The sequence below is a fragment of the Paraplanobispora takensis genome, from assembly GCF_016863195.1.
GTDB classification, from domain to species: Bacteria; Actinomycetota; Actinomycetes; order Streptosporangiales; family Streptosporangiaceae; genus Planobispora; species Planobispora takensis.
Window position 1 is genome coordinate 1 of sequence record NZ_BOOK01000023.1, and the last position, 55,564, is coordinate 55,564.

Consider the following 55,564-nt stretch of genomic DNA (forward strand, 5'->3'; position numbering starts at 1 on the left):
GGGCCTCCTCCTCGTGCCAGCGCCGTACCGCCTCCCGGTAGGCCGCCTCGTCACCGGACAGGAACCGCTCCGCGAACGCCGCCCACGCCTGCGGGTCGGCCGCCGCGCTCGCGTAGTGCCGCTGGAAGGCCTCGTCGCGGCCGAGTTCCGGGCCGCAGTCGGTGAAGTGGCCGCCGCCGGGGGTCTCCACCACCCCGGCGACGTGCATCCGGCTGACCAGCAGCGTCTGCGGCGGGCCGGTCAGGGCGCCGGGCTCCACCAGACGCTCGCAGCTCATGTAGCAGCGGGCGGCGGCCTTGGCGAACAGGTCGTCCGTGTAGGGGTCGGGGCCGAGGTACTGACCGTTGCCCCGGGTGTCGGCGCGGTCCATGTGGATCAGCGCCGCGTCCAGCCTCAGCGCGGGCACCGCGACCAGTTCCTCGCCCTCCTCCCCCGCGGCGCCGTACGGCGAGCGGACCGTGCGCAGGCCGGGGTTGACCCGCATGACGTCCGAGCCGAGCCCGGCCCGGGTCGGCAGGAACGGCAGCCGGTGCGCCGCGGCCAGCAGGCCGAACATGAACATGCCCTCGTCGTACTCGGTGAACTCGATCGTCCCGGCCTGCCGGGCGGCCCTGAAGTGCGGTTCGAGGGGCACCGAGTCGAGCGTCACGAACGGGGCGACCACCCGGCGGACCCTGCCCGCGGCGCACAGCAGGCCGACGTCGGCTCCGCCGTACGACACGATCGTCAGGTCCGTCAGGGAGGAGCGGTAGATCGCCCGGACCAGGGCCATCGGCTTGCGCCGCGAGCCCCAGCCGCCGATCCCGAGCGTCATGCCGCTCTCCAGCGACGCGACGATCTCCTCGACGGACATGACCTTGCCCCCGGTCGCCGTGCCCGCGGCGCTCACGACTGGGTCCCTTCGGAGACGAACGTCTCGCGGTGCCGGTCTCCGGCGCCCGTCAGGTTGAGCTCGAAGGTGAAGCCCTGCTCGAAGCGGTAGCTGCGGTTGACGTCGACCGGGTCGATGCCGTTCAGCGACTCCTTGGCCCGGCGGACGACGTAGGGGTCCTTGGCGGCGATCTGGCCCGCGACCGCGAGGGCGGCCTCGCGCAGCCCGGCGGCGGGCACGACCTCCAGCACCGAGCCGAAGGCGTGCAGCTCGGCCGCCGTGACGGTGCGGCACGTGTAGACCATGGCGCGCATCAGGTGCTGGGGCACCAGACGGGCCAGGTGGGTGGCCGCGCCGAGGGCGCCGCGGTCCACCTCGGGCAGCCCGAAGTAGGCGTCGTCCGAGGCGACCACGATGTCGGCGTTGCCCGCCAGGCCGACGCCGCCGCCCAGGCAGAAGCCGTGCACCGCGGCGATCACCGGCACCTCGCACCCGTAGACCGCCGCGAACGCCTCGTAGCATCCCCGGTTGGCCCCGACCAGGGCGGTGTGCCCGGGGGTCGCCTGCATCTCCTTGATGTCCACCCCGGCGTTGAAGCCGCGTCCTTGCGCGCGCAGCACCACGGCGCGCGTGCGGGGGTCGTGCCCGGCCTCCCGTACGGCGCGCGCCAGGTCGAACCAGCCCCGCACGGGCAGCGCGTTGACCGGTGGCACGTCCATCACGACCTCGGTCACGCCGTCGTCGTGGTTCCTGGTGGAGATTCCCATGGGCCACCTTTCCACCAAACATTTGTTAGAAAGTACGGTAACAGAAAGGCCGCCCGCCGGTCTCCCCCGCGTGATCCGCCGGAGCTCAGCCGCCCGCGGCCAGCCGGGCGGCCCGGGTGGTGAGATAGTCGCGCTCGGGGATGCTCGTCGTACGGCCCGCCGCCACGCGATAGTCCTCCAGGGCCGCCTCCCGGTCGCCCGCCATCTCCAGTAGGTGCGCCCGGGCGAGGTGGAAGCGGTGGTTTCCCGCCAGCCGCCCGCCCGCCTCGATCACCTTGAGCATGTCGAGGCCGATCGCCGGGCCGTGCACCATCGCCGCGGCCACGGCGCGGTTGAGCGCGACCACGGGGTTGTCGGACATGCGTTCCAGCAGGCCGTACAGCGCCAGGATCTGCGGCCAGTCGGTCTCCCCGGCCGTGGCCGCCTCGTCGTGGAGGGCGGCCACGGCCGCCTGGAGCTGGTAGGGGCCGACCGCGCCCCGGGACAGGGCGTCGGTCAGGAGCGCGACCCCCTCGGCGACGGCCGCGCCGTCCCACAGGCTCCGGTCCTGCTCGGCCAGCGGGATCGGGATCCCTCCGGGGCCGGTCCGCGCGGGCCGTCTGGCGTCGGTGAGCAGCATGAGGGCCAGCAGTCCGGCCACCTCGCCCTCGCCGGGCAGCAGGCGGCAGGCCGTCCTGGCCAGCCGGATCGCCTCGCGCGACAGCTCCACGCGCTGCAGGTCGGGACCGGCGCTGCTGGTGTAGCCCTCGTTGAAGATCAGGTACAGCACGTGCAGCACCGAGGCCAGCCGCCGGGCCCGCTCATCGGGCTCGGGCATGCGGAACGGCACGCCGGAGGCCTTGATGCGCTGCTTGGCGCGGCTGATCCGCTGCGCCATGGTCGCCTCGGGCACCATGAAGGCCCTGGCGATCTCGGCGGTGGTCAGGCCGCCCACCGAGCGCAGGGTGAGCGCGATCGCCGAGGCCGGGGTCAGCGCGGGATGGCAGCACAGGAAGAGCATGACCAGTGTGTCGTCCTGGTCGGCATCGTGCGCGTCGTCCGCCGCCGGTGCGGCCCGCCGGTCCGGGGGCGCCTGCGCGGCCACCAGTTCCTCCCGGCGGCGCCGCGCCTGTTCGTTGCGGACCTGCTCGGTCATCCGGCGGTGGGCGACCTGGATGAGCCAGCCCCGGGGGTTGCCCGGCAGGCCCTCGCGCGGCCACTGGTCCGCGGCGTCCAGCAGCGCCTCCTGGACGGCGTCCTCGGCGGCGTCGAAGTCCCCGAAGCGCCGGGTGAGCACGCCGACGACCTGCGGCGCCAGCTCGCGCAGCAGATCGTCGGCGGCGGGGCGGGCCCGCGTCACAGCTCCGGCCTCACAGCTCCGGCCTCACAGTTCCTCGGCCGGGGCCGACATCACCTGGCGCACCTCGATCGGCATGTTCAGCGGCCGGCCGCCGGGCCCGGGGGCCGCCGAGAAGGAGGCGGCCAGCTCGATCGCCCGCTCCTGGCTCTCGCAGTCGACGATCCAGTAGCCGACCAGGAACTCCTTCGTCTCCGGGAAGGGCCCGTCGGTGACGACGGGGGTCCCGCCGTCTCCGGCCCTGACGATCCTGGCCTGGTCCGGCATCGCCAGTCCCTGCGCCTCCACGAACTCCCCCGCCGCGACGAGCTTGGCGTTCGTCTCCTGCATGAACGCGATGTGGGCCGTGACGTCCTCCGGGGGCCAGGTGGTGAGGGGCGGCAGGTTGCTCCGCTCGTTGAACTGCATCAGCAGCATGTACTTCATGTCTCGCTCCTCGTTCTCACGTGCCGTGCGGACGGTCTCTCACGTGTAGGTAGAAGCAGGCACCCGCGTCCTCGACATTCTCGCCGGCATCCGGGGAGAGGAATTTCCCCGGTCTCCCCGCCGGTCGCGCGCCTCCCGGCCGGTCACCTGTGGCGGGTCCTGGGCGGGCTCGGCCGCTCCGGGGGCAGGACCTCCACCGAGGTCTTGCGGATGTGGTCGTAGACCAGCGAGGTGCGCACGTCGGCGATGGTGCGGTGACGGGCGACGTGGTCCAGGACGAAGTCGCGCAGGTGGCCGGTGTCGCGGACGGCCACCTGGATGATGAAGTCGTCGCCGCCGGAGACCACGAAGACGGCGAGGGTCTCCGGCAGGGCGGCGACGTGGTCGCGGAAGCCCTCCACCGACTCGCGGATCTTCGGGTGCAGCCGGACGTGGATGAGCGCCTGGACCGGGCGGCCGAGGGAGCCGAGGTTGACCTCGGCGTGGAAGCCCTCGATCACTCCCCTGCTCCGCAGGGAGCGCACCCGCTCCAGGCAGGTGGAGGCGGCCAGGCCGATGCGCTCGGCGAGCTCCCGGTTGGTCTGGCGGCCGTCGCGCTGCAGTTCGGCCAGGATGGCCGCATCAACTTCGTCCACGCGGACATGGTCGCACGATTTTCCGAACTTCCTTCGGAAAACAGCCTTCAGCGTTGAGGTATGAGCGGTCTGGCTGTGATTCTCCTTGCAGAAATTCGGAGGAAGGACCGCTGATGACCATGCTCGACGACTGGACCGCCGACCTCGGATACCGGCCCGAGGTGCCCACCGGGGAGTTGCCGGTGAAGTGGGTGATCGTGATCGACCGCGACCTGCCGCGCGGGGTGCAGGCCAACGCCGCGGTGTGCCTGGCCGCGTCCGTCGGCAACGCCGTACCGGCGATCCTGGGGTCGGGCGGCGCCGACGCCTCCGGGCGCGGGCACGCCGGGCTGCCGTGGACCGGCTGCGCGGTGTTGGCGGCTCCGGCCGCCGTCGTGCGCCGGATCGGTGCGGAGGCGGCCGGCGAATCCGGCCTGGTCGTCACCGACATGACCTCGATCGCCCGGCGGACCAACGTCTACGCCGACTATCTGGACGAGCTCGCCCGCACCGCCGGCGAGGACCTGTCCTACCTGGGCGTGAGCCTGCTGGGCCCGCGCGCGGCCGTCGAGCGGCTCACCGGCAGGCTGCCGCTCCTGCGGTAGGGGCGCGAGGATGCCGAGGGTACGGGCGGCGTGACACGACGTGCTGGCTCCGGGGACAGCAATGCCTCGCCTTGCCGGAACCGCGCGACGGGATGAGGGTGATTGCGGAGGACTTCCTCTGAGGGTCAGGGCCCCGATCCACAGCGGCACAGCCGGGCACGACAGCACGCCCGGCCGCCGCGGGCACGGCCGGCGTCTCCCGGCGCCGCGAGCCGACCACCGATCATGGCCGCCTCGATGAGGAGGGGTTTCCATGGCCATCGATTTCACCCTCACCGACGCCCAGCGCCGCCTGCGGGACGACGCCCGCGAGTTCGCCACCCAGGTGCTCGCCCCGGTCGTCCGCCAGGCGGACGAGGAGCCCGACCCGCTGCGCGCCTTCCAGCTCACCCGCCCCGCCTACGTCGAGGCCTACAAGCAGGGCATCGCCTTCTGCATGCTGCCGGGTGAGTACGGCGGCGGCGGGCTGTCCAACGTCGACGTGCTGATCGCCGGCGAGGAACTGTGCGCGGTCGACCCCGGCTTCGCCTGCACCGTCCTGGTCAACGGGCTCGGGCTCATGCCGGTGTGGTACTGGGGCAGCGACGAGCAGAAGGACCGCTTCCTGCGCGCCGCCACCTCCGACCCGGCCTGCGAGTATCTCGTCGGCTACGCCGTCAGCGAGCCCGCCGGTTCCCCCGGGGGCACCGCCAACTTCGACGCCCCGCTCGCCCACCCCGTCGGCATCGGCGTCACCGCCCGCCGCGACGGCGACGAGTACGTCCTCAACGGCCGCAAGTTCTGGCCGTGCAATGTGGCCGGCTGGGACGGGCGGGGTGCCGACGTCAGCATCGTGATCGCCCGTACCGACACCGGCAAGGGCGGCACCGAGGGCCTGTCGGCGTTCATGCTGGAGCGCGGCACCCCGGGCGTGGAGTACCGGCTGATCAGCAAGATCGGTCACCGGCTGGCCCCCAACGCCGAGATCGTCTTCACCGACGCCCGCGTGCCCGCGGCCAACCTCGTCGAGGGCACCCGCGGCAACGGCGACCTGCTCATCAACCGCAACTTCGCCTGGTCGGGACCTGTCGCCGGGATCGCCGCGGTGGGCGTGGCCAGATCCGCCTACGAGGCGGCCCTGGACTTCGCCCGCACCTACACCGCGGGCGGGCCCAGGCCGATCATCCACTACCAGAACGTCGGCTACGTGCTGGGCGACGTCGCCGCGCGCATCGAGATGTGCCGCTACTTCTGCTGGAAGGCCGCGCACTACCTCGACCGGCACGACTACCACGGCGAGCTCATCGGCGCCATGTGCAAGATCCAGTGCACCGAGCTGCTGTTCGACGCGGTCTACAAGTGCATGCAGGTCGTCGGGGTCAACAGCGTCGACCGGACGCGGCCGTTCGAGAAGCTGCTGCGCGAGGCCGCCGTGCTGCCGCTGTACGACGCGGGCAACTTCGGCATGCAGCGCCGCCGCGTCCACGGCATCCTGGCCCACCCCGGCTTCGACCCGCGCGCCCTGGCCGACGACGAGTTCGTCGCCTTCGACAAGACGATGGAGACCATCGACACCGTCCCGGCCTGACCCGAAGAGGCCGGGCCGCGAAAGCTCGGGCCCGGGCGACCGTACGGCCACGCTCCCAGGCCGGGAGCGTGGCCGTACGAGATCAGCCCGGCCGGCCGATGACCGCCGCGACGTAGCCGTGCCTCTCCGACAGGGGCAGCAGGTGCCCGGCCGAGGGGAAGGTGCGGTGCGCCCAGTCGGGACGGCGGGCGATCAGGTCCTCGACGGCGGCGGTGCTGACCAGCTCGTCCCGCGCGCCGGCCAGCAGCAGCGTGGGCATGCCGAGCCGGCCGATCATCCGGTGGACCGCGTCCCGCTCGACGTAGAGGCCGGACAGTACCGAGGCGACGGCCGGGACGGCGTCACCGAGGCGGCGCGGGTCGGCGGCCCGCAGCTCGTCCATCAGCAGGGCCAGCATCTCGGGCGAGAGCCGTTCGAGCTCCTCGGCGAACACGCCGCCCGAGCGGGCGCCGGGATCGGCGTAGGCGCGCAGCTTGAAATCGATCGTGCGCCGGCCCGCCCCCCGCAGCACACCCCGCAGCAGTGCGGGCCCGGCCAGGAGCAGCGGGCGGCCCAGGACGCGCCAGAAGGCGGCCTCCTGCGGCGGGATCGGGCCGGGCAGCGCCGGGCAGGCCAGGACGAGACGGCCGACCCGGTCCGGCGAGGAGGCCGCGAAGTGCACCGCGACCAGGCCGCCCATGGACCAGCCGTGGGTGACGGTGGCCCCGAGCCCCAGGCGGCCGGTGAACACCCGCAGGAAACGCGCGTTCAGCTCGGCCTTGGAGGCGCGCGGGTGCGGTGAGCCGGTGTGGCCGAACACCGAGCCCGGCAGGTCGGGCGCGATCACCGGAACGCGGGCGCCCAGCTCGGCGATGGTGTCCATCCACATCGAGGCGCTGCCCGCCATGGGGTGGATCAGCAGGTGGACGGGCCCGCCCCGGTCCTCGCCGGCGCTCAGGTAGTGGACTCCGGTGCCGCAGACGTCGACCGCCCGGCTGCGGATCCCGGCCCACCGGGGGGAGCGTTCGCCCCAGTCCGCGTACCGCATCCCTCCAGCCTGCCACGCCGGGATCGGGTCCGCCGCGGTGTCGTGTCAGCGGCCGCGTCAGCACCGCGACGGTCCGGTGTCAGGGCGGCCCGCGATGGTGGGTGCCATGAACGGTTCAGCGATCGCGGCCTCGGGGCTGCGGAAGTCCTACAAAGACAAGACCGTGCTCGACGGCGTCGACCTGGACGTCCGGGCCGGCACGATCTTCGCCCTGCTCGGGCCCAACGGCGCCGGCAAGACCACGACGGTGAACGTGCTGACCACGCTGCTGACCCCCGACGCCGGCAAAGCGGTCGTCGCCGGGCACGACGTGAGCACGGAGGCCAGGGCGGTGCGCGCGGCGATCGGGGTCACCGGGCAGTTCGCCTCGGTGGACAACCTGCTCACCGGCGAGGAGAACCTGCTGATGATGGCCGATCTCCTGCACCTGCCCAAGGCGGAGGGCAGGCGGATCACCGCCCGGTTGCTCGGCCGGTTCGAGCTGACCGAGGCGGCGGGCAAACTGGCGGCGTCCTACTCCGGCGGCATGCGCCGCAAGCTGGACCTCGCCATGACGCTGGTCGGCAACCCGCAGATCATCTTCCTGGACGAGCCCACGACCGGACTCGACCCGCGCAGCCGCCGCACCATGTGGCAGATCATCCGGGAACTGGTCGCCGACGGCACGACCATCTTCCTCACCACCCAGTACCTCGAGGAGGCCGACGAGCTCGCCGACCGCATCGCCGTACTCGACCGGGGCCGCCTGGTCGCCGAGGGCACCGCCGGCGAGCTCAAGCGCCGGGTTCCCGGCAGCCACATCCGGCTGCGGTTCACCGATCGGCACGGACTCGACGTCGCGGCACGGGTTCTGCCCGGATCCACGAGGGACGACGAGGAGCTGACCCTGCGCGTTCCCGGCGACGGCGGGGTGCGGTCGTTGCGCGCGCTGCTCGATCGGCTCGACGCGCAGTCCGTGGAGGTCGAGGAACTGTCGGTGCACACACCGGACCTGGACGACGTCTTCCTCGCCCTCACCGGCCACGGAAACCTCACCGGTCACGAGAACTCCGGCGGCCACGAGAACCCTGACGGCCACGACAACGAGGAGGTCGGCGCGCGATGAGTGCCCTCACAGCTTCCCTGGCGGATTCCACGACCATGATGCGGCGCAACTTCCGGCACACGATGCGCAATCCGCTGACATTGTTCAACGCCGTCCTCATGCCGATGTTCATGATGTTCCTCATGGTCTACGTGCTCGGCGGCGCGTTCAGCGTCGGCGTCGACTACGTCGACTACGCGACGCCGGGGGTGATCATCATGACCGTCTGCTACGGGATCGGCCCCACCGCGACCGCCGTGAACTCCGATATGACGACCGGATTCATCAACCGGCTCCGCGTCATGGACGTCTCACGGGCCGCGGTGCTGAACGCGCACGTGATCGCGACCGTACTGCGGACCCTGGTGGCCATCGCGTTCATCATCGGGGTCGCGTTCCTGATGGGATTCCGCCCGTCGGCGGGTCTCCCGCAGTGGCTCGGCGCGATCGGCATCATCGTGCTGACGGCGCTGGCGATCAGCTGGCTGACCGTCGCGGCCGGTCTTGCGGCGAAGTCACCGGAAGGCGCGGGCATCCTCGGCGTCCCGCTGATGCTTCTCCCCTTCCTGAGCAGCGCGTTCACACCGGCCGACAAGATGGGGCCGGGTGCGCGGCAGTTCGCCGAGTACCAGCCGTTCACCCCGATCATCGAGACCCTGCGCGGGTTCCTGACCGGCACGCCCTCGGCGGGCACGACCCTCACGGCGGCCGCCTGGTGTGCGGGGCTCGCGCTGGTCGGCTATCTGTGGGCGCGCGTGTCGTTCACGAAGCGAGCGTGATCTCGGCCAGCTCATGCCAATCCCTCCGCTGTCCGTCACGCGTCGCCTCGGTGAACACCGTTTCACCGAGGCGACTGCGCGTCTCCGCGGCGATCCGGGAGAAGTCCGGCTGCGAACGGTCCGGCGTGCCGCGCACGCCGTCGCTCGCCGCGAGCAGCCGCGCGGCCTGCTCGTGCTGTCCCCGGCGCAGCGCGAGGTCCGCGATCCCGATCAGGATGTCGGCGATCGTCGGCGGGTGCGTGTGCTCCAAGGTCGTGGCCGCGCGCAACGCCTCTTTCCGATACGCGCGGGCCTCGTCGAGATCCTCGGTGAGATAGCCGTACAGGTTCATGGTCGCGGCGCGGATGGAGTCGGCCATCTCCGCCTCGCCCAGCACCTCCCGCACCGTGGCCAGGTGCCGGTGGGCCTGCTCCGGCTCGCCGCGCCAGCGCGCCAGCTGCGCCTGCGAGAGCGCCAGTTCGGCCGGCGCGTCCGGCCAGGTGATCCCGCCCACGCGCCGCTGCGCCTCCGCCATGGCGGAGGCGCTGGACCGCTCGTCGCCGAGCAGCCAGTACAGCTGGGCCTGCCGCGCCCGCATGCCGACCACGTCCTCGGTCGCGCCCACCTCGGTCAGCGCCACGATCGCCTCTTCGTAGTACTCGCACGCGCCCGCGAACTCGCCGCGCGAGGCGAGCCGGTCGGCCAGGAAGGTCAGCGCCAGCGCGATCCCCATCCGGTCGCCCAGCGTGCGGAACTCGGCGAGGGCGATCTCGGCGTCGATGTCCACGCCGGTCTCGTCGCCGCCGAGTATGAGCCGGAACCGGCCGCGGGTGAGCCTGGCCTGCGCGCGCACCCACGGATCGTCGGCGGCGATGAGCGGCTCGACCGTGGGCAGGAAATCCGTCGGACCCCGCAGTGTCGCCTCCAGCAGAGCGGCGAACCCGAGCAGCGGGTGACGGGACCCGCTGCGCCGGGCGAGCCGGTGCGCCTCCTGGATCCACTCGCGCGCCTGGTACTGATCCCCGCTGACCCCGGCGGTCAGGAACATGGTCACCATGAGGTAGGCCACCGCCCGCACCTCGTCGGACGCCTCACCCGGCAGCGAGGCCGCCGCGATGCCCAGCTCTGTCCCCTCGGCTCTGTGCCCGCCGAGGTACCAGTACCAGCCCGCGGCCCCGGCCAGCCGCATCGCCTCATGGGCCCGCCCCTCGGCGATCGCCCAGCGCAGGGCCGTACTGATGTTGTCGTGCTCGGCCTCGAGCCGGGACAGCCACTCCAGCTGCTCGGCCCGGCGCAGGTACGGCTCGGCCGTCTCGGCCAGCTCGGTGAAGCAGGCCAGGTGCGCCCGGCGCGCCGATTCGGTCTCCCCGGCTTCGGCGAGCCGGTGCGCCGCGTACTCCCTGATCGTGCCGAGCATCCGGTAGCGCGGCGTGTCCTCGCCGTCGGCCAGCAGCAGCGACTTCTCGATCAGCGCGGTGAGCACGTCGAACACCTGCTCCCCGGCGAACCCGGCGGACACAGCGGACCCGGCGGACACAGCGGACACAGCGGACCCGGCGGACACAGCGGACCCGGCGAACTCCTCGTCCCCGCACACCCGTTCGGCCGCCTCCAGGCTCGCCCCGCCGGAGAACACCGAGAACCGCCGCAGCACCCCGCGTTCGGCCTCGCTCAGCAGGTCCCAGCTCCAGTCCACGACCGCGCGCAGCGTCTTGTGATGGGCGAGCGCCGTACGGCTGCCGCCGGTCAGCAGCCGGAACCGGTCGTCGAGCCGGTTCGCCAGCTGGTCGACGGACATGGTGCGCAGCCGGGCCGCGGCCAGTTCGATCGCCAGCGGGATCCCGTCGAGCGCCCGGCAGATCCGCGCCATGGCCGACAAGGTGTGCGCGTCGGAGCCGATGTCCTTGCGCACCAGCTCCGCGCGGTCCCGCAGCAGCCGCAGCGCGGGCGAGGACCCGGCCTCGGCGGGGCCGGCTCCCTGTGCGGGCAGCGCGAGCGGCTCGACCTGCCACAGCACCTCCCCGGTGATGCCGAGCGGTTCCCTGCTCGTGGCCAGGATCCGCAGACTCCGGCACTCCCCCAGAAGCCGGTCCGCGAAGGCCGCGGCCTCCTCGATCACGTGCTCGCAGTTGTCCAGGACCAGCAGGATCGCGCGCTCCCGGACCGCGGCGACGAGCAGGTCCACCGGCTCCCCGCCCCGCGCACCGCCGAGCAGCCCCTGGTCGCGCAGGCCCATCGCGGTGAGGGCGGCCTGCGCCAGATCGCCGCCCGCCCGCACCGAGGCCAGCTCGACCAGCCACGCCCCGTCCGGCAGCCCGGCGAGCATCGTCCGCGCGGTCTCCGTGGCCAGCCTGGTCTTGCCGGAGCCGCCCGGTCCCGTCAGGGTGACCAGCCGGTGCCTGAGGGCCAGAGCGGCGACCGCGGAGACGTCGTCGTCCCTGCCGACGAAACTCGTCAGCCCGGCGCGCAGGTTCGTCCTGCGGTTCTCCCCCCGCTCGCCCAGCTCGCCCCGGAGCAACGCGGTGTGCAGCGCGGAGAGCTCGGCCGACGGATCGGTGCCCAGCTCCTCGGCGAGCCGCTCGCGCGTCCGCTGGTACACGGTCAGCGCCTCGGCGCCGCGCCCAGCCTCGGCGAGCGCCCGCATCAGGGCCGCCACGAACCCCTCCCGCAGCGGGTACGCGGCGACCAGCTCGGTCAGCTCGGAGACCAGCTCCGAGCCGCGGCCCAGGCGGATGTCCGCGTCCACCCGGTCGCCGAGCGCGGCGACGTGGAGTTCGTCCAGACGCGCGACCGCGGCGTCGAACACCTCGCTGTCCCGCAGCGCGATGTCCGCCATGGCCGTACCGCGCCACAGCTCCAGGGCCGAGTGCAGCAGCTCCGCCCGCGCCGCGGGCTCGGCGGCCCGGGCCCGGCCGACCAGCTGCTCGAACCGGCACACGTCCACGGCGTCGGGAGCCACGGCCAGCCGGTATCCGCCGGAGTCCGCCTCGATCACACCCTCCGGCAGCACCCTGCGCAGCCTGGACACCAGCGCCTGCAGGGCGTTCACCTCGTCCGCGGGCGGGCGTCGCCCCCAGATCCAGTCCACCAGCCTCGCACGCGTGACGATCCGGCCGGGTTCGAGGGCGAGGGCCGCCAGCAGCGCGCGCAGCCGAACCCCGGGAACCTCGACCGCGGTTCCATCACCGTCGCGGACCTCGAAGGGTCCGAGCAATCCGACTCGCACGTCAGCAATTGTGCCGAACCGCGGCGACCACCGATCACCGGCCACCGCGCGCGGCCCGCGGGCGCCGCCGACCTTCATCGGATCGTTACCGTCGCGACCCGGGCGGCCCGTCACTCCCGCACCGTCCGCCCCCTTATCACGGTGGTGTCACAGCTCTTGACACTTTTCCTGCACCGGGCCTTTGATAACTCCTCACAACCTCAGTACCTGAAGGAAGTTCCGTTACTGAAATTGTGAGCGTTAACAACAGTGAGGCGGACTCACCCCGGCGCGCGCACCAGGGCGAACGTCACTTGCGGCACCCCCGACGATCCACATCGCGGTACCCGAAGGAGAGACATGAGGCTTGCGAAGCTGGCCGCCCTGCCGGTGGGCCTGGCGCTCGCCATGGCGATGACCGCCTGCGGCTCGGCCACCAAGACGGTCGACAAGGCCGCCCCGAGCGCGGCGGGTTCCTCCGGCCCGGCCCTGGTCGGCGTCACCATGCCGACCAGGTCGTCCGAGCGCTGGATCCACGACGGTGACAACGTCAAGAGCGCCCTGGAGAAGCTCGGCTACCAGGTCGACCTGCAGTACGCGGAGAACGACATCCCCACGCAGGTCAACCAGATCGAGAACCAGATCACCAAGGGCGCCAAGCTGCTGATCGTCGCCTCGATCGACGGCACCGCGATCACCACGCAGCTTCAGCAGGCCGCCGACAAGAAGATCCCGGTGATCGCCTACGACCGGCTGATCCGCAACACCCCCAACGTCGACTACTACGCCACCTTCGACAACTACAAGGTCGGCGTGCAGCAGGCGACCTCGCTCCTGGTGGGACTGGGGATGAAGAAGCAGGACGGCTCCGACGGCGACGCCAAGGGCCCGTTCAACGTCGAGATCTTCGCCGGCTCCCCGGACGACAACAACGCCACGTTCTTCTACAACGGCGCGATGGACACCCTCAAGCCCTACATCGACAAGGGCACCCTGGTCGTCAAGAGCGGTGAGACCGACTTCAAGACCGTCGCCATCCTGCGCTGGGACCCGGCCACCGCGCAGAAGCGCATGGAGGACCTGATCACCAAGAGCTACTCCGACGCCAAGGTCCAGGGCGTGCTCTCGCCGTACGACGGCCTGTCCATCGGCATCCTGTCGGCCCTCAAGAGCAGCGGGTACGGCACCGCCGACCAGCCCTACCCGGTCGTGACCGGCCAGGACGCCGAGGTCGCCTCGGTCAAGTCGATCATCGCCGGCGAGCAGTACGCCACGATCTACAAGGACACCCGCGAGCTGGCCGCGGTGACCGTCAAGATGGCCGACGCCGTGCTCAAGGGCGGCAAGCCCGAGGTCAACAACACCACGGACTACGACAACGGCAACAAGGTCGTCCCGTCCTACCTGCTGGAGCCGGTCGTGGTCTACAAGGACAACTACGCCAAGGTCCTGGTGGAGGGCGGGTACTACACCGACGACCAGCTCAAGTAGGGGCACCCTCGGGGCGGCGTGAGACCCCGTGCCGGCGGCGCACCCGCCGCCGGCACGGGGGCCTCGCGGGGGGAACGGCGATGCGGAAGGCGCACGGCATGACCGACGACATACTTCGAATGCGCGGGATCACCAAGACGTTCCCGGGCGTCAAGGCGCTGCAGGATGTCAACCTGACGGTGCGGAGAGGCGAGATACACGCGATCTGCGGGGAGAACGGCGCCGGCAAGTCGACGCTGATGAAGGTCCTGTCCGGCGTCTACCCGTACGGCTCCTACGAGGGGGAGATCGTCTTCGACGGGGAGCCGTGCCGGTTCTCCGACATCCGGGACAGCGAGCAGCGCGGCATCGTGATCATCCATCAGGAGCTCGCGCTGAGCCCGTACCTGTCGATCGCCGAGAACATCTTCCTGGGCAACGAGCGGACCCGGCGCGGCCTGATCGACTGGAACCGCACCAACGCCGAGGCCGCCGAGCTGCTGGAGCGGGTCGGCCTGCGCGAGAACCCCACCACGCGCGCTATGGACATCGGCGTGGGCAAGCAGCAGCTCGTCGAGATCGCCAAGGCGCTGTCCAAGCGGGTACGGCTGCTCATCCTCGACGAGCCGACCGCGGCGCTCAACGACGAGGACTCGGCGCACCTGCTCGACCTGCTGCGCGGGCTGCGCGACGAGGGCATCACCTCGGTGATCATCTCCCACAAGCTCAACGAGATCAAAGCCGTCGCCGACTCCACGACGATCCTGCGCGACGGGCGCACGATCGAGACGCTGGACATGGAGGGCGACGAGGTCGGCGAGGACCGGATCATCTCCGGCATGGTCGGCCGCGACCTGGAGCACCGCTTCCCGCCGCACGAGCCGAAGATCGGCGAGGAGGCGCTGCGGATCGAGGACTGGACCGTGCACAGCCCCACCCAGCGCGGCCGCGTGGTGGTCTCCGGCGCCGCCCTGACCCTGCGCCGCGGTGAGATCGTCGGCCTGGCCGGGCTCATCGGCGCCGGCCGTACCGAGCTGGCGATGAGCGTGTTCGGCCGCAGCTACGGCACGGACATCTCCGGGCGCGTCTACAAGGACGGGCGGGAGATCAGGCTCCGCACGGTCGGCGAGGCCATCGGGCACGGCCTGGCCTACGCCACCGAGGACCGCAAGCGCTACGGGCTCAACCTGATCGAGGACATCAAGCGCAACGTCTCCTCCGCCGCGCTGGGCAAGCTGGCCAGGCGCGGCTGGATCGACGACAACGAGGAGTACCGCGTCGCCGACGGCTTCCGCGCCGAGATGAACATCAAGGCCCCCAGCGTCCTGTCGGTCACCGGCAAGCTCAGCGGCGGCAACCAGCAGAAGGTGGTGCTGTCGAAGTGGATCTTCACTGACGCCGACGTGCTGATCCTCGACGAGCCCACCCGCGGCATCGACGTGGGCGCCAAGTACGAGATCTACTCCATCGTCAACCGCCTCGCCGACCAGGGCAAGGCGATCCTGGTGATCTCCTCGGAGCTCCCCGAACTGCTCGGTCTGTGCGACCGCATCTACGCCATGTCGGCCGGGCGCGTCACCGGCGAGGTCACGCGCGCCGACGCCACACCCGAGCGGCTCATGCAGCTCATGACCAAGGAAAAGGAATGACGGCCGAGATGAGCAGCGGCAAGGTCACGACCCGTGAAGGCACGGCGGTGAGCGGCGGTCCGCCGCTGCCCCCCGCCAAGGCGCCGGGCACCCGGTTCTCGCTGAACCTGCGGCAGAGCGGCATCTACATCGCCTTCGCGCTGATCGTCGTCCTGTTCTCCATCCTGACCGACGGCGAGCTGCTCAGCCCGCAGAACATCTCCAACATCATGGTTCAGAACTCCTACGTTCTGATCCTGGCGATCGGCATGATCCTGATCATCATCGCCGGGCACATCGACCTGTCGGTGGGATCGGTGGTGGCCCTCAGCGGTGCGATCGCGGCGGTGCTGATGGTCGAGATGGACACGCCGTGGCCGCTGGCCATCCTCATCACGCTCCTGGCCGGAGGGCTGATCGGGGCCTGGCAGGGTTACTGGATCGCCTACTTCGGCATCCCGGCGTTCATCGTCACCCTGGCCGGGATGCTGGTGTTCCGGGCGCTGACCATGACCGTGCTGGGCAACCAGGGCATCGGCCCCTTCCCCGACGAGGTGCGGACCCTGGCCAACGGGTTCCTGCCGACCTACCTGGGCAACATCGGCCTCGGCCCGCTCGACGGCGCCGACCTGTTCACGCTGCTGGTGGGGCTGGCCGCCGTGGCCGGGATCGTCGGCACGCAGTGGCGGGCCCGCCAGGGACGCATCGGCTACCGCCAGCAGGTCGACCCCCTGCCCATGTTCGTCCTGAAGATGGTCACCGCCTCCGCGGTGGTGATGGTGGTCATCGTCCAGCTGGCCAGGTTCAAGAACCTGCCCTGGGTGCTGGTGCTGCTGGCCTCGCTCGTCCTGGGCTACACGCTGCTGACCAACCGCGCGGTCTTCGGCCGTCACATCTACGCCATCGGCGGCAACCTGCACGCCGCGACCCTGTCCGGGATCAAGGTCAAGTCCGTCACCTTCTGGATCTTCGTGAACATGGGGGTGCTCTCGGCGCTGGCGGGCGTCATCTTCGCCGGGCGGCTCAACCAGGCCGGTCCCACGGCGGGCAACGGCTTCGAGCTGGACGCCATCGCGGCCGCGTTCATCGGCGGCGCCGCCGTCCAGGGCGGTGTCGGCAAGGTCGTCGGCGCCATCACCGGAGGCCTCATCATGGCGGTGATCAACAACGGCATGTCCCTGATCGGCGCGCCCAGCGAGCGGGTGATGCTCTTCAAGGGCCTGGTGCTGCTCATCGCCGTCGCCTTCGACATCTGGACCAAGCGCCGCACCGGCTCGGCCGGATGACGGCTCCGGGCCGGTGGCCCGCTCCCCCACCGGCCCGGCGGCTCGCCGGAGGCGTCAGTCCGGTTCCATCGCCGGAGGCCGGGCCGGTCCGCCCGCGGTCGCGGCCAGGTGGCGGGTGAACCAGTCGCGGGCCAGAGCGGCCACCTGCTCCAGCGTGCCGGGCTCCTCGAACAGGTGGGTGGCGCCGGGGACGACCTCCAGACGGTTCTCGCAGCGCAACAGGCTGCGGGCCTGCCGGTTCAGTTCGAGCACCTGCCCGTCGAGGCCGCCCACGACCAGCAGGGTGGGCGCGCGGACGGCGGTCAGGCGCGGGCCCGCGAGATCCGGCCGCCCGCCCCGCGACACCACCGCGGCGACGTCGGAACCGGCGCCGGCGGCCGCCCACAGCGCGGCCGCGGCGCCGGTGCTGGCCCCGAAGTAACCGATCCCGGCGCCCGGCACCTGCTTGTGCAGCCAGCCGGTGGCCTCGCCGAGCCGCTCGCCGAGCAGCGGGATGTCGAAGACGTCGGACCGGTCGGCCTCCTCCTCGGCCACCAGCAGGTCGAACAGCAGCGTGCCCAGGCCCGCCCGGTTCAGCGCCTCGGCGACCGCCCGGTTGCGCGGGCTGTGCCTGCCGCTCCCGCTGCCGTGCGCGAACACCACCAGCCCGGCGGCCCGTCCGGGAAGGGTGAGCGTCCCGGGCAGCTCCACGCTCCCGGCCGGGATCCGGACCTCCTCGGCCCGGCCGCGCTCCCCCGCCCCGCCGTGCCGCTCCGCCTCGGCTTCCCCCGCCCCGCCGTGCCGCTCCACCCCGGCCCGGTTCAGCAGCTCGGTCACCTCCGCGTCCCCGGTCTGGGAGAAGTCGTCGTACCACTGGCCGATGGCGTACAGCGTCCGCGGGGTGTGCAGGCAGACGACCTCGTCGGCCGCGTCGCCCAGCCGGGCCACCACCTCGGGCGAGCACACCGGCGTGGCCAGGACGACCCGCGCGGCGCCGTGGGCGCGGGCGACGTGGCAGGCGGCCCTGGCCGTCGAGCCGGTGGCGATCCCGTCGTCCACCACGACCGCGGTCCTTCCGGTCAGCGGGATCCTCGGCCGCCCGGCGCGCAGGCGTCGCGCCCGCTCGGCGAGCACGGCGCGTTCGCGCTTCTCCACCGCCTCCATCTGCTCGGGGTACAGCCCCGCCATCCGCACCACGTCGCGGTTGACGATGCGGACGCCGTCCTCGCCGATCGCCCCGAAGCCCAGCTCGGGCTGGACCGGCACGCCGAGCTTGCGCACCACGATCACGTCCAGCGGCGCGCCGAGCCGCCCGGCCACCTCGAAGGCGACCGGGACGCCTCCGCGGGGCAGCCCGAGGACCACGGGATCGGCGTCGCGCAGATGGCGCAGCCGTTCGGCCAGGCGCCGTCCCGCGTCGCTTCGGTCGATGAACACCTCGGCTCACCTCCAGTTCCTGCAGGAGCCCGCAGGAGCGTGCGCCGCAGGCGCTGCGGCCCCTGCCACGCGATGTTCGCCTCCCCGCCACGGAGTGCGGACACGGGAGGCCGGGTCATGGATGGGCACGGAGCCGCAAAAAGATCACAAGGTCCGTGGAGGCGCGGCCCGCGCGGCCGCCGCCGGGCGTGGAACGGTGCTCCCGGAGGCCGGCCGCCCTCCCTCTCCCGGGGGTTCTCCCGATGCCTCTCTCCGCACCACACTAGGCCCCCTCCCCGCCGTGCACCATCGCCCCGCGGGAGGCGCCGGTCGGCCGCGCCCGCCGTACGGGTGCTCGAAGATGTCCAGGGCAGGCTCAGAACGCGACGACGACCTTCCCCCGGGAGCGGCCCTCCTCCTGGTACCTGATGGCCGCCGGGATCTCCTCGAACGGGTAGCACCGGTCGATGACCGGGGTGACCCTGCCGGCCTCGACGAGCTCGGTCAGCGTCATCAGGTTCCGCTTGCTCCCCGTGGCCCCGATCACGTCCGCCATGAGCATCCTCTGGGACACGAACGGCCCCGAGGCGAGCGCGCCGAAGATGTGGCCGACGGGCTGCAGCCATCGGCCGCCCGGACCGCCGACGGCGACGTAGGTCCCCTTGCGGGTCAGCACCCGGCGGCACGCCGATCCCGGGCGGCTTCCCGCGATGTCCAGCAGCAGGTCGTAGCGGCGCCCGCCCCGGGTGAAGTCCTCCTTGGTGTAGTCGACGACCTCGTCCGCGCCGATCGACCGGACCAGGCCGGTGTTGCGCGTGCTGCACACGCCCGTCACCTCCGCGCCGAACGCCTTGGCGAGCTGCACGGCGAACGTGCCGACACCTCCGGAGGCGCCGTTGACGAGGACCCGCTGCCCGGGCCGGATCCCTCCGTGATCGCGCAGGGCCAGCAGGGCGGTGAGGGCCGCCAGCGGCACCGCCGCCGCCTGCTCGAAGGAGAGGCTCGCCGGTTTCGGCGCCAGCTCGCTCTCCTTGACGCACACGTACTCGGCGAAGCCTCCCCCCTTGGGCATCGCGAACACCTCGTCGCCCGGGCAGAACTCCGTCACGTCCTTCCCGACCGCCTCGACCACCCCCGCCACGTCGGCGCCCAAGATCTTGATCTTCGGTGTGCGCAGCCCGAGGGGGCCGGGCATCAGGCGCGAGAGGTACGGCTCGCCTCTCATGAGGTGCCAGTCGGCGGGCTGGACGGAGGCGGCCCTGATCCGGACCAGCACCTCGTCGTCGCCGGGTGCGGGGTCCTCGACGTCGGTGAGGTCGAGGACGTCGGGTGAGCCGTACGAGCGCAGAACGAACGCCTTCATCACATTCTCCTGATCCGCTGTGGAAGTGGGGGGCCGGCCACCGGGATCAGTGTGCGCACGCCCCGCACGGCGGCTCAACGGCCGAAAGTACGACCGTTGCGTGGCTGATCGGCCGGTCGGGATCGGGCCGTTGTGGTGATGAGCCGCCGCCGTCCCGGGCGTCACCATCGGGCCATGACCGACACGAGAACGACGGGACAGCCCCACGGGGGCGGACGTCCGGGCGACGACCGCAACGCTCACAAGACGGCCGGGACCGCGCGCGGGAAGACCGGAAGCCCGGGAAGGGCTGCCGGGACCGCGGGGAAGACTGCCGGGGTCACCGGAAAGGCGGCCGGGACCGCGGGAAGGGCGGGATGGCTCGCGCCTGCCGGGTTGATCGCGCTCAGCGTCGTCCCCCTCATCGCCGGGGCCGTCCGCCTCGGCGAGCTGACCGGCGGCGCGGAGCTCACGGCGCAGAACGCGCGGTTCGTCGCCTCGCCCGTGCCCATCGTGCTGCACATCCTCGCCGTCAGCGTGTACAGCGTCCTGGGCGCCCTGCAGTTCGCACCCGGGTTCCGCCGCCGTAGGCCCGGCTGGCACCGCGCCGCCGGGCGGGTCCTGGTTCCGTGCGGGCTCATCGCGGCGCTGTCGGGACTGTGGATGACCCTGTTCTATCCCCCCGGCGAGGCCGACGGCCCTGTCCTGGCCGGCTTCCGGCTCGTGTTCGGCTCGGCCATGGTCCTGTCCATCGTCCTCGGCTTCACCGCGATCCGCCGACGGGACATCACCCGGCACCGCGCCTGGATGATGCGCGGTTACGCGATCGGCCTCGGCGCGGGCACACAGGTGTTCACCCATCTGCCCTGGTTCCTGATCGCCGGGGTGCCCGGCGAGGTCCCCAGGGCGCTCCTCATGGGCGCCGGATGGATGATCAACCTCGCCGTGGCCGAATGGATCATCCGCCGCGGTCAGCTCCGGACGCGCTTGGTCTCGTAGGCCCACATGGCGATCTCGACGCGGTTGCGCACGCCGAGCTTGATCATCAGACTCGCGACGTGGCTCTTGACCGTGCTGAGGGAGATGTGAAGCTCGTCGGCGATCTCGTTGTTGGTCCGCCCGCGGGCCACGGTCACCAGGATCTCCTCCTCCCGGCTGGTGAGCGGCTCGATGGGCTGCGGCGGCGGGGCGGATGGCCGCGTTCCTGCGAAGGTCTCCAGCAGGCGGGCGGTGACGCTCGGGGCGATGAGCGCCTCGCCGTCGGCGGCGGCGCGGACGGCCTGGGAGAGCAGGGCGGGACCGGCGTCCTTGAGCAGGAAGCCCCGGGCACCGGCCCGCAGGGCGGCGTAGACGTACTCGTCGAGGTCGAAAGTGGTGATGACGACGACCGCGAGCGGGTCGTCGACGCCCGGCCCGGCCAGCGCGCGGGTGGCCTCGATGCCGTCGAGGTGGGGCATGCGGATGTCGAACAGGCACACCTCGGGGCGCAGGCGCCGGGCGAGCTCGACGGCCCGCCGCCCGTCACCCGCCTCGCCGACGACCTCGATGCCCGGCTGGGCGTCGAGGATCATCCTGAGCCCGGTGCGGGCGATCTCCTGGTCGTCGGCGACGATCACCCGGATGCTCACGTGGTCACCCCCGCCCGGGGCAGCACGGCGCTCACGGTCCAGCCGCGTCCGGGGTTCGGGCCGACCTCGCACGTCCCGCCGAGCAGGTCGGCGCGTTCGGTCATGCCGATGAGGCCGTATCCCGGCGAGACGGGCGGGCGCCCGGGGCCGGTGTCGCCGTCGTCGCTCACGCGCAGGCGCACCGACGTCTCGTCGGCGGTGACGCTCACCTCGATCCGGGTGGCGTGCCGGGCGTGGCGCCGGGCGTTGGTGACCGACTCCTGGGCGATGCGGTAGACCGCGGCCTCGACCGACGGGGGCAGGTCGCCGAGGTCGCCGGAGATCTCCACCTCGACCGGCAGGCCGGAGCGGGCGTCGCCGGCGAGCTGCCGCAGGTCGGTGAGCTGCCGGCCGGGCGCCCACTCGGCCGGCTCGTTCCTGCGCAGGACGCGGACCATGGCGCGCATCTCGGTCAGGGCGCGCGAGGCCTCGGCCTCGATCACGCGCAGCGCCTCGGTCGCGGCGTCCGGCCGTGACTCCGAGGTCGCCAGGCCCGCCTGCGCGCGGATCGCCATCGCCGAGACGTGATGGGCGACGATGTCGTGCAGGTCGCGGGCCAGCTGCTCGCGTTCGAGCAGCTTGACCTGGTCGAGCTCACGCATCCGCGCCCCGGCCCGGTAGCGGAAGACCCCGCCCAGGGTCATGGCCGAGAAGACGACGGCGAAGGCGCCGACCGCGTCGGCGGAGACGAGCCGGCCGAAGAAGATCGACAGCAGGATCGAGCCGACGACGATCGCCGTCCCGATCGCGATCTCGCGTCCGGACCCCCAGCGGAACAGCGCGTACAGCAGGATCAGCAGGTACACCTGCGTGCCCGTCTCTGGCGCCTGTCCGCCGGTCAGCAGCGGGATCAGGCTCGTGGCGCCGAAGACGATCGCGACCATCGCCAGCGGCCTGGTCCGCCGCCACAGCAGCGTGGGCACCAGCGCGACGGTGAGGGCCACCGCCAGGACGCGCCAGGGAAGGTCGGGCCGTAGCGCCCCTTCGAGCAGCGCGACCGGCACGATCACTCCGATCAGCGCCCAGTCCCGCCACGTCCGTACCGGCGGGTCGGGGGGTCGGGGTTCGTTCCATATGGAACGGATGAGGCCGTGCACCCCATCATGCTACGAGAGTCCGCGCCGCCATGGATCGTCCGGAATCCTCCCGTTCACCAGGGAGATTGCCGGGATGCGGGGCCCGCCGTACCGCCGCGGTCCCGCGGGGGCGCTCTCAGGGGTTCATCTCCGCGAGCATCTGCTTGATCTGGGCCAGCCGGGACTGCTCGATCCGGCGGGCCAGCTCCACCACCTGGGCGTTGCGGCCGGTGCGGATCTCGGTGCGCGCCATCTCGACGGCGTTGTGCTGGTGGGCGACCAGCACGTTGAGGAACCGGGTGTCGAAGGCGGCGCCCTTCAGCCTCCTGAGCTTGACGATCTCCGCCGGGCTCGTGGCGTGCAGGCCGCCGTGCGCGTCGTGCGCGTGCGGGTCCGCGGCGGTCAGGGGCCGTCCCCAGGCCTCCAGCCAACCGGTCATGGTCTCGGCCTCGTACCCCTGGGTGGCCGCGATCGCCGCCGCCATCGTCCTGATCTCCTCGCGCGGGGAACGGGTCTCGGCCGCCCCCGCCATCTCCGCCCCCTGGCGGTGGTGCGGGATCATCATCTGCAGGAACATCACGTCGGCGTCGTTGAAGGAGCCGGACGCGCCGGTCCCGGCGGGCGCGGAGGCGTCATCGGCCCCGGCGGGCGCCTTGTCGCCCCCGGCGGGCGCGGCGGAGGCGGGCACGGCGTGCCCGCCGTGCCCGGCGGCCTCACCGTGGGCGGCGGCCCCGGTCCCGCAGGCGGAGACCGTCAGCATGCCCGCGACGGCGGCGCAGGCGAGGGCGATGGCGGAGCGTTTCATCTGTGTCTGTGTCGCTTTTCTCGGTCGGCACGTACGGCTCCCGGCCGGCGTGCGTGGTTCCCGGCGGGCGCCGTGCCGTACGGCACGGCGCCCGCCGGCGGGTCAGCCCAGCTTCTGCCAGAGCGCCGGGACCTTCGGCGGCTCCCAGCCCGGGTAGGCGGTGTGCGCCTGGATGCAGCGGTACCTCACCCCGGCGTGGGTGACCGTGCTGCCCACCGCGTACTTGCCTCCCACGGTCCACGTCCCGGCGGGGGCGGTGGGTGCCGGGGTCTTCGTGGGCGTCGGCGCGGGCGTCTTGGTCGGCGTGGGGGCGGGGGTCTTGGTGGGCGTGGGGGTGGGGGTGCTCCCGCCACCGCCGCCGCCGATCTGCAGGTCGACGCACGAGTAGAAGGCGTTGACGGTGTCGGCGATGTTCCAGATCGCCAGGACCTTCTGGCGGCCGCTGTAGCCCGACAGGTTCACCACGTGCGACACCGTCGCGCCGGGCTGCTTGCCGTTGTCGTTGAAGGTCGCGATCCGGGTGTTGCCGATGTAGTACTCCCAGGTACTGGTGGCGTGCCGGGCGGTCAGCACCCAGTTGAAGGTGACGCTGTTGCCGACGGAGGTGGCCGGCCAGGCCTTGCTCTCGTCGCTCAGCACGGAGAAGCGGGCCACGCCGCCGTGGCAGTTGCGCTGTCCCTTGGGGCCTTCCACGCTCTGCGGCTCGTAGACGATGGCGCCGCAGTTGGCGACCTTGCCCTGGGCGCACATGGCCTGCCGGCTCGGCGGCGACGAGATGTACCCGTGGGCCATCGCCGCCGGGGCCGTGAGAACCGTGGCACCGAAGGCGAGCGATGCCATCGCGGCGACCATGACTGATTTGCGCATGTGCTTTTCCTTGCTATGGGATAACGGAAAACGAGCAGGGATTTCTCGCGGAAAAATAATCGGCGACCCCTCCGTGCGGAACAAAGGTGATGTTTTTATAGCACGACGGAGGCAGCACAAAGCTTATGAGCGGCTTAAGTCTCGTTTAGAGCGACCATAACGGCAGCCCACCGGCCTACGCGCGGGCGAGCAGGGAATTGCCTCCGCCCTTGCCCTTGAATTGCATGAATTGAATTTCCATAATCCAGGCCGGTAAGTCAACGGCCGTCATGGAATTGTTTTCAGGGCCGGCCGTGCGGCTCCGACCAGCGCAGCGGCAGGGACTGCAGCCCGTAGATGCCCTCGACCCCGCCGAACCCCACCTCGCCGTCCGGGGCCAGGTCCGGCATGCGCGGGGCCAGGAAGGCCAGCGCCTCCTCCAGCTCCGCCCGCGCCAGGTTCGCGCCCAGGCAGTAGTGGGCGCCGGCGCCGAAGGTGAGGATCCGGGGGTCCCGCTCGGCGGTGATGTCGAACTCCTCACCCGCCTCGATCCCCCGGTTGCCGCGCTCGGCGCAGATGGCCACGATCGTCCCGGCGGGGAAGACGACCCCGCGGTGCTCGACGTCCTCGACGCAGATCCGCGCGGTGAACGGGGTGATCGGCTCATAGCGCAGCACCTCCTGCACCGCCCGCGCGGCCAGGCCGGGGTCGTCGGCCAGCAGCGCCCACTGGCCGGGGTGCCCGGCGAACAGCCGCAGGGCGTGCGACAGCTGCGCCTGCGTGGTGTCGACCCCGCCGGCCAGCACGTTCAGCACCAGGTTGACGCACTCGGCGTGGGAGAGCCGGTCGCCCTGCTCCTCGGCGGCCAGCAGGGCGCTGACCAGGTCGTCGCCGGGGGCGGTGCGGCGCTCGGCCAGCAGCGCCTCGACGTAGTCGTAGACCTCGGCGACGGCGCGCTCGATGCGCGGCAGCTCGGTGGCCAGCGCCCGGACGTCGAACTGGCGCTGCACCCAGTCGGACCACTCGTGCAGCCTCGGCGCGTCCTGCGGCGGAGCGCCGAGCACCGCCGCGACGGTCAGGGCCGGGTACGGCCGCGCCACCGACCCGACGAACTCGCACGAGGTCGCCTTCGCATCCCACAGCTCCTGGAGGAACCCTCGCATGGCCGGGCGCCAGCGGTCCGCGGCGCGCGGGGTGAACGCCGGGCCGACCAGGGCGCGCAGCCTGCGGTGCCGCTCGCCGCTCTGGTTGAGGATGTTGGCGTCGATCTGCTCCCACAGCCGGCCCGTGACGGCGCCGAACAACTCGGCGATCTGCCGGCCGGGGAACGCCGCGGCCCGCGAGCGCAGGAAGAACTCCCCCGACTCCCGGTCGAGGACCACGTACGACAGCGGCCCCTGCGCCAGCCATCCCCGCCCGGCCGCCTCGGCCAGCCGCCGGTGGTAGACCTCTCCCGTCAGATCGGGCGCCGAGTAGTCGAACTCCGGCAGGTCCAGCTCTGTCACGATCGTCACGACGCCTCCACCCGTGTCGGGCCGACCTCGACCGTACCCCCGCGCCCGCCGGCCGCCGATGGTGAACTTCCACCCGCTTACGACCGGCTTTTCGGCATCAATGACCCGCGTCCGGAGCGCCGGTGCCGCGCAGGGGCGCTCTCACGCCTCCCGTACGACGCCGCCGATGACCGTGGCCACCATCCTGTCGACGGCGCCGGGCTCCGGGCGGGCGCCCGTACGGTCGGCGAACAGCAGGTGCGCGGCCCCGATCAGGGTGGGGGCGAGCATGTCGATCGCGGCGTCCTGCGCGATGCGGCCCAGGTCGCGCTCCGCGGCCAGATATGAGGCGATCATGTCCACCGCCTCCGTCAGGACCGGGACTCCGGCCGGCCAGGCCTGGCGCAGCCGGGCGCGCAGCTCGTCACGGAAGGTGACGAGGGCGACGATCGCCACGGCGACCGACTCGAACAGGGCCGTCAGCGCGGCGGCGAGGTTGCCGGCGACGGTGCCGGTCCCGGCGGACTCGCGCAGGGCCGCGGCCTGGGGGTCCATCCGCTCGATGCGGTCGAGCACGAACTCGGCGAGGAAGGCGTCGAAGTCGGCGAAGTGCCGGTGCAGGACGCCTTTGGCGCACCCCGCCTCGGCGGTGACCGCCCGGCTGGTCAGCGCGCTCGGCCCCTCCCGCAGCAGGATGCGTTCGGCAGCGCCGAACAGCTGCTCGCGCACATCCCTGAGCGCCACCCCTGTCGGCACCGCGACACCCCTCGCCTTCTTCCGGTCGGCCCGCCCGCGGACGAGTGGGCGCTTGCCCATTGATGAGTGGGCACTTGCCCACTACAGTGGGCGCATGCCCACTGTATCGCGAGGGCACGTCCCTCCTCCCGCGCAGGAACCGCACCGCGCCCGGCGGATGGCCGAGTCGTTCGGCGTGGACGCCGAACGCTACGACCGGGCCCGGCCCCGCTATCCCGACGCCCTGGTGGAGCGGATCGTCGCCGCCAGCCCCGGACCCGACGTCCTCGACGTCGGCTGCGGCACCGGCATAGAGGCCCGGCAGTTCCAGGCGGCCGGCTGCACGGTGCTGGGCGTCGATCCCGACGCGCGGATGGCCGAGTTCGCGCGGCGTACCGGGGTCGAGGTCGAGGTGGCGACGTTCGAGGCCTGGGACCCGGCCGGCCGGACGTTCGACGCGGTCGTCGCAGGCCAGGCCTGGCACTGGGTGGACCCGGAGGCGGGCGCGGTGAAGGCGGCCCGGGTGCTGCGGGCCGGCGGCAGGCTGGCGGTGTTCGCGCACGCCTTCGATCCTCCGCCCCCTGTGGCGGAGGCCTTCGCCACGGTCTATCGGCGGGTGGTGCCCGACTCGCCGTTCGACGGCCGGCCGCCGGGGCAGGGCCCGGCCGTCTATCAGCAGATGTTCGCCACGTTCGCCGACGGGATCCGGGAGGCGGGCGGATTCGGCGACCCGGAGCAGTGGCGGTTCGACTGGGAGCAGTCCTACACCCGCGATGAGTGGCTGGACCTGCTGCCCACGACCGGCGGCCTCACCCGGCTCCCGGCGGCCACGGTGGAGGAGGTGCTGGAGGGCGTCGGCGCCGCGATCGACTCGATGGGCGGCGCCTTCACGATGCCCTGCACCACGGTGGCGGTCACCGCAGTGCGGACCGCCACCGCCTGACCCACGGGCGTCGTCAGAAGTCGAACTCGGCGACCGGCCGCACCACGACCGTTCCGCCGTACAGAGCGCCGGGGCAGCGGGCGGCCCAGTCGAGTGCGACGTCGAGGTCCGGCACGTCGATGACGTAGTAGCCGCCCAGGAGCTCGCGGGTCTCGGCGAACGGCCCGTCCGTGATGGTCCGCTCACCGGTCCCGCTGACCTGGACCTTCGTGGCGGTGGTCAGATCGGCCAGGGATTCCCCGGAGACCCAGACTCCCGACTCCCTGACGGTCTTGTCGTAGGTCACCCACTCCTCGAAGGACGCCTCCTCGGCCCCCTCGGTCGTGTCGGGGCTGTAGATCAGCAGCATGTACTTCACGGTCCGGCTCCTTCGTCTGCCGTGGTGTCCCGTACGGCGGGGTCGCCGTACATGATGACGACGAACGGGACACGACCGTATCGACACGGCCGCGGACTTTTTTCCGGACGAACTTCCCGGACGAATTTTCCGGACGGTCCGGGCGGGCCGCAGGACGGTCACCGAGACCGTGCGCGCCGTACTGGACGGACTCGGCGAGGTCTCCGAGCGGATCGGCGCGGTGGCCGCGACCGACTACGCCTGGACGCTCCCGTGGAGCCTGACCGGCGCGCCGGGAGCGGAGTCCGGCCTCCCGGCACCCTCACGGCCAGTACGGCACGGCCTGCTCCGCCGCGCGGACGACGGCGCTTCCGTCGAGGGTGACGGCGGTGGTGCCGATGCCCAGGTCCTGCCACTCGACGACGAACTCGAAGGGACCGGGCGGCGGGAGCGGCCAGAGCCAGAGCTGCCGATCGCCCCGGTAGGACCGGTCGTCGTAGGCGGCTCCGCCCTCGGCCTCGACGAGCATCGGAGGCTGCGGCCGGTCGGTGGGGTGCGCCCAGCCGCGGAAGGCGTTCTCGGCCGTCGTGGCCCTGGAGCCGTCGGGGAGGCGGACGCCGAACTTCAGACCGGTATCGGTCGCGGCGAGGCCGGGAGCCGCGCTGTAGCCTCCGTCCAGGCTTGCGCACAGACCTTGCCAGGCCGCCTCGTCCAGCGGGCCCCGCCGCATGACCAGGCGCAGGCAGAGACTGCAGCCCTCGGGGAAGGCGAGGACGTGCTGCAGCACCAGGACCGCGCGGTCGCTCCTGGCGACGAACTGCTGGATCGGTACGCAATGGCCGAGGATGTCGCCGGATGGTCCCTGCCAGGCAGCGGCGTTCATGCACCCCACGATAGCCGGGCGGGAACGAGCGCGCAGGCCGGGCGATCTCCCGCGATCCGTCCGGGATGATCCGCCGTCGCCCGCCCTTGGCCGTGCCCGGCGACGCCTGGCCCGCCGCGTTCGGCACGTTCTAAACCGGTGGTGCGGGGGCAGGCGGTTCACATAGCGTCGGGTGCTCGTCAGGGAAGGGGGCGGATCATGACGGACGGCGACGGGGCGCGGGCCCGGCTCACGCGGGTGCTGGTGGTCGGCGACGTGCACGGCCAGTTCGAGAGGCTGGCCCGGTGGTCGGAGGCGGTACGGCACGCCCGCGGCCCCCTGGACGCCATCCTCGCGGTCGGCGACGTCGAGCCCAACCGCGACGAGATCGACGCGGCCGGGGTGCACGGCCCGGCGAAGTACCGCGCGCTCGGCGACTTCCCCGAGGTGGCCCGGCGGAAGCTCGACCTGGGGGCGCCGCTGTACTTCATCGGCGGCAACCACGAGCCCTGGCCGGCGCTGGACGCCGAGGGTCCCGGCTGGTGGAGCGGCGGCGAGGCCTACTTCCTCGGCCGGGCCGGGGTCGCCGAGGTCGCCGGGCTGCGGGTGGCGTTCCTGTCGGGCATCTACGCGCCCCGCGTCACCGACGTGCCCGGGGCCCCCAGAGAGACGATCAAGGACCGCAACTACTACACCCGCCAGGAGCTGGAGCAGGTGGCCGCGGCGGCCCGCCGGCAGGGACCGGTCGACCTCCTGCTCACCCACGACTGGCCCTCGGGCATCGCGGACCCGGACCTGGGCGAGCACGTCGGCCGCCCCGAGCTGCGGGATCTGTGCGAGCGCGTCCGGCCCGGCTGGTACTTCTGCGGCCACATGCACCGGCCGAACCGGGCCTCCATCGGCCCGTCCCGGGTCGTGTGCCTGGGCCACATCCGGTCCGGGCCCGCCGCGCTCGCCCTCCTGGAGCGGGAGAGCGGCGGGCGGACCGTCCTCGTCGAGGATCCCGCCCGCCGCTCTCCCGGCTCTCAGGCTCTGGCGGGGGACTCCCGCTGACGCCTCACTGCGGGTCGTAGGCGAGGTTGGGCCGCAGCCAGCGCTCGACCTCGGCGAGGCCGAGGCCCCGGCGCCGGGCGTAGTCCCCGACCTGGTCCCTGCCGAGGCGTCCCACGGTGAAGTAGCGCGAGGACGGGTGGGCGAACAGCAGGCCGCTGACGCTGGCGGCGGGGGTCATCGCGAACGACTCGGTCAGGCCCATGCCGATCCGCTCGGCGCCGAGCAGGCCGAACAGGTCCCGCTTCTGGCTGTGGTCCGGGCTCGCGGGATAGCCGAACGCGGGGCGGATGCCGCGGAAGCGCTCGGCGTGCAGGTCCTCCGGCGCGGGGGCGGTGTCCGGCTCGTACCACTCGCGCCGCGCCCGCAGGTGCAGGTGCTCGGCGAACGCCTCGGCGAGACGGTCGGCCAGGGCCTTCACCATGATGGAGCGGTAGTCGTCGTTGCGGGCCGCGAAATCCGCGGCGAGCTCCTCGGCCCCGTGCACGGCCACGGCGAACCCGCCGATGTGGTCCCCCTGCGGGGCCACGTAGTCGGCCAGGCAGCGGTTGGCCCGCCCCTCGGGCTTGACCGTCTGCTGGCGCAGCATCGGCAGGCGCAGGAGGCCGCCGTCGTACGGCGCGCCCGCCTCGACGAGGATGTCGTCGCCGTCGGAGCGGGCGGGCCAGAAGCCGTAGGCGCCGCGGGCCCGCAGGGAGCCGTCGGCGACGATCCGGTCGAGCAGCGTATTGGCCTCCTCGTAGAGCTCGCGGGCCACCGGCTGGTCGAGGATCGCCGGATACTTGCCCTTCAGCTCCCAGGCCAGGAAGAAGAACTGCCAGTCGATCATCTCGCGCAGGGCGGTCAGGTCCGGCTGGACGGTGCGGACCCCGGTGAAGGCGGGCACGGGCAGCTCCTCGAAGGAGACCCGCTCGCGGTTCGCCCGGGCCCGCTCGACGCTCAGCATGGGGCTGCGCTCCCTGGCCGCGTGCTGCTCGCGCAGGCGCTCCTGCTCGGCGCGGTTGCGCACGGCCAGTTCCCCGGCCCGCTCGTCGTCCAGCAGGTCGGCGACCACGCCGACGACGCGGGAGGCGTCCAGCACGTGGACCGTGGTGCCGTCGTAGGCCGGGGCGATGCGCACCGCGGTGTGCTGGCGCGAGGTCGTGGCGCCGCCGATCAGCAGGGGCAGCTTCAGCCCGCGGCGCTGCATCTCCGCGGCCACGCCGGTCATCTCGTCCAGCGACGGGGTGATCAGCCCGGAGAGCCCGATCGCGTCGGCGCCCTCGGCGACCGCGGTGTCCAGGATCGTGCCGGCCGGGACCATCACGCCGAGGTCGACGACCTCGTAGTTGTTGCAGCCGAGCACGACGCCGACGATGTTCTTGCCGATGTCGTGCACGTCGCCCTTGACGGTGGCGAGCACGATCTTCCCGTTGCCGCCGCCCCTGCCGCTCTCGGCCCGTCCCTCCAGCCGGGCCCGTTCCTTTTCGGCCTCCATGAAGGGTTCGAGGTAGGCCACCGCCCGCTTCATCACCCGCGCGCTCTTGACCACCTGCGGCAGGAACATCTTGCCCGCGCCGAACAGGTCGCCCACGATCTTCATGCCGCTCATGAGCGGGCCCTCGATCACGTCGAGGGGGCGCGTCGCCGACTTGCGGGCCTCCTCGGTGTCGGCCTCGACGAAGTCGACGACGCCGTGCACGAGCGCGTGCGCCAGCCGTTCCTCCACCGGGGCCTCGCGCCAGGACAGGTCCACGGTACGGCGGGTGCCGCTGCCGCTGACCGTCTCGGCGAAGGCCACCAGCCGGTCGGTGGCGTCGGGACGCCGGTCGAAGATGACGTCCTCGACGAGTTCGAGCAGGTCGGCGGGGATGTCCTGGTAGACGGCGAGCTGGCCCGCGTTGACGATGCCCATGTCCAGCCCGGCGCGCACGGCGTGCAGGAGGAACGCCGAGTGCATCGCCTCGCGCACGACCTCGTTGCCCCGGAAGGAGAACGACAGGTTGGAGATGCCGCCGCTGATGCGCGCCCCGGGGCAGCGCTCCTTGATGAGCGGCAGCGCGTCGATGAACGCCCTGGCGTAACCGTTGTGCTCGGCGATGCCGGTGGCGACGGCGAGCACGTTGGGATCGAAGACGATGTCCTCGGCGGGGAAGCCCGCCTCCCGGGTGAGCAGGTCGTAGGCCCGGGCGCAGATCTCCACCTTGCGCTCGGCGGTCTCGGCCTGGCCCTTCTCGTCGAAGGCCATGACGACCACCCCGGCGCCGTAGTCGCGGATGCGCCGGGCCTGCTCCAGGAACGGGCCCTCGCCCTCCTTGAGGCTGATGGAGTTGACCACGCCCTTGCCCTGCACGCACTTGAGACCGGCCTCCAGCACGCTCCACCGCGAGCTGTCGATCATGATCGGGATACGGGCGATCTCCGGCTCGGTCGCGACCAGGTTCAGGAACGTGGTCATGGCCCGCTCGCTGTCGAGCAGGTCGGCGTCCATGTTGACGTCGAGCAGGTTGGCCCCGCCGCGCACCTGCTCCAGCGCGACGTCGGCGGCGGCCTGGAAGTCGCCTGCCTCGATCAGGCGCCGGAACCGCGCCGATCCCGTGACGTTGGTGCGCTCCCCGATCATGACGAACCCGGTGTCCGGGCCGATCTCGAACGGCTCCAGGCCGCTGAGGCGGGTGCGCGCGGCGGGCGCCGCGACCGGGCGCGGCGGCAGGCCGGAGACCTCGGCGGCGACCCGCTCGATGTGCGCGGGCGTGGTCCCGCAGCAGCCGCCGACGATGTTGACCATCCCGGACGCGGCGAACTCCGCGAGCAGCCGCCCGGTCTCCTGCGCCGTCTGGTCGTAGCCGCCGAACGGGTTCGGCAGCCCGGCGTTGGGGTGGGCGGCCGTGTAGACGCCGGCCAGCCGGGACAGCTCGGCGACGTACGGGCGCATCTCCGCCGCGCCCAGGGAGCAGTTCACCCCCACCACCAGCGGCTGCGCGTGCTCGATCGCCCGCCAGAACGCCTCGACGGTCTGCCCCGACAGGGTGCGCCCGCTCAGGTCGACGATCGTCACCGAGATCCACAGCGGCAGGTGCGGGGCGACCTCGCGCGCGGCGGCGACGGCGGCCTTCGCGTTGAGCGTGTCGAAGACCGTCTCGATCAGCAGCAGGTCGACGCCGCCCTCGTCCAGCGCCCGGATCTGCTCGGCGTAGGCGGCGCGGACCTCGTCGAACGACGTCGTACGGTAGGAGGGGTCGTCCACCTTCGGCGACAGCGAGAGCGTGACGTTGAGCGGGCCGACCGAGCCGGCCACGAACCGGCCGCCGGCCTCGTCGGCGGCCTGGCGCGCGAGCCGGGCCCCCTGCAGGTTCATCTCCCGCACCAGCGACTGCAGGCCGTAGTCCGCCTGGGCGATGCTCGTGGCGGTGAAGGTGTTGGTCGTGGTGATGTCCGCGCCCGCCGCGAAGTAACGCCGGTGGACGTCCAGGATGACGTCCGGGCGCGTCAGGTTCAGCAGGTCCGGGTCGCCGGTCACGTCGTAGGGGTGGTCGGCCGGCAGCTCGCCGCGATAGTCGGCCGGGGTGAATCCGGAGCCCTGCAGCATCACGCCCCAGGAGCCGTCGAGCACCGCGACCCGCCGCTCGAGGATCTCCTTCAGAGCACGGGCCGCGTCACCGCGATTCGATCGCATCTGGTCACCTCCGATTGTCGGAGGCGCCCTTGATGCGTATGAGCAGACCGAGCGTGGCGGGCATGGGCCCGTTGCAGCGCCTCTCGGCCTGGTTTTCGAGACTAGCAAGCGTGGGCGGCCCGCCGGAATGCCGTGGCCTCGATCTGCCACCCGAACGCCCACGGCCCGGATCGGCCGCGGGCGTCCCGGCGGGCCGGTCACAGCCGTGCCCTCGTCCGGCCACGACCGTCACCGCCGGAGGTCACCGCCCCGCCCGGGGGTCGAAGTCGGCGACGTGGTCGGCCGCCCACTCCCGGAACGTCCGCGCGGGCGTGCCGGTGATCTCCTCCACCGCGGCGGTGACCACCTCGGGTTCCTCGGCCATCCTCGCCCAGCCCCGCAGCATGCCGTCCACGGCCGAGGCGTCGCCCCACGCGGCCAGCATCTGCTCGCGGGCGGTCCCGGCCGGGATCTCCTCGAACCTCACCTGCCGGCCGATCGCCTCCCCGATGGCGTGCGCCTGCTCGATCTGGGTCACCGCCCGCGGGCCGGTGATCACATGCCGGGCCCCGGCGTGCCCGTCCTCCGTCAGCGCCCGGGCGGCCACCGCCGCGATGTCCCGCTCGTGGATCAGCGACCTCGCCGCCCGCCCGAAGGGCGCCCGCACGACGCCGCCGTCCCGGATCTGGGAGGCCCAGCCGAGGGTGTTGGCGGCGAACCCGGTGGGCCGCAGGAACGTCCACTCCGCGCCGGAGCGCGCGATCAGCCGTTCGATGAGCGCGTGGGATCCGAGGATCCCTCCGGGCTCCCGGGACGGATCGTCGGGGGCGTCGTCCGGGACCCCGTTGGCGGACAGGTAGACGATGCGGCGCGCCGATCCGGCGATCGCACCGACGGTGGCGGGCGCGGCGTGGTCGGCCGACAGGGTCGGCCAGAGCAGGAAGACGGACCCGGCCCCCTTCAGCGCGGCGTCCAGGCTCGCCGGATCGGCCAGGTCTCCGGCGACGACCTCGGCGCCGGAGGGCAGGGCCGCCGAGGCCGGGTCCCGGACCAGTGCCCGCACCGGCGCCCCCGCCTCCAGCAGGCGGGACACCACGTGCCCGCCCACCCTGCCGGTGGCCCCGGTCACCAGGATCACATCGGATTCGCGCACAGCCGTTCCCTTCGACGATCGGATCATCGAAGGGAACGCTAGAATCTCAACCAAACTTGAGGTCAACTGCCGCGGGCGGACCCGGCCGTCAGCGCAGGAACGCCGCCGCCACTCCTCCGTCGACGGGCACGTGCAGGCCGGTGGTCAGCGACAGCTCACCGCCGGTCAGGGCGAAGACCGCCGCGGCGATGTGCTCGGGCAGCACCTCGCGCTTGAGCAGGGTGCGCCGAGCGTAGAACTCTCCCAGCTTCTCCTCCTCCACCCCGTAGACCGCCGCCCGGTTGGCGCCCCAGCCGGAGGCGAAGATGCCCGAGCCGCGCACCACGCCGTCGGGGTTGACGCCGTTGACCCGGATGCCGTGCTCGCCCAGCTCGGCCGCGAGCAGCCGGACCTGGTGGGCCTGGTCGGCCTTGGCCGCGCCGTAGGCCAGGTTGTCGGGCCCGGCGAAGACGGCGTTCTTGGAGGAGATGTAGACGATGTCGCCGCCCATGCCCTGCTCGATCATCACCCGGGCGGTCTCCCGGGAGACCAGGAACGAGCCGCGCGCCATCACGTCGTGCTGCAGGTCCCAGTCGGCCAGGGTGGTCTCCAGCAGCGAGCGCGAAAGCGACAGCCCGGCGTTGTTGACCACCAGGTCCACCCCGCCGAAGGCCAGCACCGCCTGCCGTACCGCCTCGGCGACCTCCTCCTCGGAGGTCACGTCGGCCCGCACCGCGACCGCCCTGTCCCCGGGACGGTGGGCCCCGGCGGCGATCTCGGCGGCGACCTTCCCGGCCGCGCCCGGGTCGCGGTCGGCCACCACCACGCAGGCGCCCTCGGCCGCCAGGCGCCGGGCGGTGGCCGCGCCGATGCCCGAGCCGCCGCCGGTCACCAGCGCGACGCGGGCGGCCAGCGGTTTGGGCGCGGGCATCCGGCGCAGCTTGGCCTCCTCCAGCTCCCAGTACTCGATGCGGAACTTCTCGGCCTCGTCGATCGGCGCGTACGACGACAGCGCCTCGGCGCCGCGCATCACGTTGATCGCGTTGACGTAGAACTCCCCGGCCACCCGGGCGGTCTGCTTGTCCTTGCCGAAGGAGAACATGCCGATCCCGGGCACCAGCACGATCGCCGGGTCCGCCCCGCGCATCGGCGGGGAGTCCGGGCCCGCGTGCCGGTCGTAATAGGCCGCGTACTCCTCGCGGTAGGCGAGGTGCAGCTCGCGCAGCCGGTCGGCCACCTGCCGCGGCGGCGCGTCCGGGGGCAGGTCCAGCACCATCGGGCGCACCTTGGTGCGCAGGAAGTGGTCGGGGCACGAGGTGCCCAGCGCGGCCAGGCGCGGGTGCTCGGCCCGGGCCAGGAAGTCCAGCACCTCGGGGCTGTCGGTGTAGTGGCCCACCTGCGGCGCGTCGGTCGAGCACAGCCCGCGCACCAGCGGGAACAGCTCGGCGGCCCGCGCGTGCCGTACGGCCGGCTCGACCGGCTCGTGGATCACCGCCCCGAACGGGTCGGGCCGGCCGTGCGCGGCGATGTGGGCCTCGGCGGTGCGGATGATCTCCAGGGAGTTGGCCTCGCACTCCTGCGACGTCGCGCCCCAGGCGGTGATGCCGTGCCCGCCGAGGATCACGCCGATCGCCTGCGGGTTGTCCCGCTTGATCGCGGCGATGTCCAGCCCGAGCTGGAAGCCCGGCCGCCGCCAGGGCACCCAGGCCACCCGGTCACCGAAGATCGCCCGGGTGAGCTCCTCGCCGTCGGCGGCCGTCGCGATCGCGATGCCCGCGTCCGGGTGCAGGTGGTCGACGTGGGCGGCCTCCACCAGGCCGTGCATGGCGGTGTCGATGGACGGCGCGGCCCCGCCCCTGCCGAAGGCGCAGTGGTCGAAGGCGGCGACCATCTCGTCCTCGCGCTCCACGCCGGGGTAGACCCCCCTCAGCGCCCGCAGCCGGTCCAGCCGCAGTACGGCCAGCCCCTCTGCGGTCAGCGTGCCCAGGTCCCCGCCCGACCCCTTGACCCACATCAGCTCGACGTCCGAGCCGGTCACCGGGTCGACGGCGGTGCCCTTGGCCGAGGCGTTGCCACCGGCGTAGTTGGTGTTGCGCGGGTCGGCCCCCAGCGCGTGGGAACGGCCGAGCAACTGCTCAACCGGCGACGATGTCATGAAATATCCCCCAAACAAATGAACATGATCTCAACAGCGGGTGCCTCCGGGCGGACGGGCGCTCCTCGGACAAGCGCTCCCCCACCGGACAGGACCCCGCACCTCAAGCGCCGCAAGCGCCTCAGGCGCCCCAGCCGGCCTGGGTGCCGCCGACCCGCTCGGCGGCGACCTTCTCGAAGTAGCCCGAGCGGGCGTAGGCGGCCATCGGGTCGGCCTCCAGCCCCATCCCGGCACGCAGCCCGGCCAGCAGCGGCCGCACGTCGGTGTTGTAGGCGTCCATCAGCACGGCGTTGGCACCCAGCACGTCACCGGACCGCTGCGCCGCGGCCAGCGCCTCGCGGTCCACCAGCAGCGCCTTGGCGGTGGCCTCCTGCACGTTCATCACCGAGCGGATCTGGCCGGGGATCTTCGGCTCGATGTTGTGGCACTGGTCCAGCATGAAGGCCACCCCGCCCTCCAGCCCGCCCCCGCTCACCACCTCGCACATGATGCGGAAGAGCTGGAAGGGGTCGGCCGCGCCCACCATCAGGTCGTCGTCGGCGTAGAAGCGCGAGTTGAAGTCGAAGCCGCCCAGCTTCCCCTCGCGCAGCAGGAAGGCCACGATGAACTCGATGTTGGTGCCGGGCGCGTGGTGCCCGGTGTCCACCACGACCTGCGCCTTGGGGCCGAGCTTGACGCAGTGGGCGTAGGCGGTGCCCCAGTCGGGCACGTCGGTGGCGTAGAAGGCCGGCTCGAACAGCTTGTACTCCAGCAGGAAGCGCTGCCCCTCCCCCAGCCGCCCGTACACCTCGGCCAGCGCCTCGGCCAGCCGGTCCTGGCGGGCCCGGATGTCGTCCTGGCCCGGATAGTTCAGGCCGTCGGAGAACCACAGCTTGAGCGTGTCGGAGCCGGTGGCGTCCATGATGTCGACGCACTCCAGCAGGTGGTCGGTCGCCTTGCGGCGCACCCGCGGGTCCGGGTGGGTGACGCTGCCCAGCATGTAGTCGTCGTCCTGGAAGACGTTGGAGTTGATCGCGCCGATGCCGATGCCGAGCCCCCGGGCGTGGGCGGACAGCTCGGCGTAGTCGTCCACCCGGTCCCAGGGGATGTGCAGCGCCACGGTCGGCGCCACGCCGGTGAAGGCGTGCACCTGGGCGGCGTCGGCGAGCTTCTCGTAGGGGTCGCGCGGCACGCCCTGCTGGGCGAAGACCTTGAATCGCGTGCCCGAGTTGCCGTACGCCCACGAGGGCGTCTCGATGTGCTGCGCCCGCAGGCGGGACGTGATGTCCATGGGAGTCCCCGATTCAGTCAAGGTGGAACACCTCTGTCAGTGGTCGCATGCCTTCGTCCGGCCGCCCGTCGAGGTCCTCGAAGAACGGCGCCATCTCCGCCTGCCAGCGCGCGTTGACCTCGGTGGCGGCCATGCCCTCGCGGGCCCCGGCGAAGTCGTCGGTCTCCAGGTAGCCGACCAGCAGGCCGTCGTCGCGCAGGAAGAGGGAGTAGTTGCGCCATCCGGTGGCGCGCAGCGCCCGGAGCATCTCCGGCCAGACGGCCGCGTGCCGCTCCCGGTACTCCGCCAGCCGTTCGGCCCGGACCTTCAACAGGAAACAGACGCGTTCCAATGGATGTCCTCTCGGTCCCGGTACGGCTCCCGCGGCGGGAGCCGTACCGGGGTGTGGTCACGGATCAGAAGTCGAAGTCGTCGATGTTGTCCTTGGTGAAGACCGTGGGCTTGCCGAGCAGGACCTCGCCGTCGGCGCCGACGGTGTACTCGCCGAGCTTGCCGGCCTTGAACTTCTCGCCCTCGGCGCCGGTGATCTGGCCGGAGGCCAGCGCGGCGGCGGCGTAGCCGGCCAGATAGCCGAGGTCACCGGGGTTCCACAGTTCGAAGCCCTCGATGGTGCCGTCCTTGACGAACTGGCGCAGCTGGTTGGGGGTGCCCAGGCCGGTCAGCTTCACCTTGCCCTTGTACGGCGAGTCCGACAGGTAGCGCGCCGCGGCGGCGATGCCGACGGTGGTCGGGGAGATGATGCCGGCCAGGTCCGGATAGGAGCGCAGCAGGCCCTGGGTCTCGGTGAAGGACTTCTGGTCCTCGTCGTTGCCGTAGGCGACCTTGACCAGCTCCATGTCCTTGTACTCGGGCTTGCCCAGCTCGTCCTTCATGAAGTCGATCCAGGTGTTCTGGTTGGTCGCGTTCGGCGTCGCGGACAGGATCGCGATCTTGCCCTTGTGGCCGATCTGCTCGGCCAGCAGCTGGACCTGGGTGCGGCCGAGGTCCTCGGCGCTGGCCTGGTTGACGAACACGTCGCGCCCCTCGGGCGCGGTGTCGGAGTCGTAGCTGACGACCTTGATCCCCGCGGCCCTGGCCTGCTTGAGCGCGGGCACGACCGCGTTGGGGTCGTTGGCGGAGATGACGATCGCGTCCTGCTTCTGCTGGATGAGCGTGTTGATGTAGGAGACCTGCGAGGACGCGCTGGCCTCGGACGGGCCGACCTCCTTGCCCTGGCCGCCGAACTCCTCGGCCGCGGCGATGCCCTGGGTGTTCGCGGTGGTGAAGTAGGGGTTGTTGACCTGCTTGGGCAGGAAGGCGATCTTCAGGCCCTGTTTGATCGGCGCGTTGGGGTCGGCCGCGGCCGACGACGCGGGGGCGGCCGCCGGAGCGGAGGTCTGCTGCGCCACGTCACTCTTGGTGGTGCCGCCGCAGGCGGTGGCCATCAGCGCCAGACCGGCGACGAGCGCCATGCGGCGCCAGGGGGTGCGCGTTGTCATGAAACCGACTTCCCTTCCTTGTGCAGTGAGGCCTTGTGCAGTGAGGAGCGCCGGCGCCAGACCGCCCCCAGGTTCGGCGCCAGGACGGAGGCGACGAGCAGCAGGCCCGTCACGAAGTTGAGGACCTCGTTGGCCACGTCGGCCAGGATCAGCGCGTTGCGTACGACGCCCAGCAGCAGGACCGCCATGAGCACGCCGGGCAGCGTGCCGCGCCCGCCGAAGATGGACACCCCGCCGAGCAGGACCGCCGCCACCACGGCCAGCTCCAGCCCGACGCCGTTGTCGGCGCGGGCGCTGGCGTAGCGGAAGGTGTAGACGAGCGAGGCCAGCGCGGCGCAGGCGCCCGAGGCGACGAAGAGCCAGAACTTGATCCGCTTGACCCGCACGCCCGAGAAGTAGGCGGCCTCCTCGCCGGCGCCCAGCGCGAAGATCGACCGGCCGACGCCGGTGGCGTGCAGCACCGTCCCGGCCACCACGGCCAGGACCGCGACCAGGATGGTCACCAGCGGGATCGGCCCCAGCGTCTGGGTGGCCAGAGCGGTGTAGGCGGGCGGCAGGTCGGCCACGGCCTGGTCGCCGAGGATCACGTAGGCCAGGCCCCGGTAGAGCGCGAACGTGCCGATCGTCACGGCCAGCGACGGCAGCCCGAGGCGGGTGACGAGCAGGCCGTTCAGGGCTCCGCAGAGCGCGCCTGCCAGCAGGCAGACCGGCATGATCGCCTCGATCGGCAGCCCGGCGTTCCACAGCCAGCCCAGGACCGCGCAGGACAGGCCGAGCGTGGAGGCGACCGACAGGTCGATCTCGGCGGCCACGACGACCAGCGTCATGGTCAGCGCCATCAGGGCGATCTCGGTGGTGTCGAGCAGCAGGAACGACACGTTGGAGGGGTTGGCGAAGCCGTCCACCGACACCGAGGCCCACAGCACGACGGCGACGAGCAGGAGGAGGATCAGCCCTTCCCAGCGGCGGACCAGGTCACGTGGCATCGCGGTACCTCCGGCGGCGGAGCGCGGCGGCCACCCGCAGCGCCAGGAGACGGTCGAGGACGATGGCGGCGATGATCAGGGCGCCGCTGATGGCGGTCTGCGCGAGCGCGTCGACCCGCAGGACGGCGAGCGCGCTGGTGATGCTGGCCAGCAGCACCGCGCCGAGCGCGGCGCCGTACACCGTGCCGCTCCCGCCGAAGATCGCCACGCCGCCGACCACCACGGCGGCGATCACGTCGAGCTCCTTGCCGGTGGCCACGGTGGCGTCGACGGTGCCGAAGCGCGCCGCCCACATGACGCCCGCGAGCCCGGCCAGCGCGCCGTTGGCCACGAACGCCGCGATGATCCGGCGCCGGACCCGGATGCCGGCCAGCACGGCCGCCTCGGGGCTGGAGCCGATCGCGTACAGCTCGCGGCCCGCCGGCAGGTTGCGCAGCATCCAGCCGACGACCAGCACCACCGCCAGCGCGACGAGCGCCAGCAGCGGCAGCCCGAGCACCGAGGCGGAGCCCAGCGACAGGAAGCCCCCGGGCATGTCGGCGGCGTTCACCTGCCGGCCGCCCGCCCACGCGTAGTCGATGCCGCGGAAGGTGTAGAGCGTGCCGAGCGTGGCCACCAGGGCGGGCACCCCGGCCACGCCGACGAGCAGGCCGTTGATCGCACCGCACAGCGCGCCGAGCAGGACGCAGCCGGCGATCACCAGCGGGACCGGCACCCCGGGGTTGTCGGCCATGATCAGCGCCCCGCCGAACGCCGACAGGCCCACGACCGAGCTGACCGACAGGTCGACGTTGCGCGTGACGACCACCAGCGTCTGCCCGACCGCGAGCATGGCGACTATCGAGGAGTTCAGCAGGATGTCGCGCAGGCTGTCGAAGGACAGGAACGCGGGGTTGACCACGCCGGTGAACCCGAACAGCAGGCCGAGGGCGGCTACGATGCCCAGCTCGCGCACCCGCGCCACCCGGCTGACCAGCCGGTCGCCGCGCGGCGCCGGCGGGACCGGCGAGGCCGCCGACCCCGCGTCCGGCGCCGCCAGCCCGGTCTCCGGGCCGCTCATGCCGCGTTCCTTCCGGTGGCCGCGGCCATCACGCTCTCCTCGGTCGCCTCCGCCCGGGGGATCTCGGCCACCAGCCGGCCCTCGTGCATCACCAGCACCCGGTCCGCCATGCCGAGCACCTCGGGCAGCTCGGAGGAGATCATGAGGACCGCGATGCCCTCCGCCGCCAGCTCCGACAGCAGCCGGTGCACCTCGGCCTTGGTCCCGACGTCGATGCCGCGCGTCGGCTCGTCCACGATGATCACCGATGGCTTCCTGGCCAGCCACTTGGCCAGCACGACCTTCTGCTGGTTGCCGCCGGACAGCACGCCGACCGCGTCGGACAGCCGGGAGAACTTCAGCTGCAGCCGCAGCGCCCAGTCGCGGGCCCGGTCGCGCTCGGCGGCGCGGGAGATCAGCGCGCCGCGCCGTACGGCCGACAGCCCGGCCAGCGCGATGTTGCGCTCGATCGACAGGTCCATCACCAGACCCTGCTGACGCCGGTCCTCCGGCACCAGCGCCAGTCCCGCGGCCATCGCGGCGGACGGGCTGGCCTGGCGCAGCCGGCGCCCGGCCACCTCGACCCGGCCGGCGTCCCACCGGTCGATGCCGAAGATCGCCCGGGCGACCTCGCTGCGGCCCGCCCCCACCAGGCCCGCCAGGGCGACGATCTCCCCCTTGCGCACCTCGAAGGAGACGTCGGTGAACACACCCTCGCGGGTCAGCCGGTGCACGGTGAGGGCGACCTCCCCGGGCACGGCCTCCAGCTTGGGGAACAACGCCTCCAGCTCCCGGCCCACCATGCGCCGTACCAGGTCGTCGGGGGTGAGGTCGGCGATGAGGTCGCTTGCGACGAAGGCGCCGTCCCGCAGCGTGGTGACCCGCCGGCAGAGCTCGAAGATCTCCTCCAGCCGGTGGGAGACGAACAGCACCGCGCAGCCCTGCTCGCGCAGCGCCTTGACCACCCGGAACAGCCGGGCCACCTCGTTGCCCGACAGCGCCGCGGTCGGCTCGTCCATGATGAGGACCCGGGCGGACCGCGACAGGGCCTTGGCGATCTCCACGAGCTGCTGGTCGGCGATGGACAGGCCGCGGGCCGGCTGGTCGGGGTCGAGCGGGACGCCCAGCCGCCCGAACAGCTCCACCGCGCGGGCCCGCATGGCGGGCCGGTCGATCCGGCCCAGGCGGGTGCGCGGCTGGCGGCCCATGAAGATGTTCTCGGTCACCGACAGGTCGGGGAAGAGCGTCGGCTCCTGGTAGATCACCGCCACGCCCGCCCGCTGCGCGCCGGCGGTGCCGTGGAACTCCACGGGCTCGCCGTCCAGCAGGATCCGCCCGGCGTCCGGGCGGTACAGCCCGGAGAGGGTCTTCACGAGCGTGGACTTGCCCGCGCCGTTCTCCCCGGCGAGGGCGTGGGCCTCTCCGGCGTACAGCTCCAGGGAGACCTCGCGCAGCGCCTGGACGGCGCCGAACGATTTACTCACCGAGCGCAACGCCAGGACGGGGGGTTTGTCGACCATGAGCTCCCTCCACGGGAGTTCGAGAAAAACGTTTCAAATTTGAGTGGACACTAGGTCAGCCGCCTTCCCCCGTCAATAGCCGGTTTCCTGGACGTTTCGGTCCAGTGACGCCCTGAAGAGGGAAGCTCTTGCTCAGCGCCAGTTGTTACGTTTTAATCAAGGTCCATGGCCAGAGAGCGGTGGGACCGACGATGAGCGCGGTGGGCATCAAAGAAGTCGCCGAACACGCCGGCGTGTCCCCGGGGACCGTGTCGAACGTGCTGAACCGGCCGGAGAAGGTCTCCGCCCCGACCCGGTCCCGGGTCGAGGCCGCCATCCGCGAGCTGGGGTTCGTCAGGCACGGCTCGGCCTCGACGCTGCGCGCCGGGCACAGCAAGACCGTGGGGCTGTCGGTCATCGACATCGGCAACCCGTTCTTCACCGACGTCACCGCCGGAGTCGAGGACGTGGCCAGCGACCGCGGATACGCCGTGCTGCTGAGCAACTCCGCGGGCTCCAGGAGCAAGGAGGAGCGCAACCTGCTGGTCCTGGCCGAGCAGCGGGTCCGCGGGGTGCTGATCACCCCCTCCGACGAGGACCCCGCCCGGCTCGACCGGCTGCGCGAGCGCGGGATCAGCGTCGTGCTGGTCGACCACCCCGCGCACCGGCCCGACCAGTGCTCGGTGGCCGTCAACGACATCGGCGGCGGCGAGACGGCCGTGGCCCACCTGTTGTCCGGAGGCGCCGCGGAGATCGCCTACGTGACGGGCCCGCTGACCATCCGGCAGTGCCTGGACCGGCGCGCCGGCGCGGAGCGGGCGCTCGGCGGGCGGCCGCTGCGGGTCGTGGAGATGGCCGCGATGACCCCCCGCGCGGGTCAGCAGGCCGCCGAGAAGCTCATCTCCGAGGGCGGCCTGCCCGACGCGATCTTCTGCGCCAACGATCTGCTCGCGCTCGGCATGCTGCGCGGGCTCCTGCACGCGGGGGTACGGGTGCCCGGCGACGTGGCGCTGATCGGCTACGACGACATCGACTTCGCCGCGGCCTCGGCGGTCTCGCTCAGCTCCGTCCGCCAGCCCACCTACCAGCTGGGCAGGGTCGCCACCGAACTGCTGCTCGACGAGTGCGACAACCCCGCCACCCACGCGCACCAGCAGATCATGTTCCAGCCCGAGCTGATCGTCAGGGAGTCGACGCGATGAGCCGCTTCGCCGCCGTCGACCTCGGCGCCTCCAGCGGCCGGGTCATGCTCGGCGAGCTCTCCGGCCGGGGCGTGCGCCTGGCGGAGGCCCACCGCTTCCCCAACCGTCCCGTCAGAGTGGGCGGCACGCTGCACTGGGACATCCTCGGCCTCTACCGCGAGATCCTGCACGGCCTGCGCCTGGCGGGCCCGGTGGACTCGATCGGGGTGGACTCCTGGGCCGTCGACTACGGGCTGCTGGACTCCGGCGGCGCGCTGCTGGGCAACCCGGTGCACTACCGCGACGGCCGCACCGACGGGGTGATGGAGCGCGTGACCGCCGCGATCGGGGCCGCCGGGCTGTACGACGTGGCCGGGCTGCAGTTCCTGCCGTTCAACACGGTCTACCAGCTCCTGGCCGACCGGCCGGAGCGGGCCGAGCGCATGCTGCTCATCCCCGACCTGCTGTCCTACTGGCTCACCGGCGAGATCGGCGCCGAGCTCACCAACGCCTCCACCACGGGCCTGCTGGACGTGCGCAGCCACGAGTGGGCCTGGCCGCTGATCAAGGATCTCGGCCTGCCGGAGCGGATCTTCCCCCCGCTGCGCGCGCCGGGCGACCCGGCGGGGAGGCTGCGTCCCGACGTCGCCGGCGAGCTCGGCTGGACGAGCGCTGTCACCGCCGCCGTCACCACCGTCGCCTCGCACGACACGGCCTCCGCGGTCGCGGCCGTGCCCGCCGCGGGATCGCGTTTCGCCTACATCTCCTGTGGCACCTGGTCGCTGGCCGGGGTCGAGCTGAGCGAGCCCGTGCTCACCCCCGAGAGCCTCGCCGCCGACTTCACCAACGAGACGGGCGTCGACGGGACCGTCAGATATCTGCGCAACGTGATGGGCCTGTGGCTGCTGCAGGAGTCGCTGCGCGCCTGGGGCGATCCGGAGCTCGTCCCCCTGCTCGCCGCGGCCGGGGCCGCGCGCCCGTTCGCCGCGGTCGTCGACCCCGACACGCCCGCGTTCCTGCCGCCGGGCGACATGCCGGCCAGGATCGCCGCCGAGTGCCGGCGCACCGGCCAGGAGCCCCCCGCCGATCCCCCGCAGGTCGTGCGGTGCATCCTGGAGAGCCTGGCCCTGGGGCACCGCCGGGCCATCCGGCAGGCGGTCGCCCTGTCGGGACGGCAGGTCGAGGTGATCCACCTGGTGGGCGGCGGCAGCCGCAACGACCTGCTGTGCCGTCTCACCGCGGACGCCTGCGGCCTGCCCGTGGTGGCCGGCCCGGTGGAGGCCACCGCGCTGGGCAACGTCCTCGTCCAGGCCCGGACCGCCGGTCTGGTCGCCGACCTGGCCGAGATGCGCGCCCTGTCGGCGGCGCAGCCGCTCAAGCGGTACGAGCCCGCCGGGGACGACGGCGCCTGGGCCGAGGCCGAGGCGCTGCTGGAGCGCACCCGGCCCGGACGGGGATGAGACACCCCTGGCCGGCTGGACCGTGCCACCTTTACGATCATCGCCCATGACGATCCGCACGCTGGTGGCCGCCACCGGAGCCTTCACCCTGTTGTTCTCCGGCACGACCGCCCTGCTCTCCGGTACGGCCTCCGCCTACCCCATCCAGGGCGCCCCCGAGCTGACCCACAACCCCCTCTACAAGAAGGGCCGCCTCCCCGAGGTCTCCTGCAAGGCGGTCAAGGGCACCACCGAGGCCTCCGCGAAGAAGTACATCACCAAGATCTTCAGCTGCCTGGACACCGCCTGGAAGAAGACCTGGGATGACTTCACCCCCGCCGAGGTGAGCATCAACAAGACCGTCGAGTCGGAGCTCTGCTCCGGACTGAAGATCGCCGGTTCCTTCGCGGTGCCCTGCTACGGCGGCATCCAGGTGCAGCTCCGCTCCGACTGGATCAAGGCGAAGTCCGACCTGGCCGTCCTCCTCCAGCTCACGCGGGCCTACAGCCGGCGCGTCCAGGGGCACACCGGCATCAGCGAGACCTGGTGGGCGCTGCCGAACAGCGGGATCGAGGCCGAGACCGACGAGCAGACCCACCGCTTCTACCTCCAGGCCGACTGCCTGACCGGGGTGTCGATGAAGGCCCTGGGCCGCTCGGCCAAGGACTGGAAGCCCCTCCTCGACGCCGAGACGCCCCCCGAGTACGACAGGTTCGACTGGGACGGCAAGCCCGCCAACCGCCTCTACTGGTTCAAGAAGGGCTACGCCTCGGGCGGCCCGGGTGCGTGCAACACCTGGAAGGCCGCCTCCGCCAAGGTCGCCTGAGGCCCGCGGGCGCCACCGGCGCCGCGCGGACGGGTGGCCGGATCAGCCGTCCGCGGTGGCCACGACCGTGTGATGGGTGACGGTCGTGTCGTAGTCGATCAGCACCGCCCTGGCCTCCGGTTCGACGACGGCGGCTGTGAGGTCGGGGCCGGCGAAGTCCCGTATCGCCTCCGGCGACTCCCACAGGGTCACCACCTGGATCTCGACGTGGCTGCCGTCGCGCCGCAGCAGGTAGGCGCCGCGGTGCCCGCCGGCGCCCCGCAGGGCGGGCAGGACCGAACGGACGAAGTGCCGTTCGTAGGCGTCCGCGCCCTCGGGCGTCGCGGTCGCGCACCAGATCCGGGCGATCACCACGCCTCCCCCGCCGGCTCGTGGCCCTCCTGCGCCCGCCGGCCGCCGCGCAGCCGGGCCAGCCAGGCCGGTGCGGATCCACGGCCGGAGCCGAGACGGTAGGCGCCCAGCAGCCAGTCGGCCAGCCGGTCCCGGTCGATGACGACCACGTCGTGCTCGCGTGCCGTAGCGGCGGCCTGCGCGCTGAGGCGGTTGGAGGTCACGAAGACCCCCCGGTGGCCGCGGTACGGCCGGGACTGCAACGCGCCCACGAAGTCGCGCACCGCGCCGGGGCCGACCGGCCGCGTGTAGTGCTTGCACTGGACCGCGTAGGCCCGGCCGCCCGGCGCGACCCCGCACACGTCCACGCCCCCGTCCCCGGCCCCGCCGACGACGCGGACCCGGCCGAAGCCGTCACGCCGCAGCAGCTCGGCCGTCAGCTCCTCGAACCGGCGCGGGTCCAGCCGGTCCGGTCCCACGCGCAGCAGCGCGTCCCTGCGGTAGGCCGCACCCATCCGGCGCACCACCAGGACGGCGGCGGCCAGCGCGACCGCGAGCCCGGCGGCGACGCCGAGCACCACCGCCCAGGGCGGGGACGGGACCTGCGGCAGTGCGGGCACCGCGACGACGACGGCCGCCGGGACGAGCAGCCACGCCGGGCCGGGCCGGGTCCTCTTCCGGCTCCGCCGGGCGGTGCGCCCGCGCGCCGCCGATCCTGGTGATCTGCGCCTCGCCATCGAGACCTCCGAAAAGGAGACGGGGAAGATGCGCCGAGTGTGAACCTCACCCCCGACAGAATCCACCGGCCCGGGCCCGCGCCGCGCCGCGGACGGCCGCCTGCAGCCGGCTCTCATCCTCGCCGAGGGCCGTCACGGCCGCCGGGAAGGCCATGGACAGCTCCACCATGACGTCGAGAACCACCTCGTCCAAGAGCGCCTCGATGGCGGACGGTCCCACCTTGGACCGCGCGCCGGCCAGTCTCGGCTCGTTGACCATCGCATGGGCGATACGGCTCAGCTCCTCGAAGGTGAGGAACACGTGCGGATCCCAGGGACGGCTGCGGTCGAAGCGCTGTTCGTCGAACTCCTCGATCTTCCGTTTGAGAGCCGGGCGGTGCGCGGGGGCCAGCGGGGCGTCCGGCCGGAGCACGAGCCCTTCGGCCAGGTTGCCGGGCAGGTCCGGCAGCCCGAGCGCCCTCGGCAGGCGGGTGGGGAAGCGGACCGGCAGGGCGTCGATCTCCGGCAGACCTCCCCTGGCGAGGAGCGGAACGACGTCGAGACCGGCCTCGGCGGCGATCGCGGCGACGTCGGCGTACGGGAGGAAGACTCCGGGGTCGTCCGGATCCTCGTGCCGCAGCACGTCGAAGAGCGCGAAGCGGATCTCCGGGCTGTACCACACCCCCGTCTGGACCGGGGCCGCGCCCGGCGCCGGCGGGACCCCGGGGTGCGGGTAGTGGCCGCCGTACAGCTCGCCGTAGACGCGCACCGCCGCACCGCCGCGGGTCAGAGCGGCCTCACCCGCCCCGGCGAAGGCCGAGCGCAGGAGCTGCCAGCCGAAGAAGGGCTCGTCCTCTCGCAGCCATGCCTTGCGCTTGCCCACGGACAGGTTCCGGCCGTCATAGGCGATCACCATCTGGGCGCCGTGGAGTTTCTCCGTCGCCACCCATTCCCGGTGGCTGCGGACGGCCGCCGTGCCGGGTGATCCGATCACGGGGATCTTGGGGTAGGCGAGATGGTGCATCGGAGCAGTATCACCGGTCCGGCGCAGGCGGGCATCCGAATATCGGGGCGCGCGGCCGTACCTCCCGCCGGGCGAACCCGGCAGCCGTGGCCCGGCGTGGTTTGCGCCGCCGGATCAGATGGTTGTACGGTCGAACCATGTCCTCAGAGGCGGCAGACCTGCAGGAAGCGGTGGCCCGGTTCGTCCGGGCCTTCGGCCTGCACCAGCCGGACCGCACCCCCTGCGGCACCCCCGTCCCGGTCTCCGAGGCGCACGCACTGGGCGAACTGGCCCGCGAGGGGGAGCTGCGGCAGGTCGAGCTCGTGCACCGGCTGCGCCTGGAGAAGAGCACCACCAGCCGCATCGTCGCCCAGCTGGTACGGCGGGGCTGGGCCGAACGGGCCGCCGCGCCCGGCGACGGCCGCGGGGTCCTGCTGCGGCTGACGGCCGAGGGTCGCCTGGCGGCCGAGCGCCTGGCCGAGGCCCGCCGGGTCCGCTTCGACACCGCGCTGGAGCGCGTCCCCACCGGTGAACGCGAGGCGATCCTGCACGCCCTCGCCGTCCTCACCAAGGCCGTCGGCGAGTAGGGCGGCGGGCGCCTACCGCCGGACGACGCAGGAGGGCCGGGTCCGGAGCCGGTAGGAGACGGCGGCGACGGCCAGCGCCCACCCGTATCCGGCGAACGCCAGCGAGGCCGCCCCGCCGAGTCCGAGCAGTCCCCCTCCGCCGTCGTGCCGCAGGACGCCGACGGCGGCCAGGACCAGGCTGCCCGTGCCGTACAGCGCGAGAGTCGGAGCCACCAGCCAGACCGGCACCAGCGGCAGGAACCGGGGCACCCGCCTGCCGGCGAACCACGGCGTCCAGCGGGGGAAGACCACGCCCCACGGCCGGACCAGCCCCAGCAGCAGGAAGACCGCCAGCGCGATGCCGCAGACGAGGGCGGCGAGCGCGTACCAGGGCGGCCGGTACCCGCCGGGCTCGATCCCGGGATGGCCGGCCGCGCCGAGGGTGTGCAGCGTCAGGTAGGGAAGGAACGCGCAACAGCCGGCGTAGGCGGCCCGCAGCACCGCGGGCGGCGCCGCGCGCGCCTCCGGATACCGCAGCCCCGCCGTCTCCGGCGCGTGCGCGCGGCCGCATCGCGCGCAGCGGCCGGCCGTACGGCGGGCGTGCGACAGCGCGGTGGCCGCGAACAGCGCTCCGACGGCGGCCAGGCACAGCCGTTCGCCGAAGGTCACCCAGTCGCTGTCACCGTCGACGCTGCGGACCGAACCGGTCAGCACCAGTTCGACCAGGTTCAGCAGGACCCAGCAGCTGCCCGTCAGGGCGAGCGCGGCCACGGCCCAGGCGCCGGCCGTCACGGCCCGGGGCGGCACCCGACGTCCCCACGGGCGCACCGCGGCGACCGCGACGACGGACCCGGCCAGCAGGACCCCGGCACCCGGCCAGGTGAGATCCGGCAGGCCGACGTCCGGCAGGCCGAGGAACGAGCGGTATCCCGCCAGCGCGGCCACCACGAGGGCGACGCCGTACACGGCGGCCAGCCCGCCGGCGGCGTATCCCGCCCACGACGGCCATCTTCGCCACCCACTCAGTGAATCCGCCATCCGGACTCCCCCGGCATCGTGATCGGACTTCTCCGCAGGAGTCTGTCCCGCCGGGGCTTTGATCTCGCTGAGAGACGCTGAGAGCCCGCTCAGCGACGGATCTCCCCGGGGCCGCGGCCCCGCCGGGCCTCACCGGTCACGCGGGGCGCCGCCACGCCGCCTTGAGTGTGCCGAGCCGCCAGGGCGTCAGCCTGAGCACGGTGACGCGCTCGTCCCGGTGGTCCTCGACGCCCATGATGCGCGGGTCGTAGCCGAGCGGCTCGCCGGCGTCCGCGAACAGGTCCCAGACCTTCCTCCTGGTCGCCTCGTCGTCGGCGAAGGCCGCCTCGCACTCGGCCACCGCCACCTCCTGGGCCGGGTCCCAGTACGAGCACGACGCGTACGGGCGGTGCGACAGGTGCGCCACCTTGGGCGAGGCGGGCCGGGTGAACACCCATCCGACGACGCCGTCGCCGGTCCGCTCCCAGTACGGATGCACGACACGCGAGCGCGGCCGGCCGCGGCCGTCCACGGTGGCGAGGCTGCACCACACGATGCGGTGGGCGATCCCGACGAACTCCTCGAGCAGCCCGGCGGGCGGAATGCTAGAATTCACAACCATGGTTGTGCATCCTAGCGCGGAGACCCTCGATCTGTCTCTGGTGGCCCTGTTCGCCGGTTGGGCCATGACGGAGGAGGTGCAACGCCGCCTGGCGGGCGACGGCTTCGACGGCCTGCGCTTCAACGACGGCGTGATCATCCAGCATCTCCTGCGGGCCCCGCTGTCCGTCACCGCCCTGGCCGAGCGCATGGGCGTCACCCAGCAGGCGGCCTCCAAGGCCGCCGGCGACATGGAACGCCGCGGCCTGCTCACCCGCGAGCCCGCACCCGGCGACGCCCGCACCCGGCTGCTCCGCCTGACCCCGCACGCCGCGGCCGCCGTCGAGGCGGCCCGCGCCCGGCGCGCCGCGCTGGACGCAGAACTCGCCGAACGCTTCGGCGCGGACCGGATCGCCGAGACCCGCGCGGTGCTCGCGGCCGTCCTCGCCCACCTCGACCACGACGACGCCATCCGCAACCGCCGGGTCCGCCCGCCCGTCTGACCGCCGCCCCGCGCCCGGCAATTCCTCCCCGGGGCGGGCGTTCAGCGGAACAGGCCGGCGTTCTCGGCCGCCCAGTCGCCGAAACCGCGGGGCGGCCGGCCGATGATCTCGCGCACGGACGGCCGCTGGTCGAGTGTCCACCGGGTGAGCTCGGCGAACCGCGCGCCGTACTCCCGCAGGGCGTACAGCGTCACCTCGATGCCGCCGTCCGGCCAGCCGCGGCGCCGCCAGCGTGCGCGGCCCACCTCGGGCGGCAGGTCGACGGCGGCGATGTCGCATCCGATGGCCTCGGCGATGGCGGCCACGCGCGAGCGGGTGGCGATCGGCGGCCCGACCGCCTCGAGAACGGCACCGGCGTGCTCGCCGGTACGCAGCGCCGCCACGGCCACGGCGGCCAGGTCGTCCTCGTGGATGAAGGGATAACAGCCGTCGTTCAGGAAGGCCTCGCGCACGGTCCGCTCGCTGCGGATCGTGTCCGGCCAGTCCGAGCCCGTGGCCGGGTAGGTCCCCTCGATCATCGCCCCCATCACCGCCGACGGGCGGATGTGGGTCCACTCCATGCCCGAGCGTTCGACGGCCCGCTCTATGGCCAGCCAGAACCACGTCTCCGGCGGGTAGGCCTGCTCGTACTCCGGCCCGTGCGAGGACAGCACGACGATCCGCCGCACACCGGCGTCCCCGGCGATCGCCAGCGCGTCCGGCGCCGTCGCCGGTACGGCCCCGGCGAGGAAGACGCCGTCGACCCCGGCGAAGACCTCGGCGTGCTCCGCCGGCCGGGTGATGGACCCCTCGGCGACCTCGGCCCCTTCGGGCCAGCCGTCCGTCTGGCCGGGCTCGGCCAGCACCCGCACCCGGTCTCCGGCGGCCAGCAGCTGCCGCGCCAGGCTCCGTCCGACGATCCCCGTGGGACTGCTGCCCGCGTCCTTCCTGGCGCCGACGGCGGTCAGCAGATGCGCGAGGGGCTGCGACGCGCCCGTGACCCGCTCGATTCCACCCATGGCAAGACCCTCCAGTGCGAAAGTGGAGATCTTGCGCCGCCCGCGGTGACCGCCGGGAGGTTGCGGATCCAGATCACCCGACACTACCAGCCCCCGCGCCGGGGAACACGGCGCCGCAGATCCGGCGGCCGCGGCCGGGTGCCGCCGTCGCCGCCGGATCCCGGCCGTGATCTCAGGAAGCCCCGGGAGCGGCCAGACGGGTCGCGCAGCCCAGGCGGCGGCCCGTCTGCACGAGGCTCTCGGCGAACGCCCGCCGCGTCCTGCCGGCGAAGCCGATGAAGAAGCGGTTGGCCGGCGGCACGCCCCACCGCATCCCCTGCGCGACGTTGAAGACCCGGTGCACGAGCAGCGCGCCCCGGGGGTGCGGTTCGACGCTCCACTCGCCCCGGTACCACCAGCCGCCCTGGAAGGAGACGGTGTGGCCGACGACCTCGACGGCGGAGGTGTGCCCGGGCAGATCCTCGACGGTGAAGCGGCCGGTGCGCCTGCCGTCGGGCAGGAGCATGCCGGCCAGGTCGTCGAAGACCACGGCGACCGGCGCCTCGACGATTCCGGCGACCTCGGTGATCAGCTTCTTCCCCTTCACCGTGCCGCTCCGGCGTCCGGGCCGGGGGCGGGCTCGGTGGAGCCCTCGACGCGGCCCGGCGGGCCGGTGATCTCCGTGTTCACGGACATGGCGCGATTCCTCACGGTCGCGGCGCCTATCCTGGGGGTCGTGAGTCCAGACAGGGCGGGCGCCTTGTTCGGATGTCCGGCCGCCGGGGTGTTGGCGCACCCCGGCGGCCCTCTTCTCATGGTCCGTCGAGCACCTGCGACAGCAGGTCCTGCCGGACGGTGCCCGCCCAGTCGAGTTCCCCCGACTCCAGACGGGCGATGACGCGCCGCACCCAGGCCAGCTCGGCCTCGTTCAGCGCGCGCTCGTAGTCGACCTCGATCATCAGGAGGTCGGGCAGGCCGTTGTCCTTCATGGCGCGCAGGTGCGCGTCCGTCCCGGCCAGCAGCCCTTCGATCGTCGCGGCCCTGGTGCGCAGAGCCCGCAGTGCGCCGGACACCGGGAGGATGCCGACGAGGGAGACGGCCGCGGTGAACGCGCGGCGGTCGGGATGGGGGGTCTCAAGGAGCGCGTGGAGCCTGCTCGCCAGCTGCCGGCGGCCCTCATCGGTGATCTCGTAGACCGTGCGCTCCGGCCGGCGCCCCTGCCTGCCGGTCTCGACCGGGACGATCAGCTCCTCACCGGCGAGTTTCCCGACCGCGTGGTAGAGGCTCCTGGGCAGCCCCGTCACATAGTCCTTGTGCGTGTCGACGATGAAGCGGTGGAGCTCGTACGGGTGAGCGGCGCGCACCGAGAGCATGGCCAGCACGGTCAGACCGACCAGGTCGGGGCCTCGCGCCATGATGGTGCCTTTCTCTATATTGCAATATGCACTATAGCAGCCTGAGACCGGCCGGTCCGGAAACCGTGCGGACGCCGGTGTCACAGCGGCGGGGCGCTCCGCGGGCTGACGAGCCCCGACTCGTAGGCGAGGACGACGAGCTGGGCGCGGTCGCGGGCGTGCAGCTTGATCATGGCCCGGCTGACATGGGTCTTGGCGGTGGCCGGACTGATCATCATGTGCGCGGCGATCTCGTCGTTGGACAGGCCGCGGGCGACCAGGGCGACCACCTCGCGTTCCCTGGCGGTGAGGGCCTCCAGCCCGGAAGAGAAGGCCGAGGGACGCCGGGCGACGAACTCCCCGATCAGCCTGCGGGTGATCGCCGGGGACAGCAGCGCGTCCCCGCGCGCGGCGACGCGGACGCCGTACAGCAGGTCCTCCGGCTCGGTGTCCTTGACCAGGAACCCGCCGGCGCCCGCGCGCAACGCCTCGAAGACGTACTCGTCCAGGCCGTAGTTGGTCAGCATCACCACCCGCACCCCGGCCAGTTCCGGCATCGAGGCGATCCGCCGGGTCGCCTCGATGCCGTCCGTCCCGGGCATCTGGATGTCGAGGAGGACGACGTCGGGCCGGTGCCGTACGGCGAGTTCCACGGCCTGCGCCCCGTCGGCCGCCTCGGCGACCACCTCGATGTCGTCCTCGGCCTCCAGCAGGGCGCGGAACCCGGCGCGGATGAGCGCCTGGTCGTCGGCGAGCAGCACGCGGATCACGTCGTACCCCCCACGGACGATCTCTCCTCCTGCGGATCCTCCGGGGAGGGCTCCACCGGGACAGGCCCCGTCTCCCCGGCGGGACGCTCCCCCGCGGGCAGGACGGCGTGGACGGTGAAGCCGCCCCCGGGACGGGGGCCGGCGTGCAGCCGTCCGCCGAGCGCCGCGACCCGCTCGCGCATGCCGGTCAGTCCCACGCCGGGCTCCGGCGCCGCGTCCCGGCCGATGCCGCCGCCGTCGCTGCCGGTGCCGGTGCCGTCTACGTCACCGCCGTCGTCGTCGATCCGCACGCTCAGCTCGCCGGGTCCGTACCCGACGCACACCGACGCCGACGCCGGGCCGGCGTGGCGGGCGACGTTGGTGAGCGCCTCCTGCACGATCCGGTAGACGGCGCGGTCGACCTCGGCGGGCAGGTCCCGCCGGAATCCCGCGACCGTCAGGGTGGCGGGCAGGCCCGTGGCGCGGGCCCGCTCCACCAGGCCGGCCAGGCGCTCCACCCCGTTGGGGACCGGCTCGTCACCGGGCTCGCGCAGTACCTCCAGGGTCGCGCGCAGCTCGCGCATCGCCTCCCGGCCGGCCTCCTGGATCGCCAGGAGCGCGGCGGGCACCTCCTCTCCCCGCTTGCGCGCGAGGTGGACGGCGACCCCGGCCTGCACCTTGATGATCGAGATGGTGTGGGTGAGCGAGTCGTGCAGTTCCCTGGCGATGCGCAGCCGCTCCTCTCCGGCGCGGCGGAGCGCGGTCTCCTCACGGGTGCGCTCGGCCTCGGCCGCCCGTTCCTCGACCTGGCGGAGGTAGGCCAGGCGGTGCCGGGACACCGTCCCGGCCACCGCGGCGGCGACGAACCAGCCCAGCAGCAGGATCGTGCGCTGGACGATCTGCTCGGCGGGCTGCCCGGCGGACGCGCCCAGGTCGGTCGCCAGGAAGGCACCGAGGAAGACCGCGCCCGCGCCCGCCGCGAGCGTCCGACGGCCCGCCCCGACCGCGGCGTAGACGGTGATCAGGACCGGGACGGCCGCCGGAGGACCGGGATGCGCCCGCAGGGAGTAGAGGGTCATGCACGCCGCGGCGACGAGCAGGGCCGCGACCGGCGCTCTGCGGCACGCGGCGATCGCCGGCCCGCAGACCAGGATGAGTAGATAGTCCAAAACCTGCGGCCGGGGAGCCGGCGGCGGCGCGGACAGCGCTCCGGCGACGAGGAACACCACGACCGCCCCCGCGAGCGCCGCCTCGGGCACGTATCGGCGCCACCCGATCCCGGCCCCTCCCCGCCCGGTCCGCGGCCCCGCGTGATCACTGCCCATTCCCGCACATTAACCCCGCCCCCGCCCCGCCCGCCTCCCCACCGGAAGGGAACTCCCGCTACTCCCGGCGGCGTAGATCCGCGCCGGCTGCGCCCCGGGCGGCAGCCGCGGAAGCCGCCCCGGGAACGACGACCGGCGGCTCGCCGCCGGGCGACGATTGCTGGCGTGAACCTCGAACAACGTCTCATCGCCCTGCTGACCGTCCTGCCGCGGGAGCTCGCTTTCGGGCAGGAGGACCCCGGGACGGTCCTGGACCGCTACTACACACCCGAGATCGTCTACGTCAGCGACGGGATCGCCCTCGACCGGGACAGGCTCGTCGCGCATGCCCGCCCCGCGCGCAGGAACGGGCGCCTCCTGCGGGTGGACGTGCACGAGACGCTGGTGTCCGGCGACCGGGCCGCCGCCCGCAGCGTCCTCCACGCGGTCATGCGGAAGGGGAAGGCCGTGACGATGGAGATCTACACGTTCGCGCGCTTCGCCCCGGACGGGCGGGTGTACCGGATCGACTCGATCACCCGCGCCCTCCCTGCCCCGGACCCGGCCCCGG

General features: G+C 72.7%; 52 protein-coding genes and 1 riboswitch (1 of these 53 cut by a window edge). Of the genes, 16 read left to right on the forward strand and 36 right to left on the reverse strand.

The genetic code is table 11. From position 1 onward, the window contains the following. The 5 genes from Pta02_RS16525 to Pta02_RS16545 form a co-directional block, all read right to left on the reverse strand. On the reverse strand, positions 1 to 853 hold an 853-nt coding region (locus Pta02_RS16525; protein ID WP_203875770.1), incomplete at its 3' end, for a CoA transferase subunit A. A gap of 32 nt (positions 854 to 885) precedes the next feature. Continuing rightward, positions 886 to 1,638, reverse strand: a complete 753-nt coding sequence (locus Pta02_RS16530) for an enoyl-CoA hydratase family protein (protein WP_203875720.1) — start codon at positions 1,636 to 1,638, stop codon at positions 886 to 888. An 85-nt stretch (positions 1,639 to 1,723) separates the two neighbouring features. Next, a complete protein-coding gene (locus Pta02_RS16535) occupies positions 1,724 to 2,977 on the reverse strand; it encodes an RNA polymerase sigma factor (protein WP_203875721.1) in 1,254 nt (417 codons plus the stop codon). A gap of 24 nt (positions 2,978 to 3,001) precedes the next feature. Continuing rightward, positions 3,002 to 3,400: a YciI family protein gene (locus Pta02_RS16540; RefSeq protein ID WP_203875722.1), complete on the reverse strand. Its 399-nt coding sequence runs from the start codon at positions 3,398 to 3,400 to the stop codon at positions 3,002 to 3,004. A 143-nt stretch (positions 3,401 to 3,543) separates the two neighbouring features. Beyond that, positions 3,544 to 4,035 carry an Lrp/AsnC family transcriptional regulator gene (locus tag Pta02_RS16545; protein WP_203875723.1) on the reverse strand — a complete coding sequence of 164 codons (492 nt, stop codon included), beginning with the start codon at positions 4,033 to 4,035 and terminating at the stop codon, positions 3,544 to 3,546. 113 nt (positions 4,036 to 4,148) lie between these two features. Here Pta02_RS16545 and Pta02_RS16550 point away from each other — a divergent pair, with 113 nt between their 5' ends. Both Pta02_RS16550 and Pta02_RS16555 read left to right on the forward strand, forming a co-directional pair. Then, positions 4,149 to 4,619, forward strand: a complete 471-nt coding sequence (locus Pta02_RS16550) for a DUF2000 domain-containing protein (protein ID WP_203875724.1) — start codon at positions 4,149 to 4,151, stop codon at positions 4,617 to 4,619. Between the two features lie 253 nt (positions 4,620 to 4,872). Then, positions 4,873 to 6,186 (forward strand): acyl-CoA dehydrogenase family protein, encoded by a 1,314-nt coding sequence (locus Pta02_RS16555; RefSeq protein ID WP_203875725.1) that lies wholly within the window; start codon positions 4,873 to 4,875, stop codon positions 6,184 to 6,186. A gap of 82 nt (positions 6,187 to 6,268) precedes the next feature. Here Pta02_RS16555 and Pta02_RS16560 read toward each other — a convergent pair whose 3' ends face one another. Further along, positions 6,269 to 7,213: an alpha/beta fold hydrolase gene (locus tag Pta02_RS16560; protein ID WP_203875726.1), complete on the reverse strand. Its 945-nt coding sequence runs from the start codon at positions 7,211 to 7,213 to the stop codon at positions 6,269 to 6,271. Positions 7,214 to 7,319: 106 nt separating this feature from the next. Between Pta02_RS16560 and Pta02_RS16565 the strand changes: the two genes are divergently transcribed. Both Pta02_RS16565 and Pta02_RS16570 read left to right on the forward strand, forming a co-directional pair. Next, entirely contained in the window at positions 7,320 to 8,318 is a 999-nt protein-coding gene (locus Pta02_RS16565) for an ATP-binding cassette domain-containing protein (RefSeq protein ID WP_203875727.1), read from the forward strand. Continuing rightward, on the forward strand, positions 8,315 to 9,076 hold the full coding sequence (locus tag Pta02_RS16570; RefSeq protein WP_203875728.1) for an ABC transporter permease: 762 nt from the start codon (positions 8,315 to 8,317) through the stop codon (positions 9,074 to 9,076). The genes Pta02_RS16565 and Pta02_RS16570 overlap by 4 nt, the downstream gene beginning before the upstream one ends. Here the strand turns inward: Pta02_RS16570 and Pta02_RS16575 are convergent. Then, positions 9,060 to 12,281, reverse strand: coding sequence for an AfsR/SARP family transcriptional regulator (locus Pta02_RS16575; protein ID WP_239130737.1), 3,222 nt, complete (start codon positions 12,279 to 12,281; stop codon positions 9,060 to 9,062). The two genes, Pta02_RS16570 and Pta02_RS16575, sit on opposite strands and share 17 nt — an antisense overlap. A 339-nt stretch (positions 12,282 to 12,620) precedes the next feature. Between Pta02_RS16575 and chvE the strand changes: the two genes are divergently transcribed. The 3 genes from chvE (at position 12,621) to mmsB (ending at position 16,644) form a co-directional block, all read left to right on the forward strand. Further along, the gene (gene chvE / locus Pta02_RS16580) at positions 12,621 to 13,751 is read left to right on the forward strand and encodes a multiple monosaccharide ABC transporter substrate-binding protein (RefSeq protein ID WP_203875729.1); all 1,131 of its coding nucleotides are present in this window, start codon (positions 12,621 to 12,623) and stop codon (positions 13,749 to 13,751) included. Positions 13,752 to 13,831: 80 nt separating this feature from the next. Then, complete coding sequence (gene mmsA / locus Pta02_RS16585) at positions 13,832 to 15,379, forward strand: multiple monosaccharide ABC transporter ATP-binding protein (RefSeq protein ID WP_373872390.1); 1,548 nt, start codon at positions 13,832 to 13,834, stop codon at positions 15,377 to 15,379. Then, positions 15,376 to 16,644 carry a multiple monosaccharide ABC transporter permease gene (mmsB, locus tag Pta02_RS16590; protein ID WP_203875730.1) on the forward strand — a complete coding sequence of 423 codons (1,269 nt, stop codon included), beginning with the start codon at positions 15,376 to 15,378 and terminating at the stop codon, positions 16,642 to 16,644. Before mmsA ends, mmsB begins: the two co-directional genes overlap by 4 nt. A gap of 54 nt (positions 16,645 to 16,698) precedes the next feature. Here the strand turns inward: mmsB and Pta02_RS16595 are convergent, their stop codons facing one another. Together Pta02_RS16595 and Pta02_RS16600 are read right to left on the reverse strand one after the other, a co-directional pair. Next, positions 16,699 to 18,060: a phosphoribosyltransferase gene (locus Pta02_RS16595; RefSeq protein ID WP_203875731.1), complete on the reverse strand. Its 1,362-nt coding sequence runs from the start codon at positions 18,058 to 18,060 to the stop codon at positions 16,699 to 16,701. Between the two features lie 355 nt (positions 18,061 to 18,415). Further along, complete coding sequence (locus tag Pta02_RS16600) at positions 18,416 to 19,402, reverse strand: NAD(P)-dependent alcohol dehydrogenase (protein ID WP_203875732.1); 987 nt, start codon at positions 19,400 to 19,402, stop codon at positions 18,416 to 18,418. A 375-nt stretch (positions 19,403 to 19,777) separates the two neighbouring features. On the opposite strand from Pta02_RS16600, the gene Pta02_RS16605 reads away from it, so the two are divergent. Further along, the gene (locus Pta02_RS16605) at positions 19,778 to 20,380 is read left to right on the forward strand and encodes a DUF2306 domain-containing protein (RefSeq protein ID WP_239130739.1); all 603 of its coding nucleotides are present in this window, start codon (positions 19,778 to 19,780) and stop codon (positions 20,378 to 20,380) included. On the opposite strand, the gene Pta02_RS16610 is transcribed toward Pta02_RS16605, so the two are convergent. The 6 genes from Pta02_RS16610 to Pta02_RS16635 form a co-directional block, all read right to left on the reverse strand. Further along, complete coding sequence (locus Pta02_RS16610) at positions 20,353 to 21,009, reverse strand: response regulator (protein ID WP_203875734.1); 657 nt, start codon at positions 21,007 to 21,009, stop codon at positions 20,353 to 20,355. The genes Pta02_RS16605 and Pta02_RS16610 overlap by 28 nt on opposite strands. Next, entirely contained in the window at positions 21,006 to 22,145 is a 1,140-nt protein-coding gene (locus Pta02_RS16615; RefSeq protein WP_239130741.1) for a sensor histidine kinase, read from the reverse strand. Before Pta02_RS16615 ends, Pta02_RS16610 begins: the two co-directional genes overlap by 4 nt. 115 nt (positions 22,146 to 22,260) lie before the next feature. Further along, a complete protein-coding gene (locus Pta02_RS16620) occupies positions 22,261 to 22,929 on the reverse strand; it encodes a DUF305 domain-containing protein (protein ID WP_203875735.1) in 669 nt (222 codons plus the stop codon). 102 nt (positions 22,930 to 23,031) lie between these two features. Further along, positions 23,032 to 23,796, reverse strand: a complete 765-nt coding sequence (locus tag Pta02_RS16625) for a lytic polysaccharide monooxygenase (protein ID WP_203875736.1) — start codon at positions 23,794 to 23,796, stop codon at positions 23,032 to 23,034. Positions 23,797 to 24,077: 281 nt separating this feature from the next. Beyond that, positions 24,078 to 25,289, reverse strand: coding sequence for a cytochrome P450 (locus Pta02_RS16630; protein WP_203875737.1), 1,212 nt, complete (start codon positions 25,287 to 25,289; stop codon positions 24,078 to 24,080). 141 nt (positions 25,290 to 25,430) lie between these two features. Further along, entirely contained in the window at positions 25,431 to 26,024 is a 594-nt protein-coding gene (locus tag Pta02_RS16635; RefSeq protein WP_203875738.1) for a TetR/AcrR family transcriptional regulator, read from the reverse strand. A 94-nt stretch (positions 26,025 to 26,118) separates the two neighbouring features. Between Pta02_RS16635 and Pta02_RS16640 the strand changes: the two genes are divergently transcribed. Beyond that, positions 26,119 to 26,946 carry a class I SAM-dependent methyltransferase gene (locus Pta02_RS16640; RefSeq protein ID WP_239130743.1) on the forward strand — a complete coding sequence of 276 codons (828 nt, stop codon included), beginning with the start codon at positions 26,119 to 26,121 and terminating at the stop codon, positions 26,944 to 26,946. Between the two features lie 13 nt (positions 26,947 to 26,959). On the opposite strand, the gene Pta02_RS16645 is transcribed toward Pta02_RS16640, so the two are convergent. Further along, positions 26,960 to 27,295, reverse strand: a complete 336-nt coding sequence (locus Pta02_RS16645) for a YciI family protein (RefSeq protein WP_239130747.1) — start codon at positions 27,293 to 27,295, stop codon at positions 26,960 to 26,962. Positions 27,296 to 27,605: 310 nt separating this feature from the next. Beyond that, positions 27,606 to 28,166, reverse strand: coding sequence for a hypothetical protein (locus tag Pta02_RS16650; protein WP_203875740.1), 561 nt, complete (start codon positions 28,164 to 28,166; stop codon positions 27,606 to 27,608). A gap of 198 nt (positions 28,167 to 28,364) precedes the next feature. Between Pta02_RS16650 and Pta02_RS16655 the strand changes: the two genes are divergently transcribed. Then, positions 28,365 to 29,198 (forward strand): metallophosphoesterase family protein, encoded by an 834-nt coding sequence (locus tag Pta02_RS16655; protein ID WP_203875741.1) that lies wholly within the window; start codon positions 28,365 to 28,367, stop codon positions 29,196 to 29,198. 4 nt (positions 29,199 to 29,202) lie between these two features. On the opposite strand, the gene metH is transcribed toward Pta02_RS16655, so the two are convergent. The 9 genes from metH to Pta02_RS16700 all read right to left on the reverse strand — a co-directional run bounded on the left by metH (position 29,203) and on the right by Pta02_RS16700 (position 42,409). Continuing rightward, entirely contained in the window at positions 29,203 to 32,850 is a 3,648-nt protein-coding gene (gene metH / locus Pta02_RS16660) for a methionine synthase (RefSeq protein ID WP_203875742.1), read from the reverse strand. Positions 32,851 to 32,864: 14 nt separating this feature from the next. After that, a riboswitch (S-adenosyl-L-homocysteine riboswitch) is annotated at positions 32,865 to 32,941 on the reverse strand. Between the two features lie 150 nt (positions 32,942 to 33,091). Then, positions 33,092 to 33,982 carry an NAD(P)H-binding protein gene (locus Pta02_RS16665; RefSeq protein WP_239130745.1) on the reverse strand — a complete coding sequence of 297 codons (891 nt, stop codon included), beginning with the start codon at positions 33,980 to 33,982 and terminating at the stop codon, positions 33,092 to 33,094. 88 nt (positions 33,983 to 34,070) lie between these two features. Continuing rightward, positions 34,071 to 36,116, reverse strand: a complete 2,046-nt coding sequence (locus Pta02_RS16670) for a bifunctional aldolase/short-chain dehydrogenase (protein WP_203875744.1) — start codon at positions 36,114 to 36,116, stop codon at positions 34,071 to 34,073. A gap of 121 nt (positions 36,117 to 36,237) precedes the next feature. Beyond that, a complete protein-coding gene (gene rhaI / locus Pta02_RS16675; protein ID WP_203875745.1) occupies positions 36,238 to 37,386 on the reverse strand; it encodes an L-rhamnose isomerase in 1,149 nt (382 codons plus the stop codon). A gap of 13 nt (positions 37,387 to 37,399) precedes the next feature. After that, positions 37,400 to 37,717: an L-rhamnose mutarotase gene (locus tag Pta02_RS16680; RefSeq protein WP_203875746.1), complete on the reverse strand. Its 318-nt coding sequence runs from the start codon at positions 37,715 to 37,717 to the stop codon at positions 37,400 to 37,402. Positions 37,718 to 37,781: 64 nt separating this feature from the next. After that, entirely contained in the window at positions 37,782 to 38,864 is a 1,083-nt protein-coding gene (gene rhaS, locus Pta02_RS16685) for a rhamnose ABC transporter substrate-binding protein (RefSeq protein ID WP_203875747.1), read from the reverse strand. Further along, complete coding sequence (locus Pta02_RS16690; protein WP_203875748.1) at positions 38,861 to 39,850, reverse strand: ABC transporter permease; 990 nt, start codon at positions 39,848 to 39,850, stop codon at positions 38,861 to 38,863. The genes rhaS and Pta02_RS16690 overlap by 4 nt, the downstream gene beginning before the upstream one ends. After that, complete coding sequence (locus Pta02_RS16695) at positions 39,840 to 40,910, reverse strand: ABC transporter permease (protein WP_203875749.1); 1,071 nt, start codon at positions 40,908 to 40,910, stop codon at positions 39,840 to 39,842. Before Pta02_RS16695 ends, Pta02_RS16690 begins: the two co-directional genes overlap by 11 nt. Then, entirely contained in the window at positions 40,907 to 42,409 is a 1,503-nt protein-coding gene (locus Pta02_RS16700; RefSeq protein ID WP_203875750.1) for a sugar ABC transporter ATP-binding protein, read from the reverse strand. The genes Pta02_RS16695 and Pta02_RS16700 overlap by 4 nt, the downstream gene beginning before the upstream one ends. A 191-nt stretch (positions 42,410 to 42,600) precedes the next feature. Here Pta02_RS16700 and Pta02_RS16705 point away from each other — a divergent pair, with 191 nt between their 5' ends. The 3 genes from Pta02_RS16705 to Pta02_RS16715 are packed head-to-tail and all read left to right on the forward strand — an operon-like array spanning position 42,601 to position 45,834. Continuing rightward, entirely contained in the window at positions 42,601 to 43,590 is a 990-nt protein-coding gene (locus Pta02_RS16705; protein WP_203875751.1) for a LacI family DNA-binding transcriptional regulator, read from the forward strand. Then, the gene (locus Pta02_RS16710) at positions 43,587 to 45,029 is read left to right on the forward strand and encodes a rhamnulokinase (RefSeq protein WP_203875752.1); all 1,443 of its coding nucleotides are present in this window, start codon (positions 43,587 to 43,589) and stop codon (positions 45,027 to 45,029) included. Before Pta02_RS16705 ends, Pta02_RS16710 begins: the two co-directional genes overlap by 4 nt. A gap of 46 nt (positions 45,030 to 45,075) precedes the next feature. Beyond that, positions 45,076 to 45,834 carry a neutral zinc metallopeptidase gene (locus Pta02_RS16715; protein WP_203875753.1) on the forward strand — a complete coding sequence of 253 codons (759 nt, stop codon included), beginning with the start codon at positions 45,076 to 45,078 and terminating at the stop codon, positions 45,832 to 45,834. Between the two features lie 42 nt (positions 45,835 to 45,876). Here the strand turns inward: Pta02_RS16715 and Pta02_RS16720 are convergent, their stop codons facing one another. From Pta02_RS16720 to Pta02_RS16730, 3 genes are read right to left on the reverse strand one after another with little or no spacing between them, the layout of a single operon-like run. Beyond that, a complete protein-coding gene (locus Pta02_RS16720; protein WP_203875754.1) occupies positions 45,877 to 46,185 on the reverse strand; it encodes an antibiotic biosynthesis monooxygenase family protein in 309 nt (102 codons plus the stop codon). Beyond that, entirely contained in the window at positions 46,182 to 46,901 is a 720-nt protein-coding gene (locus Pta02_RS16725) for a restriction endonuclease (protein ID WP_203875755.1), read from the reverse strand. Before Pta02_RS16725 ends, Pta02_RS16720 begins: the two co-directional genes overlap by 4 nt. A 46-nt stretch (positions 46,902 to 46,947) precedes the next feature. After that, positions 46,948 to 47,904, reverse strand: a complete 957-nt coding sequence (locus Pta02_RS16730; RefSeq protein ID WP_203875756.1) for an RNA ligase family protein — start codon at positions 47,902 to 47,904, stop codon at positions 46,948 to 46,950. Positions 47,905 to 48,041: 137 nt separating this feature from the next. On the opposite strand from Pta02_RS16730, the gene Pta02_RS16735 reads away from it, so the two are divergent. Then, complete coding sequence (locus Pta02_RS16735) at positions 48,042 to 48,470, forward strand: MarR family winged helix-turn-helix transcriptional regulator (protein ID WP_203875757.1); 429 nt, start codon at positions 48,042 to 48,044, stop codon at positions 48,468 to 48,470. 12 nt (positions 48,471 to 48,482) lie between these two features. Here the strand turns inward: Pta02_RS16735 and Pta02_RS16740 are convergent, their stop codons facing one another. Beyond that, a complete protein-coding gene (locus tag Pta02_RS16740) occupies positions 48,483 to 49,487 on the reverse strand; it encodes a hypothetical protein (RefSeq protein WP_203875758.1) in 1,005 nt (334 codons plus the stop codon). A 136-nt stretch (positions 49,488 to 49,623) separates the two neighbouring features. Further along, complete coding sequence (locus Pta02_RS16745) at positions 49,624 to 50,088, reverse strand: pyridoxamine 5'-phosphate oxidase family protein (protein WP_203875759.1); 465 nt, start codon at positions 50,086 to 50,088, stop codon at positions 49,624 to 49,626. On the opposite strand from Pta02_RS16745, the gene Pta02_RS16750 reads away from it, so the two are divergent. Next, on the forward strand, positions 50,087 to 50,569 hold the full coding sequence (locus tag Pta02_RS16750) for a MarR family winged helix-turn-helix transcriptional regulator (RefSeq protein WP_203875760.1): 483 nt from the start codon (positions 50,087 to 50,089) through the stop codon (positions 50,567 to 50,569). The two genes, Pta02_RS16745 and Pta02_RS16750, sit on opposite strands and share 2 nt — an antisense overlap. Before the next feature lie 41 nt (positions 50,570 to 50,610). On the opposite strand, the gene Pta02_RS16755 is transcribed toward Pta02_RS16750, so the two are convergent. The 5 genes from Pta02_RS16755 to Pta02_RS16775 all read right to left on the reverse strand — a co-directional run bounded on the left by Pta02_RS16755 (position 50,611) and on the right by Pta02_RS16775 (position 55,014). After that, positions 50,611 to 51,567: an SDR family oxidoreductase gene (locus Pta02_RS16755; RefSeq protein WP_203875761.1), complete on the reverse strand. Its 957-nt coding sequence runs from the start codon at positions 51,565 to 51,567 to the stop codon at positions 50,611 to 50,613. Between the two features lie 172 nt (positions 51,568 to 51,739). Continuing rightward, positions 51,740 to 52,153 carry a hypothetical protein gene (locus Pta02_RS16760; RefSeq protein WP_203875762.1) on the reverse strand — a complete coding sequence of 138 codons (414 nt, stop codon included), beginning with the start codon at positions 52,151 to 52,153 and terminating at the stop codon, positions 51,740 to 51,742. Positions 52,154 to 52,358: 205 nt separating this feature from the next. Beyond that, on the reverse strand, positions 52,359 to 52,961 hold the full coding sequence (locus Pta02_RS16765) for a PadR family transcriptional regulator (RefSeq protein WP_203875763.1): 603 nt from the start codon (positions 52,959 to 52,961) through the stop codon (positions 52,359 to 52,361). 80 nt (positions 52,962 to 53,041) lie between these two features. Next, positions 53,042 to 53,710, reverse strand: coding sequence for a response regulator (locus tag Pta02_RS16770; protein ID WP_203875764.1), 669 nt, complete (start codon positions 53,708 to 53,710; stop codon positions 53,042 to 53,044). After that, positions 53,707 to 55,014, reverse strand: coding sequence for a sensor histidine kinase (locus Pta02_RS16775; RefSeq protein ID WP_203875765.1), 1,308 nt, complete (start codon positions 55,012 to 55,014; stop codon positions 53,707 to 53,709). The genes Pta02_RS16770 and Pta02_RS16775 overlap by 4 nt, the downstream gene beginning before the upstream one ends. Positions 55,015 to 55,179: 165 nt before the next feature. Here Pta02_RS16775 and Pta02_RS16780 point away from each other — a divergent pair, with 165 nt between their 5' ends. Next, positions 55,180 to 55,564, forward strand: partial view of a nuclear transport factor 2 family protein gene (locus Pta02_RS16780; protein WP_203875766.1) — the 5' portion only. It continues 38 nt past the right edge of the window; 385 of the gene's 423 nt are visible here — the first part of the coding sequence; the start codon lies at positions 55,180 to 55,182; its stop codon lies off the right edge, out of view.

Bases quoted from the DNA above. Each gene is read 5' to 3' on its own strand.
- Pta02_RS16645 (WP_239130747.1), bottom strand. From the start codon at position 27,295: ATGCTGCTGATCTACAGCCCCGACACGACCGAGGGGGCCGAGGAGGCG.
- Pta02_RS16690 (WP_203875748.1), bottom strand. From the start codon at position 39,850: ATGCCACGTGACCTGGTCCGCCGCTGGGAAGGGCTGATCCTCCTCCTG.
- Pta02_RS16655 (WP_203875741.1), top strand. From the start codon at position 28,365: ATGACGGACGGCGACGGGGCGCGGGCCCGGCTCACGCGGGTGCTGGTG.
- Pta02_RS16540 (WP_203875722.1), bottom strand. From the start codon at position 3,400: ATGAAGTACATGCTGCTGATGCAGTTCAACGAGCGGAGCAACCTGCCG.
- Pta02_RS16695 (WP_203875749.1), bottom strand. From the start codon at position 40,910: ATGAGCGGCCCGGAGACCGGGCTGGCGGCGCCGGACGCGGGGTCGGCG.
- Pta02_RS16750 (WP_203875760.1), top strand. From the start codon at position 50,087: ATGGTTGTGCATCCTAGCGCGGAGACCCTCGATCTGTCTCTGGTGGCC.
- Pta02_RS16700 (WP_203875750.1), bottom strand. From the start codon at position 42,409: ATGGTCGACAAACCCCCCGTCCTGGCGTTGCGCTCGGTGAGTAAATCG.
- Pta02_RS16735 (WP_203875757.1), top strand. From the start codon at position 48,042: ATGTCCTCAGAGGCGGCAGACCTGCAGGAAGCGGTGGCCCGGTTCGTC.
- rhaS (WP_203875747.1), bottom strand. From the start codon at position 38,864: ATGACAACGCGCACCCCCTGGCGCCGCATGGCGCTCGTCGCCGGTCTG.
- Pta02_RS16625 (WP_203875736.1), bottom strand. From the start codon at position 23,796: ATGCGCAAATCAGTCATGGTCGCCGCGATGGCATCGCTCGCCTTCGGT.
- Pta02_RS16670 (WP_203875744.1), bottom strand. From the start codon at position 36,116: ATGACATCGTCGCCGGTTGAGCAGTTGCTCGGCCGTTCCCACGCGCTG.
- mmsB (WP_203875730.1), top strand. From the start codon at position 15,376: ATGACGGCCGAGATGAGCAGCGGCAAGGTCACGACCCGTGAAGGCACG.
- Pta02_RS16765 (WP_203875763.1), bottom strand. From the start codon at position 52,961: ATGGCGCGAGGCCCCGACCTGGTCGGTCTGACCGTGCTGGCCATGCTC.
- Pta02_RS16650 (WP_203875740.1), bottom strand. From the start codon at position 28,166: ATGAACGCCGCTGCCTGGCAGGGACCATCCGGCGACATCCTCGGCCAT.
- Pta02_RS16550 (WP_203875724.1), top strand. From the start codon at position 4,149: ATGACCATGCTCGACGACTGGACCGCCGACCTCGGATACCGGCCCGAG.
- Pta02_RS16725 (WP_203875755.1), bottom strand. From the start codon at position 46,901: ATGGCGAGGCGCAGATCACCAGGATCGGCGGCGCGCGGGCGCACCGCC.
- rhaI (WP_203875745.1), bottom strand. From the start codon at position 37,386: ATGGACATCACGTCCCGCCTGCGGGCGCAGCACATCGAGACGCCCTCG.
- Pta02_RS16530 (WP_203875720.1), bottom strand. From the start codon at position 1,638: ATGGGAATCTCCACCAGGAACCACGACGACGGCGTGACCGAGGTCGTG.
- metH (WP_203875742.1), bottom strand. From the start codon at position 32,850: ATGCGATCGAATCGCGGTGACGCGGCCCGTGCTCTGAAGGAGATCCTC.
- Pta02_RS16705 (WP_203875751.1), top strand. From the start codon at position 42,601: ATGAGCGCGGTGGGCATCAAAGAAGTCGCCGAACACGCCGGCGTGTCC.
- Pta02_RS16620 (WP_203875735.1), bottom strand. From the start codon at position 22,929: ATGAAACGCTCCGCCATCGCCCTCGCCTGCGCCGCCGTCGCGGGCATG.
- Pta02_RS16745 (WP_203875759.1), bottom strand. From the start codon at position 50,088: ATGGTTGTGAATTCTAGCATTCCGCCCGCCGGGCTGCTCGAGGAGTTC.
- Pta02_RS16600 (WP_203875732.1), bottom strand. From the start codon at position 19,402: ATGAAGGCGTTCGTTCTGCGCTCGTACGGCTCACCCGACGTCCTCGAC.
- Pta02_RS16740 (WP_203875758.1), bottom strand. From the start codon at position 49,487: ATGGCGGATTCACTGAGTGGGTGGCGAAGATGGCCGTCGTGGGCGGGA.
- Pta02_RS16570 (WP_203875728.1), top strand. From the start codon at position 8,315: ATGAGTGCCCTCACAGCTTCCCTGGCGGATTCCACGACCATGATGCGG.
- mmsA (WP_373872390.1), top strand. From the start codon at position 13,832: ATGCGGAAGGCGCACGGCATGACCGACGACATACTTCGAATGCGCGGG.
- Pta02_RS16715 (WP_203875753.1), top strand. From the start codon at position 45,076: ATGACGATCCGCACGCTGGTGGCCGCCACCGGAGCCTTCACCCTGTTG.
- Pta02_RS16775 (WP_203875765.1), bottom strand. From the start codon at position 55,014: ATGGGCAGTGATCACGCGGGGCCGCGGACCGGGCGGGGAGGGGCCGGG.
- Pta02_RS16565 (WP_203875727.1), top strand. From the start codon at position 7,320: ATGAACGGTTCAGCGATCGCGGCCTCGGGGCTGCGGAAGTCCTACAAA.
- chvE (WP_203875729.1), top strand. From the start codon at position 12,621: ATGAGGCTTGCGAAGCTGGCCGCCCTGCCGGTGGGCCTGGCGCTCGCC.
- Pta02_RS16640 (WP_239130743.1), top strand. From the start codon at position 26,119: ATGCCCACTGTATCGCGAGGGCACGTCCCTCCTCCCGCGCAGGAACCG.
- Pta02_RS16710 (WP_203875752.1), top strand. From the start codon at position 43,587: ATGAGCCGCTTCGCCGCCGTCGACCTCGGCGCCTCCAGCGGCCGGGTC.
- Pta02_RS16730 (WP_203875756.1), bottom strand. From the start codon at position 47,904: ATGCACCATCTCGCCTACCCCAAGATCCCCGTGATCGGATCACCCGGC.
- Pta02_RS16555 (WP_203875725.1), top strand. From the start codon at position 4,873: ATGGCCATCGATTTCACCCTCACCGACGCCCAGCGCCGCCTGCGGGAC.
- Pta02_RS16560 (WP_203875726.1), bottom strand. From the start codon at position 7,213: ATGCGGTACGCGGACTGGGGCGAACGCTCCCCCCGGTGGGCCGGGATC.
- Pta02_RS16755 (WP_203875761.1), bottom strand. From the start codon at position 51,567: ATGGGTGGAATCGAGCGGGTCACGGGCGCGTCGCAGCCCCTCGCGCAT.